This window comes from Ewingella americana (assembly GCF_006438725.1).
Lineage (GTDB): Bacteria > Pseudomonadota > Gammaproteobacteria > Enterobacterales > Enterobacteriaceae > Ewingella > Ewingella americana_A.
Window position 1 is genome coordinate 230,686 of record NZ_RCZD01000006.1, and the last position, 57,671, is coordinate 288,356.

At 52.1% G+C, this 57,671-nt stretch carries 53 protein-coding genes, 4 tRNA genes and 2 pseudogenes (1 of these 59 running past the window's edge); 24 read left to right on the plus strand and 35 right to left on the minus strand.

Annotation, left to right across the window (positions count from 1 at the left end):
* Positions 1 to 72 precede the first annotated feature (72 nt).
* Positions 73 to 279, minus strand: coding sequence for a DUF1107 domain-containing protein (locus EAH77_RS13355; RefSeq protein WP_140473304.1), 207 nt, complete (start codon positions 277 to 279; stop codon positions 73 to 75).
* 319 nt (positions 280 to 598) lie between these two features.
* Between EAH77_RS13355 and EAH77_RS13360 the strand changes: the two genes are divergently transcribed.
* Entirely contained in the window at positions 599 to 1,156 is a 558-nt protein-coding gene (locus EAH77_RS13360; RefSeq protein WP_140473305.1) for a YtfJ family protein, read from the plus strand.
* Positions 1,157 to 1,211: 55 nt separating this feature from the next.
* On the opposite strand, the gene cysQ is transcribed toward EAH77_RS13360, so the two are convergent.
* A complete protein-coding gene (cysQ, locus tag EAH77_RS13365; RefSeq protein ID WP_140473306.1) occupies positions 1,212 to 1,958 on the minus strand; it encodes a 3'(2'),5'-bisphosphate nucleotidase CysQ in 747 nt (248 codons plus the stop codon).
* A 223-nt stretch (positions 1,959 to 2,181) separates the two neighbouring features.
* On the opposite strand from cysQ, the gene EAH77_RS13370 reads away from it, so the two are divergent.
* The 3 genes and pseudogenes from EAH77_RS13370 (at position 2,182) to ytfE (ending at position 5,436) form a co-directional block, all read left to right on the plus strand.
* Positions 2,182 to 4,131 carry a bifunctional 2',3'-cyclic-nucleotide 2'-phosphodiesterase/3'-nucleotidase gene (locus EAH77_RS13370; RefSeq protein WP_140473307.1) on the plus strand — a complete coding sequence of 650 codons (1,950 nt, stop codon included), beginning with the start codon at positions 2,182 to 2,184 and terminating at the stop codon, positions 4,129 to 4,131.
* 110 nt (positions 4,132 to 4,241) lie between these two features.
* Positions 4,242 to 4,544, plus strand: a pseudogene (locus EAH77_RS13375) (IS4 family transposase); the annotation flags it as partial.
* A gap of 226 nt (positions 4,545 to 4,770) precedes the next feature.
* On the plus strand, positions 4,771 to 5,436 hold the full coding sequence (gene ytfE / locus EAH77_RS13380) for an iron-sulfur cluster repair protein YtfE (RefSeq protein WP_140473308.1): 666 nt from the start codon (positions 4,771 to 4,773) through the stop codon (positions 5,434 to 5,436).
* 126 nt (positions 5,437 to 5,562) lie between these two features.
* Here ytfE and fklB read toward each other — a convergent pair whose 3' ends face one another.
* Positions 5,563 to 6,183 (minus strand): FKBP-type peptidyl-prolyl cis-trans isomerase, encoded by a 621-nt coding sequence (gene fklB / locus EAH77_RS13385; protein ID WP_140473309.1) that lies wholly within the window; start codon positions 6,181 to 6,183, stop codon positions 5,563 to 5,565.
* Positions 6,184 to 6,470: 287 nt separating this feature from the next.
* Here fklB and EAH77_RS13390 point away from each other — a divergent pair, with 287 nt between their 5' ends.
* Positions 6,471 to 7,190 (plus strand): OapA family protein, encoded by a 720-nt coding sequence (locus EAH77_RS13390; RefSeq protein ID WP_140473310.1) that lies wholly within the window; start codon positions 6,471 to 6,473, stop codon positions 7,188 to 7,190.
* A 112-nt stretch (positions 7,191 to 7,302) separates the two neighbouring features.
* Here the strand turns inward: EAH77_RS13390 and rplI are convergent, their stop codons facing one another.
* The 5 genes from rplI to yjfP all read right to left on the minus strand — a co-directional run bounded on the left by rplI (position 7,303) and on the right by yjfP (position 9,664).
* Positions 7,303 to 7,755: a 50S ribosomal protein L9 gene (gene rplI / locus EAH77_RS13395; protein ID WP_140473311.1), complete on the minus strand. Its 453-nt coding sequence runs from the start codon at positions 7,753 to 7,755 to the stop codon at positions 7,303 to 7,305.
* A gap of 39 nt (positions 7,756 to 7,794) precedes the next feature.
* Positions 7,795 to 8,022, minus strand: coding sequence for a 30S ribosomal protein S18 (rpsR, locus tag EAH77_RS13400; RefSeq protein ID WP_004392491.1), 228 nt, complete (start codon positions 8,020 to 8,022; stop codon positions 7,795 to 7,797).
* Between the two features lie 4 nt (positions 8,023 to 8,026).
* On the minus strand, positions 8,027 to 8,344 hold the full coding sequence (priB, locus tag EAH77_RS13405; RefSeq protein ID WP_072158217.1) for a primosomal replication protein N: 318 nt from the start codon (positions 8,342 to 8,344) through the stop codon (positions 8,027 to 8,029).
* A 5-nt stretch (positions 8,345 to 8,349) separates the two neighbouring features.
* Positions 8,350 to 8,742: a 30S ribosomal protein S6 gene (rpsF, locus tag EAH77_RS13410; RefSeq protein WP_013573776.1), complete on the minus strand. Its 393-nt coding sequence runs from the start codon at positions 8,740 to 8,742 to the stop codon at positions 8,350 to 8,352.
* A gap of 172 nt (positions 8,743 to 8,914) precedes the next feature.
* A complete protein-coding gene (yjfP, locus tag EAH77_RS13415) occupies positions 8,915 to 9,664 on the minus strand; it encodes an esterase (RefSeq protein ID WP_140473312.1) in 750 nt (249 codons plus the stop codon).
* Between the two features lie 277 nt (positions 9,665 to 9,941).
* On the opposite strand from yjfP, the gene EAH77_RS13420 reads away from it, so the two are divergent.
* Together EAH77_RS13420 and bsmA are read left to right on the plus strand one after the other, a co-directional pair.
* A complete protein-coding gene (locus EAH77_RS13420; protein WP_140473313.1) occupies positions 9,942 to 11,891 on the plus strand; it encodes a methyl-accepting chemotaxis protein in 1,950 nt (649 codons plus the stop codon).
* 96 nt (positions 11,892 to 11,987) lie between these two features.
* Positions 11,988 to 12,299 (plus strand): biofilm peroxide resistance protein BsmA, encoded by a 312-nt coding sequence (gene bsmA / locus EAH77_RS13425; protein WP_140473314.1) that lies wholly within the window; start codon positions 11,988 to 11,990, stop codon positions 12,297 to 12,299.
* A gap of 3 nt (positions 12,300 to 12,302) precedes the next feature.
* On the opposite strand, the gene EAH77_RS13430 is transcribed toward bsmA, so the two are convergent.
* The 15 genes from EAH77_RS13430 to nnr all read right to left on the minus strand — a co-directional run bounded on the left by EAH77_RS13430 (position 12,303) and on the right by nnr (position 30,720).
* A complete protein-coding gene (locus EAH77_RS13430) occupies positions 12,303 to 13,934 on the minus strand; it encodes an isovaleryl-CoA dehydrogenase (protein WP_140473315.1) in 1,632 nt (543 codons plus the stop codon).
* Positions 13,935 to 14,089: 155 nt separating this feature from the next.
* Positions 14,090 to 14,830: a 23S rRNA (guanosine(2251)-2'-O)-methyltransferase RlmB gene (gene rlmB / locus EAH77_RS13435; protein ID WP_140473316.1), complete on the minus strand. Its 741-nt coding sequence runs from the start codon at positions 14,828 to 14,830 to the stop codon at positions 14,090 to 14,092.
* Positions 14,831 to 14,960: 130 nt separating this feature from the next.
* Positions 14,961 to 17,477, minus strand: a complete 2,517-nt coding sequence (gene rnr / locus EAH77_RS13440) for a ribonuclease R (RefSeq protein ID WP_140473317.1) — start codon at positions 17,475 to 17,477, stop codon at positions 14,961 to 14,963.
* A gap of 41 nt (positions 17,478 to 17,518) precedes the next feature.
* Positions 17,519 to 17,944 (minus strand): nitric oxide-sensing transcriptional repressor NsrR, encoded by a 426-nt coding sequence (nsrR, locus tag EAH77_RS13445; protein WP_140473318.1) that lies wholly within the window; start codon positions 17,942 to 17,944, stop codon positions 17,519 to 17,521.
* A 237-nt stretch (positions 17,945 to 18,181) separates the two neighbouring features.
* Positions 18,182 to 19,480, minus strand: a complete 1,299-nt coding sequence (locus EAH77_RS13450) for an adenylosuccinate synthase (RefSeq protein WP_140473319.1) — start codon at positions 19,478 to 19,480, stop codon at positions 18,182 to 18,184.
* Between the two features lie 144 nt (positions 19,481 to 19,624).
* On the minus strand, positions 19,625 to 19,825 hold the full coding sequence (locus EAH77_RS13455; protein WP_140473320.1) for a DUF2065 domain-containing protein: 201 nt from the start codon (positions 19,823 to 19,825) through the stop codon (positions 19,625 to 19,627).
* An 80-nt stretch (positions 19,826 to 19,905) separates the two neighbouring features.
* Positions 19,906 to 20,904 (minus strand): protease modulator HflC, encoded by a 999-nt coding sequence (gene hflC, locus EAH77_RS13460; protein WP_140473321.1) that lies wholly within the window; start codon positions 20,902 to 20,904, stop codon positions 19,906 to 19,908.
* 2 nt (positions 20,905 to 20,906) lie between these two features.
* The gene (gene hflK / locus EAH77_RS13465) at positions 20,907 to 22,190 is read right to left on the minus strand and encodes an FtsH protease activity modulator HflK (protein ID WP_140473322.1); all 1,284 of its coding nucleotides are present in this window, start codon (positions 22,188 to 22,190) and stop codon (positions 20,907 to 20,909) included.
* 33 nt (positions 22,191 to 22,223) lie between these two features.
* Positions 22,224 to 23,528 (minus strand): ribosome rescue GTPase HflX, encoded by a 1,305-nt coding sequence (gene hflX / locus EAH77_RS13470; protein ID WP_140473323.1) that lies wholly within the window; start codon positions 23,526 to 23,528, stop codon positions 22,224 to 22,226.
* Positions 23,529 to 23,626: 98 nt separating this feature from the next.
* The gene (gene hfq / locus EAH77_RS13475; RefSeq protein WP_140473324.1) at positions 23,627 to 23,932 is read right to left on the minus strand and encodes an RNA chaperone Hfq; all 306 of its coding nucleotides are present in this window, start codon (positions 23,930 to 23,932) and stop codon (positions 23,627 to 23,629) included.
* 114 nt (positions 23,933 to 24,046) lie between these two features.
* On the minus strand, positions 24,047 to 24,943 hold the full coding sequence (gene miaA, locus EAH77_RS13480; protein WP_431306770.1) for a tRNA (adenosine(37)-N6)-dimethylallyltransferase MiaA: 897 nt from the start codon (positions 24,941 to 24,943) through the stop codon (positions 24,047 to 24,049).
* Between the two features lie 37 nt (positions 24,944 to 24,980).
* Positions 24,981 to 26,894, minus strand: coding sequence for a DNA mismatch repair endonuclease MutL (gene mutL / locus EAH77_RS13485; protein WP_140473326.1), 1,914 nt, complete (start codon positions 26,892 to 26,894; stop codon positions 24,981 to 24,983).
* A gap of 50 nt (positions 26,895 to 26,944) precedes the next feature.
* Positions 26,945 to 28,720, minus strand: coding sequence for an N-acetylmuramoyl-L-alanine amidase AmiB (gene amiB, locus EAH77_RS13490; protein ID WP_140473327.1), 1,776 nt, complete (start codon positions 28,718 to 28,720; stop codon positions 26,945 to 26,947).
* A gap of 7 nt (positions 28,721 to 28,727) precedes the next feature.
* The gene (tsaE, locus tag EAH77_RS13495) at positions 28,728 to 29,195 is read right to left on the minus strand and encodes a tRNA (adenosine(37)-N6)-threonylcarbamoyltransferase complex ATPase subunit type 1 TsaE (protein WP_140473328.1); all 468 of its coding nucleotides are present in this window, start codon (positions 29,193 to 29,195) and stop codon (positions 28,728 to 28,730) included.
* Entirely contained in the window at positions 29,149 to 30,720 is a 1,572-nt protein-coding gene (nnr, locus tag EAH77_RS13500) for a bifunctional ADP-dependent NAD(P)H-hydrate dehydratase/NAD(P)H-hydrate epimerase (protein ID WP_140473329.1), read from the minus strand. Before nnr ends, tsaE begins: the two co-directional genes overlap by 47 nt.
* Between nnr and queG the strand changes: the two genes are divergently transcribed.
* On the plus strand, positions 30,719 to 31,906 hold the full coding sequence (gene queG / locus EAH77_RS13505; RefSeq protein WP_140473330.1) for a tRNA epoxyqueuosine(34) reductase QueG: 1,188 nt from the start codon (positions 30,719 to 30,721) through the stop codon (positions 31,904 to 31,906). The two genes, nnr and queG, sit on opposite strands and share 2 nt — an antisense overlap.
* A gap of 304 nt (positions 31,907 to 32,210) precedes the next feature.
* Here queG and EAH77_RS13510 read toward each other — a convergent pair.
* From EAH77_RS13510 to orn, 4 genes are all read right to left on the minus strand, one after another.
* Positions 32,211 to 32,286, minus strand: a tRNA-Gly gene (locus EAH77_RS13510).
* Positions 32,287 to 32,390: 104 nt separating this feature from the next.
* Positions 32,391 to 32,466, minus strand: a tRNA-Gly gene (locus EAH77_RS13515).
* A 62-nt stretch (positions 32,467 to 32,528) separates the two neighbouring features.
* Positions 32,529 to 32,604, minus strand: a tRNA-Gly gene (locus EAH77_RS13520).
* Between the two features lie 238 nt (positions 32,605 to 32,842).
* The gene (gene orn / locus EAH77_RS13525) at positions 32,843 to 33,388 is read right to left on the minus strand and encodes an oligoribonuclease (RefSeq protein ID WP_140473331.1); all 546 of its coding nucleotides are present in this window, start codon (positions 33,386 to 33,388) and stop codon (positions 32,843 to 32,845) included.
* A 170-nt stretch (positions 33,389 to 33,558) separates the two neighbouring features.
* On the opposite strand from orn, the gene rsgA reads away from it, so the two are divergent.
* The 3 genes from rsgA (at position 33,559) to mscM (ending at position 39,264) form a co-directional block, all read left to right on the plus strand.
* Positions 33,559 to 34,587 (plus strand): small ribosomal subunit biogenesis GTPase RsgA, encoded by a 1,029-nt coding sequence (gene rsgA / locus EAH77_RS13530; protein WP_140473332.1) that lies wholly within the window; start codon positions 33,559 to 33,561, stop codon positions 34,585 to 34,587.
* Between the two features lie 254 nt (positions 34,588 to 34,841).
* The gene (asd, locus tag EAH77_RS13535; protein WP_241673458.1) at positions 34,842 to 35,861 is read left to right on the plus strand and encodes an archaetidylserine decarboxylase; all 1,020 of its coding nucleotides are present in this window, start codon (positions 34,842 to 34,844) and stop codon (positions 35,859 to 35,861) included.
* Between the two features lie 37 nt (positions 35,862 to 35,898).
* The gene (gene mscM / locus EAH77_RS13540; protein WP_140473333.1) at positions 35,899 to 39,264 is read left to right on the plus strand and encodes a miniconductance mechanosensitive channel MscM; all 3,366 of its coding nucleotides are present in this window, start codon (positions 35,899 to 35,901) and stop codon (positions 39,262 to 39,264) included.
* Between the two features lie 109 nt (positions 39,265 to 39,373).
* On the opposite strand, the gene epmA is transcribed toward mscM, so the two are convergent.
* Positions 39,374 to 40,351 carry an elongation factor P--(R)-beta-lysine ligase gene (gene epmA / locus EAH77_RS13545; protein WP_140473334.1) on the minus strand — a complete coding sequence of 326 codons (978 nt, stop codon included), beginning with the start codon at positions 40,349 to 40,351 and terminating at the stop codon, positions 39,374 to 39,376.
* Between the two features lie 290 nt (positions 40,352 to 40,641).
* Between epmA and frdA the strand changes: the two genes are divergently transcribed.
* The 5 genes from frdA to blc all read left to right on the plus strand — a co-directional run bounded on the left by frdA (position 40,642) and on the right by blc (position 44,582).
* The gene (gene frdA / locus EAH77_RS13550) at positions 40,642 to 42,441 is read left to right on the plus strand and encodes a fumarate reductase (quinol) flavoprotein subunit (RefSeq protein ID WP_140473335.1); all 1,800 of its coding nucleotides are present in this window, start codon (positions 40,642 to 40,644) and stop codon (positions 42,439 to 42,441) included.
* The gene (locus tag EAH77_RS13555; RefSeq protein WP_140473336.1) at positions 42,434 to 43,168 is read left to right on the plus strand and encodes a succinate dehydrogenase/fumarate reductase iron-sulfur subunit; all 735 of its coding nucleotides are present in this window, start codon (positions 42,434 to 42,436) and stop codon (positions 43,166 to 43,168) included. Before frdA ends, EAH77_RS13555 begins: the two co-directional genes overlap by 8 nt.
* 11 nt (positions 43,169 to 43,179) lie before the next feature.
* Entirely contained in the window at positions 43,180 to 43,584 is a 405-nt protein-coding gene (gene frdC / locus EAH77_RS13560; RefSeq protein ID WP_140473337.1) for a fumarate reductase subunit FrdC, read from the plus strand.
* Between the two features lie 11 nt (positions 43,585 to 43,595).
* Positions 43,596 to 43,955 carry a fumarate reductase subunit FrdD gene (gene frdD / locus EAH77_RS13565; protein WP_431306766.1) on the plus strand — a complete coding sequence of 120 codons (360 nt, stop codon included), beginning with the start codon at positions 43,596 to 43,598 and terminating at the stop codon, positions 43,953 to 43,955.
* Between the two features lie 102 nt (positions 43,956 to 44,057).
* A complete protein-coding gene (gene blc, locus EAH77_RS13570) occupies positions 44,058 to 44,582 on the plus strand; it encodes an outer membrane lipoprotein Blc (protein ID WP_140473339.1) in 525 nt (174 codons plus the stop codon).
* 68 nt (positions 44,583 to 44,650) lie between these two features.
* Here the strand turns inward: blc and EAH77_RS13575 are convergent, their stop codons facing one another.
* The 3 genes from EAH77_RS13575 to efp form a co-directional block, all read right to left on the minus strand.
* Positions 44,651 to 44,785 carry an entericidin A/B family lipoprotein gene (locus EAH77_RS13575; RefSeq protein WP_014333643.1) on the minus strand — a complete coding sequence of 45 codons (135 nt, stop codon included), beginning with the start codon at positions 44,783 to 44,785 and terminating at the stop codon, positions 44,651 to 44,653.
* 117 nt (positions 44,786 to 44,902) lie between these two features.
* Positions 44,903 to 44,998 (minus strand): entericidin A/B family lipoprotein, encoded by a 96-nt coding sequence (locus EAH77_RS13580; RefSeq protein ID WP_431306771.1) that lies wholly within the window; start codon positions 44,996 to 44,998, stop codon positions 44,903 to 44,905.
* A 119-nt stretch (positions 44,999 to 45,117) separates the two neighbouring features.
* On the minus strand, positions 45,118 to 45,684 hold the full coding sequence (gene efp / locus EAH77_RS13585; RefSeq protein WP_140473341.1) for an elongation factor P: 567 nt from the start codon (positions 45,682 to 45,684) through the stop codon (positions 45,118 to 45,120).
* Positions 45,685 to 45,721: 37 nt separating this feature from the next.
* On the opposite strand from efp, the gene epmB reads away from it, so the two are divergent.
* Positions 45,722 to 46,750, plus strand: a complete 1,029-nt coding sequence (epmB, locus tag EAH77_RS13590) for an EF-P beta-lysylation protein EpmB (RefSeq protein ID WP_140473342.1) — start codon at positions 45,722 to 45,724, stop codon at positions 46,748 to 46,750.
* An 86-nt stretch (positions 46,751 to 46,836) separates the two neighbouring features.
* Here the strand turns inward: epmB and EAH77_RS13595 are convergent, their stop codons facing one another.
* From EAH77_RS13595 to EAH77_RS13610, 4 genes are all read right to left on the minus strand, one after another.
* Positions 46,837 to 47,181: a DUF4156 domain-containing protein gene (locus tag EAH77_RS13595; RefSeq protein ID WP_140473343.1), complete on the minus strand. Its 345-nt coding sequence runs from the start codon at positions 47,179 to 47,181 to the stop codon at positions 46,837 to 46,839.
* A gap of 290 nt (positions 47,182 to 47,471) precedes the next feature.
* Positions 47,472 to 49,115, minus strand: a complete 1,644-nt coding sequence (groL, locus tag EAH77_RS13600) for a chaperonin GroEL (protein ID WP_140473344.1) — start codon at positions 49,113 to 49,115, stop codon at positions 47,472 to 47,474.
* A 50-nt stretch (positions 49,116 to 49,165) separates the two neighbouring features.
* Positions 49,166 to 49,459 carry a co-chaperone GroES gene (locus tag EAH77_RS13605; RefSeq protein ID WP_009636718.1) on the minus strand — a complete coding sequence of 98 codons (294 nt, stop codon included), beginning with the start codon at positions 49,457 to 49,459 and terminating at the stop codon, positions 49,166 to 49,168.
* Positions 49,460 to 49,675: 216 nt separating this feature from the next.
* Complete coding sequence (locus EAH77_RS13610; protein WP_140473345.1) at positions 49,676 to 50,167, minus strand: FxsA family protein; 492 nt, start codon at positions 50,165 to 50,167, stop codon at positions 49,676 to 49,678.
* A gap of 373 nt (positions 50,168 to 50,540) precedes the next feature.
* On the opposite strand from EAH77_RS13610, the gene aspA reads away from it, so the two are divergent.
* The 7 genes and pseudogenes from aspA to acs all read left to right on the plus strand — a co-directional run.
* On the plus strand, positions 50,541 to 51,977 hold the full coding sequence (gene aspA / locus EAH77_RS13615) for an aspartate ammonia-lyase (protein ID WP_140473346.1): 1,437 nt from the start codon (positions 50,541 to 50,543) through the stop codon (positions 51,975 to 51,977).
* Positions 51,978 to 52,116: 139 nt separating this feature from the next.
* A complete protein-coding gene (locus EAH77_RS13620) occupies positions 52,117 to 53,418 on the plus strand; it encodes an anaerobic C4-dicarboxylate transporter (RefSeq protein ID WP_140473347.1) in 1,302 nt (433 codons plus the stop codon).
* Between the two features lie 206 nt (positions 53,419 to 53,624).
* Positions 53,625 to 55,370, plus strand: a complete 1,746-nt coding sequence (locus EAH77_RS13625) for a protein-disulfide reductase DsbD (RefSeq protein WP_140473348.1) — start codon at positions 53,625 to 53,627, stop codon at positions 55,368 to 55,370.
* A 43-nt stretch (positions 55,371 to 55,413) separates the two neighbouring features.
* Entirely contained in the window at positions 55,414 to 55,989 is a 576-nt protein-coding gene (dicD, locus tag EAH77_RS13630) for a division control transcriptional repressor DicD (RefSeq protein WP_140473349.1), read from the plus strand.
* A gap of 127 nt (positions 55,990 to 56,116) precedes the next feature.
* Positions 56,117 to 56,192 (plus strand) — tRNA-Phe (locus EAH77_RS13635).
* 523 nt (positions 56,193 to 56,715) lie between these two features.
* A pseudogene (locus EAH77_RS25540) lies at positions 56,716 to 57,052 on the plus strand (integrase core domain-containing protein); the annotation flags it as partial.
* Positions 57,053 to 57,430: 378 nt separating this feature from the next.
* Positions 57,431 to 57,671, plus strand: the start of a protein-coding gene (acs, locus tag EAH77_RS13650) for an acetate--CoA ligase (RefSeq protein ID WP_140473351.1). Its footprint extends 1,721 nt past the window's final position; the window shows 241 of its 1,962 coding nt (coding positions 1-241); it begins with the start codon at positions 57,431 to 57,433; its stop codon lies beyond the right edge, outside the window.

Here is a 57,671-nt window from a genome sequence, read left to right on the forward strand (position 1 = left end):
AAACACGAACGGCCCTGAAAAGGGCCGTTTTTTTTGGTGCTGATGACCGTGGTTGTCATCTGCGCCAGGCATTTAGCCCATTTCAGTCTGCAAGTACGTCACCTGACGGTTTACTTCTGACATCACACTGAAGTGGCGCTTATCACGTACTTTTGGCAATAAAATTTTGCCTTGGTCAAACTCAAATGCACCGACGTCTTTAATATAAAGGCGACCACGGAACAGCGTCTTAACGTACTTGGCTACTTTCAACGGATTGTAGCGCTGGAAGATTCTCATTTTTCTACTTTCCTCCGATAAATCACTGCGTATTCAGGCCGGGTAAAGCTGCGATGAGAGCCTGAATGACATCGTATTCGCAGTGAGTAGACATATAACATAGCAGGGAGTTCAGGTTATTCCAGTTTATTTAACTGCTTTTACTTGTCTTGACAGTGTGGTTTCCAGAATTGTCGCATTCCGACAGTATAACCCTTCAATTCGTGCCATTTCTGTAACCTATAACACACTGTTAACATCCCAACAGGACAGACCACTTGTCTGATTCTATGATTGTCAGGTCAGCCTATTTTTACGGCCTCATTTATAGGGAGTATGTATGATGTTAAAAAGCCTGCTTATGGTGTCTCTGGTTGTTTTCCCGTTATTCGCTTGTGCACACAACCTGGTGCCAGGAGAACGCCTGCCCGCCGTGGGCGTTGATGACAAAGGTGAGCTGAACTATGTCAATAATGACTTCAGCTACAGCCGGTGGAACAGTGCCAAACTGCCCGGTAAAGTACGTCTAGTGCAGCATATGGCCGGGCGCACCAGCGCCAAAGCACTGAACGCCCCGCTGATCGATGCCATCAGGGCAGCCAATCTACCGCACGATCATTACCAAACGACGACAATCATCAATACCGATGACGCCATCATGGGAACCGGCATGTTTGTGCGCAGCAGTATTGAAAGCGGTAAGAAGGAGTTCCCCTGGTCACAAATCATTGTCGACAGTAATGGCGGGGTGAAAAAGGCCTGGGAGCTTGAGCCAAAAAGCTCTGCCGTGGTGGTGCTGGATAAAGATGGCGTGATTAAGTGGGTCAAAGAAGGTGCGTTGACGCAGGAAGAGGTTCAGCAAGTGGTGGCGTTGTTACATCAGTTAGTCAAGCAATAGCACATACAGGGACGGAGAGAAGCACGCCCTCTGCGCGCTTCTCTCCGTCAATCAGTCAGAACAACGACACCCGGAACCCCGGATTGAGGAACGACTCTTTCGGGGTATACAGTAATGCCTGACCGGTCCAGTCATGCACAATCGCACCGGCAGCAATCGCCACCGCGTGCCCTGCGCCGGTGTCCCAGATATTAGTCGGCCCGAAGCGCGGATAGAGCTGTGCTTCGCCCTCGGCAACCAGACAGAACTTCAGTGACGAGCCGATAGCAACCGTTTGATGCTCACCCAGCTGTGACAGATAATCCTGCAACTCCTGATCGTTGTCATAATGCGAACGGCTGACGACCACCAGCGGCGGATGGGCTTCCTTCACCTGTATTTGCTTACGTTCGCCGTTTTCCTCTTTCCAGGCTTTACCCTCAGCGGCGCTGTACATCACTTGGGTGACCGGCACATATACCACGCCCAGCACCGGCTTGCCGTCTTCGATAAGCGCGATATTGACGGTGAACTCACCGTTGCGCTTCAAAAACTCTTTGGTGCCGTCGAGCGGATCCACCAGCCAGTAACGGCTCCAACCCTGACGTTCGCTCCAGGACTGTGGATCTTCCTCAGACAACATCGGTGTTTGCGGATCAAGCAGCGCCAGTCCATTCTTAATCACGTTATGTGCCGCGATATCTGCGGCAGTGACCGGTGACGCATCGCTCTTCTGGCGAGCGTCAAGGGGTTGTTCACCGTCATAAACCGCCATAATGGCATCACCGGCATCGCGCGCCAGCTGGCAAATTTTATCTAACATATTTCACCTCAGTCATTCTTTCATAAACGCAACGTCATGTATGAAGCCTAGTTTTTTTTAGGCGGAATAGCCATCCCGTAATCTGCGGCTGTTAACAATTCCACCACGCAATACCCGTTACATCTCACAATTATTTATGACAACTGATTACATTCTCATCAAATTTTGAGATATATATCGGGTTTTTCCCTTTATGGATATTCCCCTTTCTGGAGGCACTGCAATGATTACGCGTCACTTGACGTTATCCCTGTTAGCTACGCTGGTTGCCGTTTCAGCCCACGCATCGCAGGTGGATCTGCGGATCATGGAAACCACCGATTTACACAGCAACATGATGGACTTCGACTACTACAAGGATAAACCAACGGATAAGTTCGGCCTGGTACGTACTGCCAGCCTGATCCATGCCGCACGGGACGAAGTCACTAACTCCGTGCTGGTCGATAACGGCGACGTGATCCAGGGCAGCCCGCTCGGTGATTACATGGCGGCCAAAGGCCTGAAGAAGGGCGATGTTCATCCGGTCTATAAAGCGATGAATACGCTGGATTACGTGGTTGGAAATCTGGGCAACCATGAATTCAACTACGGGCTGGATTACCTGAAAAAAGCACTGGCCGGGGCGAAATTCCCTTACGTGAATGCCAACGTCATCGACAGTAAAACCGGCAAGCCGCTGTTTACACCGTTTTTAATCACTGATAACCCGGTAAAAGACCGCGACGGCAAAACCCATAATCTGCGCATCGGTTATATTGGCTTCGTGCCACCGCAAATCATGGTATGGGACAAAGCCAACTTGCAGGGCAAAGTGACCGTCGCAGACATCACCGAAACCGCCAAAAAATGGGTGCCGGAGATGCGCAGACAAGGCGCGGATATCATCGTGGCGATCCCCCACTCAGGGCTATCGGGTGACCCTTATAAAACCATGGCGGAAAACTCAGTCTATTACCTGAGCCAGGTGAAAGGGATCGACGCCATCATGTTCGGCCATGCGCATGCCGTCTTCCCAAGTGAAGAGTTTGCCAATATTAAGGGCGCGGATATCAAACAGGGCACGCTGAACGGTGTTCCTGCGGTGATGCCAGGTATGTGGGGTGACCATCTGGGCGTGGTAGACATGGTACTCAACAATAACGGCGGGAAGTGGCAGGTTGAAACGGCCAAAGCCGAAGCCCGGCCGATTTATGACAAGGCCAACAAGAAGTCTTTGGCGGCTGAAGATCAAAATTTAGTGAAAGTGTTGGCGGAAGATCACAATGCTACGCGGGATTTCGTCAGCAAGCCGGTGGGTAAATCTACCGACAATATGTACAGCTATCTGGCGCTGGTACAAGATGACCCGACGGTGCAAATCGTCAATAACGCGCAGAAAGCTTATACCGAGCACTTCATTCAGGGCGATCCGGATCTTGCCAATCTGCCGGTACTTTCTGCGGCGGCACCGTTTAAAGTCGGTGGGCGTAAAAACGATCCGGCCAGTTTTGTCGAAGTGGAAAAAGGTGAGCTGACGTTCCGTAACGCGGCAGATTTATACCTTTATCCGAACACATTGGTGGTGATGAAAGTCAGTGGTCAGGAAGTCAAAGACTGGCTGGAGTGTTCCGCCGGGCAGTTCAATCAGATCGATGTTAACAGCAGCAAACCGCAGTCGCTGATTAACTGGGACGGTTTTCGCACCTATAATTTCGACGTAATTGATGGTGTGAATTACCAGATTGATGTCAGCCAGCCCGCCAAGTTCGACGGCGAATGTACGCTGATCAATAAAGACGCCGGGCGGATCAAAAACCTGACCTTCAACGGCAAACCGATCGACCTCAAAGCGACCTTCCTGGTTGCAACCAATAACTACCGCGCCTACGGCGGTAAGTTTGCCGGCACCGGTGACAGCCATATTGCGTTTGCTTCGCCGGATGAGAACCGCTCGGTCGTCGCAGCGTATATCAGCGCGGAGACCCAAAGGCACGGCGCAGTCACGCCAACGGCCGACAACAACTGGAAGCTGGCGCCAATCAAATCATCGCAACCGCTGGATATCCGCTTCGAAACCTCGCCGGGTGAAAAAGCGGCGGCCTTTATTAAATCGCACGCACAGTATCCGGTGACCGCCAAAGGCACTGACGCCATCGGCTTCGAAATTTATCAGGTCGATTTGCAGAAATAATGCCTTCCCCAAACGCTCCACCTGCGGGCTGAGGGCTCCCCATAAATAAAGACAGGCATAGAAGGTTGTGATCTACTTAGTGTTCCAGCAAAAAGTAAGGTCTCCCCTCTGTGCCTGCTTCTCAAGTTTGCCACAGATTCTTTAGTCAGCCCCTCCGCTCGATACATCAGTATCGCAAAAACGCTCTGCTAGATATGACCGTTGCACTGACTCGCGGCGCTTCTCTTTCCCTCACCAGTATCGGCAGATTGCTGCCCGGAACAGCCCGCGTTAAACACAAGATCAAGCGTGTCGACAGGCATCTCAACAACGATTTGATGTTTAAGGATATTCCTGCCATTTATCAGCAACTGGTTTCCCGCCTGACTCACCGTCTTCCGTTTTGTGTCATTGCAGTTGACTGGAGTGGTTATACGACAATCACCGGGAATACTGTCGGGGATGAACCCCGACAGTGTTTATGAAGAAATGGCGAGGGCTTACCGAGACATCATCATGGTCTACTGATGATATTTCTGGGGATCCCTCAGCCCGTCCGGGGCGTTTATTTCTTCCATACTTCCTTTGGGCTATAGCCTTGCCTTAAACATGTATTTATAATACATGTTATGTGATTTATTCATTTAACGAGGCTTCATCATGGACTATCGCGACCAACCCCTTGGCGCTCTGGCTGTTGCCATTCCCCGCGCCACCCGCTTATTCCGTCAATACGATCTGGATTTCTGCTGCGGTGGTAAACAAACTCTGCTGCGTGCTGTGACCAAAAAAGAGCTGGATATCGATCTGATTGAGCAGCAATTAGCGGAAATTGCACAACAACCGGACACCTCGGTTGACTGGAAAACTGCGCCGCTGGCTCAGATTATTGATTTCATCATTCCACGCTATCACGACCGTCACCGTCAGGAACTGCCTGAACTGGTGCTGATGGCGGAGAAGGTCGAAGGTGTTCATGGGGATAAAGCGCCCTGTCCGCACGGTCTGGCGCTCCAGTTACAGCGAATCCTTGACGAGCTGACCAGCCATATGATGAAAGAGGAGCAGATTCTGTTTCCGATGATCCGTGGTGGAATGGGTCGTCAGGCTGCCGGCCCGATATCTGTCATGGAGCGTGAACATGATGATGCCGGTGAGATTCTGGAAGAGATTAAACGCCTGACAGATAATGTCACGCCACCGGAAGGCGCATGTGTTACCTGGCGCGCGCTGTATGCTGGGATCAATGAATTCATTACTGACTTAATGGAACACATTCATCTGGAAAATAACCTGCTGTTCCCACGTGCCCTGCGCGGTGAATAGTCCAGATCCCACCCTAAATAGTTCAAGTTGCAGGAAAGCAGCCAATCTATCAACGGCTTGAAGTATGACGTGGAAACGTAAAAAGGGCGCATCTGCGCCCTTTTCATTACTGCATTCTACAAAGAATTACAGGATTTCCAGCAGCTCAACTTCAAAAGTCAGCGCACTGAAAGGTGGGATGGACGCGCCAGCGCCACGTTCGCCATAAGCCAGGTTATGAGGGATATACAGCTCCCACTTAGAACCGACGGGCATCAGGGTCAGCGCTTCAATCCAACCTGCGATAACACCGCTGACCGGAAATTCTGCTGGCTCGCCGCGCTGTACGGAGCTGTCGAACACGGTACCGTCAATCAGTTTACCGGTGTAGTGAACACGCACGCGGTCCTGACGGCCTGGGATCGGGCCTTCGCCCTGGGTGATCACAGAGAATTGCAGACCCGATTCCGTGCTGGTGACGCCATCACGCTGGGCGTTGGTGGTCAGGAACTCCTGGCCTTCCACTGCCAGCGCTTCCTGACGCTCACGGCGCACTGCATCAGCACGTTCGTGAACTTCACGCAGCGCGCGGTGAACCACATCAACCGGAACTGCTGGCGTATTCCCTTCCAGCGCATCGCGTAAGCCTGCCAGCAATGCGTCAGGCTCTAAACCCTGTAAACCTGATTCCTGCAATTGTTGACCGACCTGCAAGCCGATACCGTAACTTGCCTGCGCTTCTACGCTGTCAAATGAAGGGGTTGTCATGGAGTTTCCTTTAGTCTTTAAATAAGTCGAACGCGCAGCATAACAGCGCGTGGCTTTTGGGTAAAATTCTCTATAGTGCAAGGTGACACTTGCCGCAGTTCTGCAGGAAACAGATCGGAATTATGTTATTCATTGCGCATTAAGGGACCGCTTACGTGCTATTGGTGCTTTGTTCCTTTTCGCATCAAGCAGTTAACCCGCTATACTTACCGGGAAAATCCGACAGAATAATCGGGTATGATTTTTTTCTGTTTACTTGCAGTTGTGCGTAAGAAAGAGAGGTTGTCATGGGCAGAATCCCGCCCAGGAGAAGGAAAGCCATCCGTATTTATCAACCCATGTTGAGATCCTGGATTGCCATTATGAAAAGGCCGATGCGTGACACTACGCCGCTGTCTGAAAGCGACGAATCCCAAGAGCAGCCGCCAGTGCAACCATCAATGATGAGTAAAGCCAAAGCGCTGGCCTGCAAAGCCTGGCACATGAGCGATGATTTTAACTGGATGTCGCCACTGCCGTACACTCATCGCCGCTGGATAATCGTCAGCGTACTGGTGATGATATTAGCGTTACTGTGGCCTTATTCGCCACCGAACAGCTATTCGCCGTCACAACCGCAGCAACCGGCATCGATTCCAATGCAGGCTGATCTGAGGAACGAGCAGGGGCGTACCACACAACTGGCGCAACCTCAGCCACAACAGCAACAGGCGGCCACTGAGCCGCCTCAGCCAATTGCGCAGGGGAACTGGAAAAGTTACCGAGTTCAGTCCGGTCAGACGCTGGCGCAGTTGTTCCGTGACAATAATCTGGCCGTTGGCGAAGTGTTTGCGATGGCACAAGTCGAGGGCGATCAAAAACCGCTGAGTAATCTGAAGGCCGGGCAGGAAGTGAAGATACAGCGCAATGCGCAGGGTGCCGTGACGTCGCTGCAAGTAACCAATGAACAGAACTCGACGGTGCTGTTTACCCGCCAGGCTGACGGCAGTTACCAGCGCAGCCGCTAGCTATTCATGCGCAGTATTTTAGGCAATATGCGGCTTCGGGACTTTTTTTGCATTTCCAGAAAAGCAAAACGCCGGCACAAGGCCGGCGTCTCACGGGTTTACTTCAGCGTAATTACGCTTCAGAAACCACTACGACATTCAGTTTAGCGAATACGTCGCTGTGTACCTGGAACTCAACTTCGTGTTCACCAGTGGTACGCAGAACGCCATTCGGCAAACGAACTTCGCTTTTTGCAACTTCAACGCCAGCTGCAGTCACTGCGTCAGCAATATCGCGAGTACCGATAGAGCCGAACAGTTTACCTTCGTCGCCTGATTTAGACGAGATGGTGACTGAACCCAGTTCATTGATTTTAGTTGCACGAGCTTCTGCAGCGCCCAGAACGTCAGCCAGTTTGGCTTCCAGTTCTGCACGACGTGCTTCGAAGAACTCAACGTTTTTCTTGGTAGCAGGAACAGCTTTGCCCTGTGGTACCAGGAAGTTACGAGCATAGCCCGCTTTAACGTTAACTTGATCACCCAGGCTGCCCAGGTTTGCTACTTTATCAAGCAGAATAACTTGCATTACCTTAACCTCTCAAAGTCGTTTATGGACAGTGGCCTATTACTGATGACGATCAGTATATGGCAACAAAGAAAGGTAGCGAGCACGCTTGATACAACGAGCGAGCTGGCGCTGGTATTTTGCACGAGTACCGGTAATACGGCTCGGGACAATTTTACCGCTTTCGGTAACGTAGTTTTTCAGCGTAGCGATATCTTTGTAATCAATCTCTACAACGCCTTCCGCGGTGAAACGGCAGAACTTGCGACGACGGAAATAACGTGCCATTAGGCTAGTCTCCAGAATCTATCAATTCAATCTGCTCGGCATGTAACACCACTTTGTTCAGTCCATTGCGCCCTTGATGGCAACTAATGAATCCAGAAACAGTGAGTTGCGTGCCGACCGTTATACTGTGAGTTAATGCTTGTGACGCTTGTCCACTGACAACCACAGGCATTCTGCACCATGTTTGTCGGTTAAATCCGGCCTCCTGCTGCTGCGAGCGATGCTCTAGCACGAACTGGCAGTGAGGAATGCCCGAAGGACTGACTTTACGAATGGGGGTCTTGCACACTGTGCCGGACAACACCAGACGATTCGCCGTCACGGCAATTACTCTTCAGAATCCCCAGCTTCGGCATCATCATTAGCTTCGGCGAAATCTTCACGACGATCACGACGTTCGTCTTTCGCTTTAACCATTGGAGATGCTTCAGTTACCGCGTGTTTTGTACGCATAACCATGCTACGGATAACGGCGTCGTTGAAGCGGAAGTTTGTTTCCAGCTCATCAATCGCTTCCTGCGGGGCTTCAACGTTCAGCAGAACGTAGTGAGCTTTGTGCAGTTTGTTGATTGGATAAGCCAGTTGACGGCGGCCCCAGTCTTCCAGACGGTGAATCTGACCAGCAGCGTTAGTGATTACTGCACTGTAACGCTCGATCATGCCCGGAACCTGTTCGCTTTGGTCAGGGTGTACCATAAATACGATTTCGTAATGACGCATAGAATTGCTCCTTACGGATTATTCAGCCTCCTGTCAGGGTCAACCGCGGCCCATGGAAGCAAGGAACGTGTTATGTGTGCGGTCGAAAAAATGACGCGCAATTATATGTACAGCCTGTGGGGAATTCAAGGAATAAGATTGATTAATTATCTCGAGGCCAGCCGACCCGTTTTCACAGGTGACGACGGAAGAAAGCCGTGGCTTCGGTCAACGCATGAACACTCACTTTGTGTTTCATGCCCGGCTCAGCAATAAACGTCAGATTAGCGTCATGCCCGCTGGCGACCATCTCTTCACGCAGTCGCTGACTTTCGCCAAAGGGCACAACGTCATCGGCTTCTCCGTGCCAGACAAACAGCGGACGTTTGGCTAACTGCACAGTTTTGCCGCTGATATCCCAGCTCAACAGCGGCGCATGGGCAAGTTCGAAAGCGTCACGCTGCGCAACATCTTCAACGTCATAAGCCGGGAAAAGGTGTTCCGATAATGCAGTAAAGTAACCCGACCCCATAAGACAGGCGGCAACTTTTATCCACGGAAAACGCACCAGAGAGGCCATGGTGGTCATGCCCCCCATTGATACGCCCCCTACCCCCAAACGATGAACGTCGGCCAAACCACGACTAACAAAAGTCTGTTGGAGTATCGCCAGTTCATCGACATTGCTTTGCAAAATATCCCAAAAAGTGGCCATAAGCCGCGCTGCATCACCGTCGGCTCTGGCGCCATGCAGCGGCGCATCCGGCAAAATCACCCGAAACCCCGCCTGCGCCAACATATAGCCAAAATAAGAGTAGATTTCTTTCGACGAGGTAAACCCATGGTAGAAGAAAATGGTCGGTAGCGAATGATGATACTGCCCCGCAGGAACCGCGTGGATCACCTGTATTCCCTCCACTTCTTCCTGATACATCTCAATCATCAGACCCACTCCCGTTTCAATCAATGGGGATAAAAACCCGGCAAGAGCGCTATTTTATCCTCATTGGCAAAAGCTACCACTCCCATTTTGGCATGATTTATAACCCATTATTCAAAATCGACGCTTTTACGCCTTGCCGATTTTAAATCGAATTCACATATTTATTTTTATCACTTTGACTGAAATCAATTTTTGAAGAAATAAGCGGTTACATTTGATCGTTAATCCTTTCCCGTTTTCCGCCGTTATTGCGCTATCAGAAGTTAACGGAAAAAACATGAATATGGCATCAATACGTTCATTTCGTCGCTGGAGCATAGGCGCAAAACTGGCCAGCATTGCTTCCCTGCTGGTAGGAACCTTATTTATTATTTTCACTTTGTCACTGACCCACTCCGCCGGGAAGCAAGTCAATGCGCTGGCGGTGAACGCGATTTCTGAACAGGTCACTGGCGTGGTAGACATGATCGAAATGGTTAATGCCAGCCTGAATGCCGAAGTTGACAACTACACGCGTTTATTCAGCCATTTCCTGCCGGAAAATTTCGAACTGGATACGCGTAATCCCGTCATGGTAGGCGATCAGTCTTCGCCGGTGATCAAAGCAGGCGGTAATACGCTGAATTTGGACAGTAAAATCCCGGATGATTTTCTGGCACGTACGGGGGCGATTTCAACAGTGTTCGCCCGGCGTGGCGATGATTTCATTCGCGTGACGACCTCGCTCAAGAAACAAGATGGCACCCGCGCCCTCGGCACGCTGCTCGACAACACCAGCCCGGCATACGTGAGGATAATGTCAGGACAATCCTTTAGCGGGCTGGCCACGCTGTTCGGCAAAAAATACATCACCAAATATCAGCCGGTGCGCGACGCCCAGGGCAGCGTGATCGGTATTCTGTTCGTTGGTGTCGATATCACCCAGGAATACGCCAACCTGCGGGTCAAGATCCTGTCGAAGCGCATCGGTGGCCAGGGCTATTTCTTCGTGCTCAACAGCGCGCCGGGCAATGATCTCGGCAAGTATTTGGTACATGCTACCGACGAAGGTAAAGCACCATCGTGGCCTGAAGGCGTGTTGCCAGAGGTGATGTCACAACCGCGCGGCGAACGTGAATACACCGATGCATCCAGCCAGCACCAACAATTTATTGTTTATGCCAATGTGCCCGCCTGGCACTGGGTCGTCGTCGGCAGCACCGATAAAGACAGCCTGATAGAGCAGGTCAACAACTCGCGAAATCATTTCCTCATGATAAGTCTGTTGGCGCTGGCCTGTTTCGCAGCGCTATTTATCTGGCTGACCCGCAAACTGGTCAGCCGACCGCTCAGCGACGTGGTACACATCGCCCAGCAATATGCCAGCGGTGACCTCCGCGCGCGGGCACAAACCCAGCGTATCGATGAGATTGGCGCACTCATGCATGCCATCGACGGCATCGGGCACGGATTGGAGAAGATTGTCGGCGAGGTGCGGCTAGTGTCGTCTGAAATCATGCACAACACGCAAGGGCTGGCGTCTGACAGCGATCAGATCAATCAGCAGGTCGGCACACAGGCCAGCAGTTTGGAAGAAACATCAGCCAGCATGGAACAGATCACCGCCACGGTTCAGAACACGGCAGACAACGCCACACAGGCCACGCAGTGGGTGCAGCAGACCGACACTGCGGCAACGATCGGCGCCGACGCGGTGAATCAGTCTGTCGAAAGTATGGAGGCCATCAGACACGCCTCAATGCGTATTGCGGACATCACGACGGTCATTGAAGGCATTGCCTTCCAAACCAACATCCTGGCGCTTAATGCCGCCGTAGAGGCTGCCAGAGCCGGTGAGCATGGGCGTGGTTTCGCCGTCGTGGCCGCAGAGGTCCGTGCGCTGGCGCAACGCAGCTCAAACGCGGTGAAAGAGATCGAAAATCTGGTCGCCGATTCTCTGAGCAAAGTGGAAGACGGCCATCAGAGCGCGGCCAAAACCAAGGAAAATATGAGCAATATCCTGCAAGGGATCCGTCAGGTGAAAGTACTGATGAGCGATATTGATGTGGCGTCCCACGAGCAGTCATCGGGGATTTCACAGATGAACATTGCCATCATGCAGATCGGCAAAGCGACGCAGGAGAATGCCACGCTGGTAGAAAACTCACAGCAAACGGCGGCGGCGCTCAGTGAGCAGGGTCGCCACCTTGCACAACTGGTCAGCGTATTTAAAATTTCCGATCGATAACAGAGTGAGTCGCGCGGCAATAACCGCCGCGCAGACTCGCCAGCCGGCCAGTGAAAGAGCTACACTCTGGTTATTACCCTTTTACCGGATCTCACGATGAAACCACTCAGAATTCCTGCCCTGGTGTTGTTACTGGCTGCACTCAGCGGATGCAGTAATATGATGCAAACCACCCCCGTCCCACCTCCGGCACCCACGGCAAAAGCGCAGGAGATCACCCGGGCGCAGACGTCGACGTTAACCAAAATAGGCAACATTACTGCTGAGGCTATCGGTAGTCCGATGGACGTCGAAGCCGAGATCAAACGTAAAGCAGAGGCCGCCGGCGCGCATTATTACGTGATCATGTTTAACAGTGAAACCATTGTTCCGGGCCGCTGGTATTCCCAGGCCACGCTGTACCGTTAATCCTTATTCAGCCCCGATCGCCCTGTTTAACAATTGCTGACATAGCCTTTCTGGCAGCAGAGTTTCTCCGCGCTCATCCAGCACCATCCTGCACCACGCGTCCGCCATCGGCGGCGGGGAAAACTCCAGCATCTGTGCAGCAGTGCATAAGTTGAAAATTTGTGACGTCAACCAGCGCGCCTGTGCTTCTTCCGGCGCACGTAAACGCTGTAGCAGCTGACGCGACGCGCGATCGAATAAGCGGTTTTGACCCCGTGTCTGATGCACTATCTGCTGTAACATTTCAGCGGCAGCGGGCAGTTTTTTCAGCGTGCGCAGCACATCGAGACACATGATATTGCCTGAACCTTCCCAGATACTGTTCACCGGCATCTCGCGGTACAGGCGCGGCAGTTCATTTTCTTCGCAATAGCCAATGCCCCCCAGCGCTTCCATGGCCTCAGCGACAAATGGCATCCCCTGGCGGCAAACTTCGAATTTAGCCGCCGGGGTCAGTAAACGGCTCAGTACCTGCTCGCCGGGGTTGTGAGGCGCACCGGTCGCGGCTGCCAGCCGCATCAATATTTGTGTCTGACCTTCGAGACGCAGCGCCATTTTGCTCATGACCTGGCGCATTATCGGCTGTTCCACCAGCGCCTTACCAAAAGCCTGACGCTGGAAGACGTGATAGAGCGCCACCGACAGCGCTCGGCGCATCATGGCATGGCTGCCCAGCGCGCAGTCAAACCGCGTATGAGCGCCCATCTGCAGAATGTGACGTATGCCCTCACCTTCCTCGCCCAACAGCCAGGCGGTAGCATTGCGGAACTCCACTTCGCTGCTGGCATTGGACCGGTTCCCCAGTTTGTCCTTCAGCCGTTCGATATGAATGGCATTGCGTTCGCCATCCGGTAAAACGCGCGGCAGGAAGAAGCACGACAACCCGCCGTCTGCCTGCGCCAGAACCAAATGAGCATCGCTTTGCGGAACGGAGAAAAACCACTTATGACCGATCAGCCGGTAGGCTTTGCCGGGGCCGCGCCCTTCCAGCGCAGTGGCCCGCGTGGTGTTACTCAGCACGTCTGATCCGCCCTGTTTTTCCGTCATCCCCATACCAATCAGCACCCCTTTTTTCTGCGCGCCGGCGTGTAAATGCGGATCATAGCGGTCAGAGAGCAACGGCGTCAGCCAATGACTGAATTCAGCCGGAAGAGTTTTCTGGAGTAACGGAATCGCGCCGAAGGTCATGGTTATCGGGCATAAAGTGCCCGCCTCAACCTGCGCGTGCAGAATAAAACGGGCGGCGCGGGCAACGGAAGACCCTATTCTGGCCTCCTCTTCCCACGGCAGATTATGCACCCGGTTGGCAATCAGCCCCTGCATCAGCAAATGCCAGGCCGGATGAAAACGCACCTCATCAAGACGCTCACCGGTGGCGTCAAAACGCAGCAGTTCAGGCGGGTTAGCGTTGGCCAGTCGCCCGAGCTCCAGAGACTCAGCCGAACCAAGCTGCTGGCCGAGTGAAGCCAGGACATCAGTATCCCATCCGGCCTGCTGGCGGTTCACGGCTTCGCGCAGCGGCGAGTCGGAGAGAAATAAATTGCTGTTACTTAGCGGTTTAGGCTGATTAAAAACCCGATGTGTTTCCCATTCCATAATGTTCTCCCTGCCGGGTTGTTAAGGGCAAAATCACGATGGGATCAAGTATGGTAAAAATTGAGGGATTAACAGGCGGATGGATCACAAAGGCGGGAATGTAAAACGGGAACCCTGAGGCTCCCGTTTTGGTATCAGACAGAGTGTGCCTGAAATCAGGCTTTCAGTGCCCGCTGACGCACGGCTTCAAACAGACAGACGCCGGTCGCCACAGAGACGTTCAGGGAAGAGACAGAACCGGACATCGGGATGCTGATCAACTCGTCGCAATGTTCACGGGTCAGACGGCGCATACCTTCGCCTTCTGCGCCCATCACCAGCGCCATCGGGCCGGTCATTTTGCTCTGAAACAGAGTGTGATCCGCTTCACCGGCCGTGCCGACGATCCAGACATTGTGCTCCTGCAACACGCGCAGAGTACGGGCCAGATTGGTCACGTTGATCACCGGCACGTTTTCCGCAGCACCGCTGGCGACTTTTTTGGCGGTCGCATTGAGCTTGGCAGAACGGTCGCGCGGCACAATCACCGCATGCACACCGGCCGCATCGGCAGTACGCAAGCAAGCCCCGAGGTTATGTGGATCCGTCACGCCATCCAGCACCAGCAGGAACGGGCTGTCTAAGCTTTCCAGCAGCGCAGGCAGGTCATTTTCCTGATACTGACGCCCTTCGCGCACGCGGGCAATAATCCCCTGATGCACAGCGCCTTCGGACTTCTCGTCCAGCCACTGGCGGTTCGCGACCTGAATCACAATACCGCCGGCTTCCAGCTCATCGATCAGCGGCTTCAGACGTTTGTCATCACGGCCTTTCAGAATGAACACTTCCAGAAAGCGCTGCGGATCGGTGTCGAGTAAGGCTTTAACGGAATGAATACCGTAAATAATTTCGCTCATGATGCTCTTTAAAATAGACTTGCGGACAGCATGCTGTCCGCAATTTAACTAAGGTTGCGGGCGATTCTATCATCGACTGAAAAAAGCATCAGTGAATAAATCATCGCCCGGAGCCGTGAGGCAAAGGCCGTTAACTCTGTTCCGGCTTTTTCTTTGCACGTTTGGCTTTGGTGGCTGACGCGATTTTTTGCGTCTGGTCAGAAGGCTTTTTGACTTTCTTCGGTTTGCCATCTTTGCCGACTGCACTCACCGCTTTCTCTTTCTTCGGCTTGGCGGTCTTGGCGGGTTTTGCCGCTTTCACATCGTCTTTACGGAATGCACTGTCTGGCTCGAAATTCGCACTTTTCTTACCAGTACGACGACGCCCAGCGTTGGCAGGGCCGTTCGGACGCATAGTACGCTCACCCGGATTCTTAGCACGATCGCGGGCCGTTTTGCCTTCACCGCGTGGCTTGCGGCTGCTGGAAACCAGCGCGAAGTCGATTTTACGCTCGTCCATGTGCACAGCTTCAACGCGGATCTCAACAGTATCCCCGAGTCGATAAACCATCCCGGAAGACTCGCCGACCAAACGCTGGCCGATGTTGTCATAACGGTAGTAGTCGTTATCCAACGTGGAGACGTGAACCAGACCGTCGATAAACAGATCATTGAGCCGCACAAAGAAACCGAAGCCGGTAACGCTGGCGATGATGCCGTTGAAAACTTCGCCGACGTGATCCTGCATGAAGTCACACTTCAGCCAGTCAGCCACGTTACGGGTCGCTTCGTCCGCACGGCGTTCTGCCATCGAACAATGCTCGCCCAATTGCAGCATGTCATTATATTCGCTATGCCAGCCGCCAGTTGGCGTCCAGCGATCTTTCAACGTGCCGTGCTCTTTCGCCAACAAATACTTGATGGCGCGGTGCAGCGCGAGGTCAGGATAACGACGGATTGGTGACGTAAAGTGACCGTATGACTGGAGGGCCAGACCGAAGTGACCGCGGTTTTCCGGGTCATAAATCGCCTGTTTCATCGAACGCAGCAGCATGGTTTGCAGCATTTCACGATCCGGGCGATCTGCCAGTTCATCCATAATTTTGGCGTAATCTTTTGGCTCAGGCTTCAAACCGCCGCCCATCACCAGACCCAATTCCCCCAACACGCTTTTCAGCGCCGAGATGTGATCATCGCTTGGACGGTCATGAACACGGAACAGCGCAGGCTCGTTGTGTTTTTCAACAAAGCGTGCCGCCGCGATGTTCGCGAGGATCATGCACTCTTCAATCAGTTTGTGAGCGTCGTTACGCACGGTCGGTTCGACACGTTCGATACGGCGTTCAGCGTTGAAGATAAATTTGGCTTCTTCGGTTTCGAAAGCAATACCGCCACGCTCTGCACGCGCCTGATCCAGTGCTTTGTACAGAGTGTGAAGCTCCAGCAGGTGCGGCACCAGCGGGTTGTAATGCTCACGCAGCTCTTCGTCGCCTTCGATAATGCGCCAGACTTTGTTGTATGTCAGGCGGGCGTGAGAACTCATCACCGCTTCATAGAATTTCGAACCGGTCAGTTTGCCCTGCGCAGAAATGGTCATTTCGCAGACCATACAGAGGCGGTCAACCTGCGGGTTGAGCGAGCAAAGGCCGTTGGACAGCACTTCCGGCAGCATCGGCACAACCTGCGACGGGAAATAGACGGACGTCGCGCGGCTGCGGGCTTCGTCATCAAGTGCAGTGCCAGGGCGGACATAGTAGCTCACGTCAGCAATGGCAACCCATAAGCGCCAGCCTCCGCCGCGTTTTTTCTCACAGAATACGGCGTCATCAAAGTCGCGGGCATCTTCACCATCAATGGTGACCAGCGGCAAGTTGCGCAAATCAACGCGGCCTTTTTTGGCCTCTTCCGGTACCTGCTCGCTCAGGCCTTCAACCTGTTTAAGCACCTGCGGTGGCCAGACGTGCGGGATTTCATGGGTGCGCAGTGCGATATCGACCGCCATGCTGGTGCCCATTTTGTCGCCGAGTACTTCGACGATTTTACCGACCGCTTTAGTACGGCGCGTTGGCCGTTGAGTCAGCTCAACCACGACCATATAGCCCATGCGCGCGCCGTTAATGGCCTCGGCCGGGATCAGGATATCAAAGCTCAGACGGCTGTCGTCCGGTACCACAAAACCGGCACCGGCATCCGTAAAGTAACGGCCAACGATCTGGCTGACTTTAGGCACCACGACGCGAACGATACGGGCTTCGCGGCGGCCTTTGCGGTCAGTACCAATAGGCTGCGCGAGTACCACGTCACCGTGGATACACATTTTCATCTGTTCAGCAGACAGATAAACATCGTCTTTTTTCACGCCTTCAAGACGCAGGAATCCGTAACCGTCACGGTGACCGATTACGGTGCCTTTCAGCAGGTCAAGACGTTCTGGCAGCGCATAGCACTGGCGGCGGGTGAAGACTAACTGGCCATCACGCTCCATGGCACGCAAGCGGCGGCGCAAGGCTTCCAGCGCTTCTTCTCCCGATAAATTCAGTTCATTACCCAACTCTTCACGGCTGGCTGGGGTTTCACGTTTGGCGAGATGCTCAAGAATAAATTCACGACTCGGAATGGGTGATTCGTATTTTTCTGCTTCTCGTTCCAGGAATGGATCTTGTGACATAGCGGTTCCTCCGTTGTCATCAGCAGTTTGTTGAAACTCTTTCATTCAACAAGCAATAATTTGTAGAGCGGTGAATTGTCCCTGACCATGTCAGCCAGAGTGTATTCATTCAGCTCATCAAGAAAATGTTCAACAGCAGTATGTAATACCTGCTTAAGTCGGCAAGCGGGCGTGATATGGCAGAAATCCCCTGCGCAATTCACCAGCGTCAAAGGTTCAAGTTCACGCACCACATCACCAATACGGATGGTTTCAGCGGGTTTACCCAGCTTAATACCCCCGTTCTTACCCCGTACCGCAGTGACCAACCCGGCCCGGCTTAACTGATTGATGATTTTCACCATATGATTTCGCGATACACCATAGACCTCGGTGACCTGCGAAATGTTGGTCATCTGATTATTTGGCAACGACGCCATATAAATCAGTGCCCTCAAACCATAATCAGTAAAACTCGTTAACTGCACACATACCTCTGGGTGGTAGTTTACCCGGTCTTTCTACGTCAACTATGACAACAGGGTGAAGAAGATTGTTTAAATTTGCTATTAGATGATAAACCAGCCACGAAGTTTGCGGCTAATCATTTAGATAGTGGATGCTTTATGGAAAGTAAACAAGCGCAGGCGGGTAGAAAAAAACAAACCGGGCATGAGGCCCGGTTTGGATTCTATTGCGGCATTTGCAGCCAACAGACGAGTCTGTTATGCGTCAAACGGGTCGCGCAGGATCATGGTTTCGCTACGATCCGGGCCGGTAGAAATGATATCAATCGGCACTTCAGTCAGCGTTTCGATACGCTTGATGTAGTCACGTGCTGCTTGTGGCAACTTATCGACTTCTTTCACGCCAAAGGTGGTTTCGGTCCAGCCCGGCATGGTTTCGTAGATTGGCTCGATACCTTCCCAGCCTTCTGCTGCCAGCGGTGTCGTCGTCATTTCGCGGCCATCAGGCATGCGGTAACCGATACACAGCTTCACTTCTTTCAGGCCGTCCAATACGTCCAGTTTGGTCAGACAGAAACCAGACAGGGAGTTGATCTGCACGGAGCGACGTACTGCTACGATGTCCAGCCAGCCACAGCGACGGCTACGACCGGTGGTCGCACCAAACTCGTTACCTTGCTTACGCAGGAACTCGCCGGTTTCATCGAACAGTTCAGTGGGGAACGGGCCTGCACCCACGCGGGTGGAGTAGGCTTTCACGATGCCCAGCACATAGTCGACATAACGTGGACCAATACCAGAACCGGTAGCGACACCGCCTGCGGTGGTATTGGAAGATGTTACGTACGGATAGGTACCGTGGTCGATGTCCAGCAGAGTGCCTTGTGCGCCTTCGAACATGATCAGATCGCCACGCTTACGCGCGCCGTCCAGCAGTTCGGACACGTCAACCACCATCGCAGTCAGGATGTCGGCAATAGCCATCACATCATCAAGCGTTTTCTGGTAATCAACCGCTTCCACTTTGTAGTAGTTCACTAACTGGAAGTTATGGTAATCAACGATTTCTTTCAGCTTGATAGCGAAAGTTTCTTTGTTGAAGAGGTCACCAACGCGCAGACCGCGACGGGCAACTTTATCTTCATAAGCCGGGCCGATGCCACGACCGGTAGTGCCGATAGCTTTATCGCCACGCGCTTTTTCGCGCGCCATGTCCAATGCGACATGGTAAGGCAGGATAAGCGGGCAAGCTTCAGAGAGTAACAGACGTTCGCGTACAGGGATGCCACGAGCTTCAAGTTCGCCCATTTCTTTCATTAAAGCGTCAGGCGCCAGCACAACACCGTTGCCGATGATGCTAATGACGTTTTCACGCAGAATGCCAGAAGGAATTAAATGAAGAACGGTTTTCTCACCGTTAATAACCAGAGTGTGACCGGCGTTGTGACCGCCCTGATAGCGCACAACATAATTAGCCCGTTCAGTCAGCAGGTCGACGACCTTGCCTTTCCCTTCATCACCCCATTGAGTGCCGAGTACGACGACGTTCTTACCCATCTCAAGAATCACCAGGTTGCTTAAAAAAGGATTCTAACATCTCAATCCTGTGTTTCCAGTACTTTTAGCATACGGTTGCGTGAAAAATTTGGAATACGTGCTACGCATCAAAGCAAGAAGTGACAGCGATTAAGTAACAAACCCTCAACCGCCGACCTGATTACGCAACATGTAGTAAATTACGAAGCCGGCGACCACAAGTGCCCCTCCAAAGCGACGTAAAACAGTGTCGGGCAACTGAGTCATAGATTGGATCATTTTTCTCCATCCTTTCGGATAAAGCATCGGCCCCAAACCTTCCAGAACCAAAACCAACCCCAAGGCTAACCAAATACTCGAGTTCATTTTGCGGTTTCTCAGTGTGCTTATTGGGTCCACATAAAACAAAAGGCCCGGTTAAGGGCCTTTTGGCTAACGACAAACCATTACGGTTTGGTTTTATCCGGCGACTTCATAAAGCGGAAGAAGTCGTTGTCCGGGCTCATCACCATCACGTCGTTACCGCTGCTGAAGCTCTCTTCATAAGCACGCAGGCTACGGATGAAGGCATAGAAGTCTGGATCCTGGCTGAATGCATCAGCAAACAGTTTGGCCGCTTCTGCATCACCTTCACCGCGGGTAATACGCGCTGTACGTTCAGCTTCTGCCACAGTACGGGTTCTTTCGTAGTCAGCTGTTGCACGCAATTTCTCAGCTTCTTCCAGACCCTGAGAGATGTGGCGCAAAGCAACCGCATTACGTTCAGCACGCATACGATCGTAGATTGCGCTGGACACTTCCTGCGGCAGGTTGATTTGCTTGAGACGAACGTCGATGACCTGAATACCCAGAGCCGCCATGCTGTTCGGGTTCACCGCAGGCTGTTTGCCGTTGGTTTCCTGCTCAACACGTTTGGCCACGGAGGCAATCGCGTCATCAGCTTCTGTCGTGGCTTCCACTTCTTCAGCCGAGCCGTTGTTCAGCGCGTCACGAACATCCAGCGTCAGACGACCACGGGAGTCGGTCACGATGTCTTTCACGTCCAAACGGCCGATCTCAGAACGCAGACGGTCACTCAGTTTACGTTTCAACAGCACTTCGGCCTGAGAGACGTCACCGCCGCCCGTTGCCAGATAGTAACGGCTGAAATCGCTAATACGCCATTTCAGATAGGAGTCAACGATCAGGTCTTTCTTCTCGCTGGTCACGAAGCGGTCAGCCTGGTTGTCCATGGTCTGAATACGCGCATCCAGAGTTTTTACTGATTCAACAAAAGGCACCTTGAAGTGTAAACCTGGCGCATAAACCAGCGGTTTGTTTTCGCCGTCACGAAGGACTTTGCCGAAACGCAGAACGATGCCACGCTCGCCTTCCTGAACGACAAACAGTGAAGCATAAAGCGCCACCAGCACCACAACGACGATAAGTAAAAATGACTTACGCATTGTTATTCTCTCCCTACGCGAAGTGTATCGTCACGCTGTGCATCAGCACGGCGTTGGTCCATGACACTGCCAGACGAACGGGAACCGCTGTTATTGGCACTGCTGTTGTTCAAATTACCCAGTGAAGTCGACGATTTAGGTGGCAAAAGCCCGCCCTGATCGCTCCCTTTACCTGCTGCGGCGTTACCGCCACGCAACATTTGGTCCAGAGGCAACATCATCAGATTGTTGCTCTTGTCGCTCACCAGAATTTTGCGGGTATGGCTGAGAACATTTTGCATTGTTTCGATATACAGACGCTCACGGGTGATTTCCGGTGCGGCTTTATATTCAGGCAACAATTTGGCGAAACGCGCCACTTCACCCTGTGCTTCCAGAACGGTACGATCTTTATACGCTTTAGCATCTTCGAGCTTACGTTGTGCTTCACCATTCGCCTGCGGCTGAATCTGGTTGGCATACGCTTCTGCTTCACGGATAGATTGTTGTTCTTTCTCACGGGCGGCAATCGCATTATCGAAAGCGGCTTTCACTTCTTCAGGCGGACGTGCCGTCTGGAAGTTAACGTCCTGCACCGTGATGCCCATTTTGTACGGGCGAATAGTTTCTTCCAGTACACGTTGGGTATCACTACGGACCGTGGTACGGCCTTCGGTCAGGATCTTGTCCATGGTGTACTTACCAATAACACCACGCAGCGCACTGTCCGTCGCCTGGCTCAGACTGTCATCAGCATTGGCTACGCTGTACAGGTAAGCTTCTGGATCGGTGACGCGGTACTGCACGTTCATCTCAACGCGCACAACGTTTTCATCGGAAGTCAGCATGACGCCAGAAGCAGCCAGCTCGCGGACAGATTCGACGTTAACTGCACGAACCTGATCGACAAAGGTAGGCTTCCAGTTCAGACCCGGCTGGACCAGATGACTGAATTTGCCGAAACGGGTGACAACCCCACGTTCGGCTTCTTTAATGGTATAGAAACCACTGGCAGCCCAGATCACCACCACCGCAACCGCAGCGATGCCAACAATACGACCACTCATACTATTTTGCGGACCCGATGCATTACCGGTTCCGTTACCGTTGCCCGATCCTTTACCGCCGAAACCACTCAGTTTTTTACTGAGCTTACGGAAGATGTCATCCAGATCCGGCGGGCCCTGTTCTCGGCCACCTTTGTTGTTATTACCACCAGAATTATTTCCACCAGAGTTGCCGCTATTATTGCTGCTGCCCCAGGGGTCGCGGTCCTGTCCGTTATTACCGGGCTGATTCCACGCCATGTTATAGCTCCATTATTCTATGATTGGTGTTCTTCAGGCCAAATCAGACAGGTTCTGGTTGCGGACATAACCACTCAGTTCCTGCTCTTGTTTGCAGAGGCGGTGCCAGTCAACAATGGGCATTCGCACCATGAGACCGATACTTCCATCCTCTTCAATCCATTCTTTTTCAATCGCCTGAAGCTGGTAAAAACGGCTACGAAGGCGGCCTGCTTCTGGTGGCAAACGCAATTCATGCTGCGCTATTTCACCCGAGAGACGCTCCGTCAACGCCTGGAATAACAACGAAATACCTTCACCGGTCACGGCTGAAAGCCAGACCCTGATCGGTAAATTCTCCTCGTTGCGGTCAATACGCGGGACAAAGTCATCCAACATATCTATTTTGTTCATCACTAACAGCACAGGGATATCATCTGCTTCGATCTCTGCCAGCACCGTATTCACCGCGTCGATATTTTCCTCAACGCGAATATCCGCTGCATCAATGACATGCAGTAACAGTGTTGCCTGTCGGGTTTCCTGCAATGTTGCTTTAAAAGCAGCAACCAAATCGTGGGGCAGGTGACGAATAAACCCTACGGTATCCGCCAGCACCGTTTCTCCGACATCTGCCACCATAATGCGGCGCAGCGTTGGGTCTAGGGTGGCGAACAACTGATCGGCCACATAAACGTCAGCCTCAGTAATACGGTTGAACAGCGTGGATTTACCGGCATTGGTATAGCCGACCAGTGAAACAGTAGGGATATCAGCGCGCATTCGCGAGCGACGGCCCTGTTCACGCTGTTTGGCGACTTTCTCAAGCCTGCTGAGGATCAACGTGATCCTGTCGCGCAGTAAGCGACGGTCGGTTTCGAGTTGGGTTTCCCCTGGACCTCTGGCACCGATACCGCCCCCCTGACGCTCAAGGTGTGTCCAGCCGCGAACCAGTCGGGTAGCAATGTGGCGTAATTGCGCCAATTCTACTTGTAACTTACCTTCGTGAGTTCGTGCACGCTGAGCAAAGATATCTAAAATTAATCCGGTACGATCGACCACGCGACATTCGCACAGCGCTTCCAGGTTTCTCTCCTGGGCAGGTGTCAGTGCATGATCAAACAGGATAACAGACGCGCCAGTTGCTTTAACGGCATCTGCAATTTCTTGGGCCTTTCCTTCACCGACAAAGTATTTAGGGTGCGGAGCCTTACGGCTACCAGTGACGACTTGCAACGTCTCTACACCTGCAGAAGATACCAGCGATTCGAATTCGCTCAGGTCCTCTGTGTCTTTGTCTCGCGAGAAATAGATATGAACCAGTACGGCCTGCTCACCGGCTTCATAACGGTCAAACAAGCTGGTGACCTCTCATTTGGGATAAAACCGCCAGCCGGGGGCCCATAAGCATAATCGGAATACTTATGAACCCCGTCGTGGTTGACCAACAATGCGCTTTATTCAGCGTCATCGCTGTCCTGCTGCGGTTGCGCAGAAGGCGTACTACCTTGATGATAATTGCTGGTACCACCACTGCTTGGATTATTACTATGGTGAGAAACCGGGCGGGAAGGCACAACGGTGGAGATCGCGTGTTTATACACCATCTGGCTTACCGTGTTCTTTAACAGAATGACAAACTGATCAAAAGACTCAATCTGGCCTTGCAGCTTAATACCATTCACCAAATAAATAGAAACCGGAACACGTTCGCGACGCAATGCGTTCAGGAACGGATCTTGCAAAGATTGCCCCTTAGCCATTCTATCTTTTCCTTATTAGTTTGTTGTTTGTAACTTTGAGCCTAGAGGCTCGAAAATAAAACACATCAAAAATTTGCGCGTTGAGTACTAATCAATTGTACACAATCACCCAACCTATGCACTAACAACCTGAATTACACGGCGTAAGGCTTCGTCTGGCTTTTCACTGTCCAGCCATTCAACCCCCTCCCAGCCACGTAACCATGTCATCTGACGTTTGGCCAGCTGTCGTGTCGCGCAAACACCACGATAAACCATCTCATCGTAATCGGTTTCACCAGAAAGATATGACCACATCTGGCGATAGCCCACACAACGCATGGAAGGCAAGTCCGTATGCAAGTCGCCCCGAGCTATCAGCGTTCTTACTTCATCTTCAAAACCGTTCAAGAGCATCTGACTAAAACGCTGTTCTATACGTTCATGTAACAACTCACGCCGGGTCGGTGCAATCGCAAACTGATGCACGGAGTACGGCAGCGATTCACCCGAAACTTTAGTCAGTTCCGTTAAAGTTTTACCTGAAATATAAAAAACTTCCAGTGCTCTGGACAGTCTCTGCGGATCATTCGGATGAATTCGCACTGCCGCTACGGGATCTATCTCACGTAATTGGTCATGAAGGCTGTCCCATCCGTGCTCTGCTGCCTGTGTTTCTATGCGCTGGCGAATAGCCGAATCCGCTGGGGGCAACGGCGAAAGGCCTTCTAATAGTGCTTTGAAATACATCATCGTGCCACCGACCAGCAGCGGAATTTTATTCCGAGCGGTGATCTCAGCCATCTCGCGTAAAGCATCAGCCCGAAAATCAGCCGCTGAGTAAGCTTCGCTTGGGTCGAGAAGGTCGATCAACCGGTGCGGTGCCTCACGTAATTCTACTTCGGTCGGTTTAGCCGTGCCGACATCCATGCCGCGATAAATCAGGGCGGAATCCACGCTGATGATTTCGACAGGAAGATGCTCAAGTAATGAGATCGCCAAAGCCGTTTTACCAGAGGCTGTCGGCCCCATAATGAAGATCGCCGGAGGTAAAGAATATGTATTCAAGTCAGTCACGCTTAAACGCCGCCAGAGCAGGCTGTAAATCAACAGGTTGCAGAAGACCAGACGGAGGCGATTTCACCAGTTGCGGGCAAAGACGCTCTACGTCCGTGAGTAATTGTATCGCTTGCGAGATGTTCCAGACGTCGTGATCGCTGCCAATGTGGCGGGCAAACCACATGGCTACCGCATCAGAAGTCACCTCCTGCTGAACAGCAAGGTAGCCTAACAGGTCGGGTATCAACTTTTGTAAATTTTGTTGGCGTAAAGGTAAAGGTACTGCGCGCAATGTCACATGCTGGTGATCAACCATCATCTCCAGGCCCGATCTTTGCAACAACGCCTGATGCCGGGTAAAAGCGGCACTTTCTTCTTTGGTTATCTGTAGCTTAAGCGGAATAAGTAAAGGTTGCGGACGCAGTCCCTCTTCCGGCGGCGTTAATTGCGCCCTTTTAAGCCAGCGCTCTGCCACCGGCAGCGATAACAGCACCAGCTGTTTTCCCCGCTCAAGCAGGGCATATTCCGGCGCGCATACCGTCAGGACACGTCCGAAGCTCTGGCTGTGTGAATCAAGCGCCGATTCTGGCAACGAGTTATGCGAAATTTTGGCCGGCAGCGTCGCTGACGGTTCCTCTACTTTCAGCGACTGCGCGGTCGATTGCAGCAAGCGCTGATACACGTCGCCCTGCGGCGGAGTATAAGAGGGTTTGTCATCTTTATACGCAGGCTCACGTGGCTGGCTGACACGCGAGGTCTCAGGAAAGACGTTTTCCCGCGACGGTCGTGGTGCAGCTTCCCGCTTAGCGGCCGGTTGAGAGAAGTGGTTCCCTCCCGCAGCCTGGCGGTTTTCAGGTTGCCAGCGCGGCACATCAATTTCCACACCGTCTTCATCGACTGCCGTTGCAGCGAGCAGATCAGGTTTGGCGGCCTGCTGCAACACCGTCATCACAGCCTGATAGATAAAATCATGTACTAAGCGCGACTGATGAAAACGGACTTCATGTTTGGCCGGATGAACATTCACATCCACCTGATGCGGATCGACGTCCAGATATAGCACGTAGGCAGGCTGCTGATCGTCTTTCAGCTGATCCTGGTAGGCCTGGCGGATAGCATGGTTAATAAGACGATCTTTCATCATGCGATTATTGACGTAGCAATACTGCATGTCACTCAGGCTGCGCGATCCAGCCGGATCAGCGACCCAGCCACGGATCCCCAGATCGCCATGCTCCCACTTCACCTCAAGCGCGTGCTGCACAAAGGTCGGGCTACAGATCGCCGCCAGTCGCCGCGATGATTGTGCCGGATCGGTCACTGGGCGGTATTGCCGCATCAGTTTGCCGTTGTGCGTGAGGTTAATGGCCACGTCAAAACGAGCCAGTGCAATGCGCCGGACCACTTCGTCAATATGAGTAAATTCGGTTTTCTCGGTACGCATAAATTTGCGACGGGCGGGTGTGTTGAAGAACAAATCCAGCACTTCGACCGTAGAACCCTGCGGATGCGCCGCCGGTTTGACCGTCACGGCCATGTCGCGGCCTTCGGCGTAAGCCTGCCAGGCTTCGGGTTGTGTTGCAGTACGCGACGTCAGCATAAGACGTGATACCGAGCTGATACTGGCCAGCGCTTCGCCGCGAAAACCGAGGCTGACGATTGCCTCAAGGTCATCGAGGCAGCTGATTTTACTGGTGGCATGACGAGCAAGCGCCAGCGCCAGCTCGTCTTTAGCAATACCGCAGCCGTTATCACGAATGCGGATAAGTTTGGCACCGCCGCGATCGATATCAATGTCTATGCGCGTTGCCCCCGCGTCCAGACTGTTCTCCACCAACTCCTTCACCACCGAAGCCGGTCTTTCCACCACTTCACCCGCCGCTATCTGATTGGCTAATTGCGGGGGCAGAACCTGAATCGACATAACGGCTCCAGAGATAAAGTGTCACAATCCGCCGGAATTAACGACACGAATTATGACTGAGGAATGGTTAAGGTTTGGCCGAGTTGTACCTCGCCAGATTTCATATGATTGGCCGTTTTGATGTCATTCATACTGACACCGTATTTCGACGCAATTGCCGACAACGTATCGCCCCGGGTGACTTTATGCTTCGCTGCTTTCTTTTTAGCCACCGTGGTTTTACTGACCGCCGCCGTTTTCTGGCTATTGGCCGCTACGGCTTGGGTACCCGCAGGCACTTTCAACCGCTGACCGACCCACACGCCGTCTTTCTTCAGCTTGTTCAGGTCACTCAGCGCGCCCGCCGTGGTGCCATAGTTTACGGCAATTCCGATCAGCGTTTCGCCACGTTTTACCTGGTGAATCTGCGTTGCGCCGCCCGAGGCTGCCGTTGCTTCAACCGGCCCAGGCTGGCTCATTGAACTGTTGCTACCAGCGCCGCTGTCAACCGCCGTTGCTGAGGCCAGCAGCGGTCGGTTTTCGACCTTTGGGCCGGATTGCAACGGATGTGACAGGAAATAATTGCGCAGGCCAGAGTAGATGGCCTGCGCAATTTTGTCCTGATACGCACTGCTTCCAAGCAGCCGCTCCTCATTACCATTACTGATGAAGCCGGTTTCCACCAGCAAAGAAGGAATATCCGGTGAACGCAATACACCCAGGCTGGCATGTTCAGGTTTGGCTTTGTGCAATGCACCGACGCGGCGCAGCTGAATCAGCACTTTCGACGCCACGTCATAACCCACACGCTGGGAATGACCAAACTGTAAATCCAGCACGGCCTGACTTAAGTAAGGGTCAGCGGCGGTGTTCGCCAGCATGTCACCGGCACCACCCAGTAACTCCGATTGCTTCTCGTGCTGCTCCAGCCAGTTACCCATTTCACTGTTGGCGCGACGGTTGGAAAGTACCCAGACCGAGGCGCCGGTGGCACTGCGGTTTGGCGCAGCATCGGCGTGAATAGAAACCAGCACGTTCGCGCCTTTTTTACGCGCCACGTCAGAACGGCCCATGACCGAGATAAAATAGTCACCATCACGCGTCATCGCCGGTTTAAACATCGGATCGGCATTCAGTTTGGCTTCCAGTTTGCGGGCGATGGCAATCGTAACATTCTTCTCTTTCAGGCCATTGCCACCGATAGCGCCCGGATCCTGACCACCATGACCGGCATCGATAGCCACAATCACCTGATTATCATTGCTGCTGCCACTGGTTCTGGGGGTGGGGGTATTGTCCGAGGCCGGACCGCTGGTCACTGCCGTCAGTTTGCTGCCCTCAAAAGGGTTCGATACATTATTTTTCGCCGTCAACGCCGCATTCGGCGAGGGGGTAGAAGTGACCGTATTGAGAGAAGCGGAACGTCGCGCTGACGGCGTAGTGACAGCGCCCATGGTGAACGTCACGCTATTTTGATCAGTAACCGCGTTGGTTTTCACTTTTTGCGTCAACTCAAATACCAGCCGCTGGCTTTGGGCATCCTGCGCATTACTGGCACGTACCCGCTTCACCAAATTCTGACCGTTAAAGTTCAGCGGCAGACCTTTCATCACGCCGCTTTGCTTGACGTCGATCACTACCCGCTCAGGGTTATGCAGCGGGAAGAAGGCGTAGTCGGGCTTACCATCAAAAGTAATGGTAATCGTTGATTGAGTGGATCCGTTGGAAACATTGATGTTTTTCATGCCCGCTGCCGACGCAGGCAATAATGTCACGGCAGCAAACAGCAAAATTGACGATAAAAATAGCGTCGTGGTAAGGAAAATCTTTTTAAAGCCGTTACTCATCGCGCGATCATCCTTGCTGTTGTACCAGATGCAATAGGCTAATTCCTGAAGCAGAAACCGCTTTCAGCGTCGCTACACGCCCATCCTGCTGATATTCCAGCGTTAATTCAATATCAGGCTCAGGCAAGACGCCAGCGCCCTGCTGCGGCCATTCCACCAGACAGATGGCGTCCTGAGCAAAATAATCACGAATGCCCATAAATTCCAACTCTTCCGGGTCCGCAAGACGGTACAGATCAAAATGGTAGACCACCATCGGATGTAACTGATAAGGCTCCACCAGCGTATAGGTCGGGCTTTTTACATTGCCCTGATGCCCGAGCGCCTGAAGAAATCCACGGCTGAAAGTGGTTTTTCCGGCGCCTAAATCGCCGAAAAGATGAATAACTGTCGCACCAGTGCACGCTTTGGCCAGTGTTGCACCCAGTTTAAGCGTTGCCGCTTCGTCCGGCAGAGAGAGTTGTAGTTGATTCATTTGGTGATATCTTTTTTTTCAGGTCAGGATTAACTAACGGGGCAATTACCGCTAAAAGATCAGTCGCCAGCATACCGCGCGTCCCTTGGTAAAGGGCTATCTGGTCAGCGGCTGCGCCGTGCACCACCGCACCCGCACAGGCTGCGTCAAACAGTGAAAGTTGCTGCGCTAACAACCCGCCAATGATACCAGAAAGCACGTCACCCATGCCGCCGGTAGCCATTCCTGCGTTGCCAACATCAGCTAACGCCATCGGGCCACTCTCGTGAGCAATCAGGGAGCCAGCGCCTTTAAGCACCACAACACCACCGTAACGTTCAGTCAGTTTTCGCACTGCAAGTAAGCGGTCACTCTCAATATCGTTCACTGAACATCCCAACAAACGCGCCGCTTCGCCGGGATGAGGCGTTAACACGCGATTTTGCCGCTTCTGCGGTGTGATTGCCAGCAAGTTCAGCGCATCCGCATCGAACAGGGCCGGTTTTGTACTCTCAACCACCTGTTTGAATGCCGCCTTGCCCCAGGCTTTTTGGCCCATCCCTGGCCCCACGACCACCACATCGGCCCACTCCAGGCCGTCTGCCAGTGATTTTTCGTTCAATTCCTGCACCATCAGCTCAGGTCTGGCGGTCAAAAGCGGCCCGACATGTTGTTTGTGAGTAAGTACTCGCACCATGCCTGCTCCGGCGCGCAATGCCGCCTCGGCAGCCATTCGGATCGCACCTGCAAAGCCGGTATCGCCACCGACCACCAGCAGATTACCGTGATCACCCTTGTGCGAGCATGGTCGGCGCGGGTGTAACCAGTCGCCAAGCTGGGCGGCGTCAAGCCGCTGTAAAACCGCAGGGTGCCCGCTCAGCCAGCGGTGCAAACCAAGAGCGTCGCAATATAATTTGCCAACGTAGTCACGTGCTTTACCGGTCAATAAACCCGGCTTGAGTGCGATAAAGGCCATCGTCACGGCGGCATATACCGCGTTACCCGGCACGGTACCCGTTTGTGCATCAAGTCCCGAGGGAATATCCAGTGACAATACCGGTGCACCAAAGGCGTTGATAGCCGCAATCAGGGTGTCATAAGGTGGCCGTGGCGCGGAGGTTAAACCGGTCCCGAGCAGTCCATCAATAATCAAGTCAACGTCTGGCGGCCAGTGCGCATCGTCGGCACCCACGGAACCACCGGCGTTAAGCCACGCGTCCTTCGCCAATTGGGCTTCTTCGGGTAAGGACTTATCGCTTTTGACTGCCAGCAGCGTCACCTTTACACCGGCCGCATGCGCGAGCCGTGCCACCTCATAACCATCACCACCGTTATTGCCATGCCCGCACAACACCAGCCAGTGCCGCGCAGTCGGGAAGGCCGATCGTGCCAGATGAAATGCCGCAGCCGCAGCGCGCTGCATCAGCGTAAACAAGGAGATACCCGTTTCCTGCGCCGCCTGGCTTTCCACCTGCCGCAGCCAGTCCGCAGAAAAGACAGAATGTGGTAAACTTAGCGCGTTACGTTTTTCACTTTGGTTAGTCATGACACTCCCTCTTGATCTCATTCAACTGGCCCAGCTTATCAAGCAATGGGGCCAATCTTTTGGCTTTCAGCAAGTCGGCATCTGCGACACAGATCTGTCCACTGAAGAGCCAAAATTGCAGGCATGGCTTGATAAACAATACCATGGCGAAATGGAATGGATGGCCCGCCACGGTATGCTGCGCGCGCGACCTCACGAACTGCTGCCGGGCACATTACGGGTGATCAGCGTTCGGATGAATTACCTGCCTGCCAACGCCGCTTTTGCCAAAACGCTGAAAAACCCTGAACTGGGTTACGTCAGCCGTTACGCCCTCGGGCGCGATTATCATAAAGTGTTGCGGCAGCGCCTGAAGAAACTCGGCGACAAAATTCAGACCTGGTGCACTGAACATGCTGATTCGCAAACAGTTGATGGTCAGGAAAAGCATGGCACAGAAATCACTTTCCGGCCTTTTGTCGATTCGGCCCCGATTATGGAGCGTCCGCTGGCGGCGAAAGCAGGCATTGGATGGGTTGGTAAACACTCACTTATTCTCAACCGTGAATCCGGCTCCTGGTTTTTCCTTGGCGAATTACTGATTGATTTGCCTCTGCCTGTCGATCAGCCGCAGGAAGAAAAATGCGGTAAGTGTGTCGCCTGCATCACAACCTGCCCGACCGGCGCCATTGTCGCGCCTTATACTGTGGATGCCCGCCGCTGTATCTCCTACCTGACGATTGAACTGGAAGGAGCCATCCCGGAAGAATTCCGTCCACTGATGGGTAACCGCATCTATGGCTGTGATGATTGCCAGCTTATTTGTCCATGGAACCGTTATTCACAGCTGACTGACGAAGAAGATTTCAGCCCGCGTGCCGCCTTACATGCGCCGGAACTGATTGAACTGTTCGGGTGGAGTGAGGAGAAATTCTTACGTATAACAGAAGGTTCGCCTATCCGCCGCATCGGTCATTTACGCTGGCTACGGAATATTTCTGTCGCGCTGGGCAACGCACCCTATGCTGAAAATGTGCTATGGGCACTGCAAACACGGCAAGGGGAAAATAGTCTGCTGGATGAGCATATCGAGTGGGCTATAGCGCAACAGCTGGGAAGGCGCATTGAAAATCAGGTTGAAGTGCAGTCTTCACAGACGAAACGGCTGATTAGAGCAGTAGAAAAGGGTTTACCGCGGGATGCATAAAGCGGACGGTTAAAACGTTACAATGCCACTTTTTTATCTGTGCATAAAAATAAAAATGCTTTGGCAATCAAGTGCAAAAAAAAGAGCAAGAGATCGTCATAACGTTTCGATATAAATATTTTTTGTTAAAATTCAGTAATTTATTTTTTGACAATCTTTATCGCCCAGAAATCACACAGTGCAAAAAGTAAACTAAAACTGTGGATAAGTCTGTTCAAAAAGTTACTACAAAGAATGTAAAGTGATGACGTAACGCGCCTGCAAGTGGCGTGCTATCTGGCTTGGAAATGGAGTGGATAAAAATTGGAGCGGGAAACGAGACTCGAACTCGCGACCCCGACCTTGGCAAGGTCGTGCTCTACCAACTGAGCTATTCCCGCATTGAGATGCTTGTTGCATCCTGCTGTTAACTGGTTTGTTGGAAAACCACAGCATTACTTCTGGAGCATTACTTCTGGAGCATTACTTCTGGAGATGTAAATTTTGGAGCGGGAAACGAGACTCGAACTCGCGACCCCGACCTTGGCAAGGTCGTGCTCTACCAACTGAGCTATTCCCGCGTCGCATGGTACTACTTCTTTTTCTAAGTCTTTTTTCTAAATCTAAACAGGTACTTAAAATTTGGAGCGGGAAACGAGACTCGAACTCGCGACCCCGACCTTGGCAAGGTCGTGCTCTACCAACTGAGCTATTCCCGCTCTGCGCACCCAACAAAATTCTTCATCGGTACGGGGTGCGCATTATACGAGAAATCCTTTCCCTAGCAAGCCCCTGGAAGCAAAAAAACGTGTTTTTTGTTTAAGTGCCGATTAAAACAACAAACCGATGATTTAAGCAGCGGAACACGGTGATTTCGTGTTCCACAGTGGGGTTAAATGAATATCTAAATATTTACCCTAAATCACACAACTTGCCGAGGCGTTGGGGCACGGGGATTTAAAGCTGAATAAAATGCTCGCGGTAATACGCTAATTCAGCAACCGATTCGCGGATATCGTCTAATGCCTGATGGGTGTTTTGTTTCTTAAATCCGCCGAGTACCTCTGGCTTCCAGCGACGCGCCAGCTCTTTCAACGTGCTCACATCCAGATAGCGGTAATGGAAATAGGTCTCCAACTGCGGCATGTATTTAAACAGGAAACGGCGATCCTGGCCGACGCTGTTGCCACAAATTGGCGATTTGCCCGCCGGAACCCACTGTTGCAGGAACTCGATGGTTTTGAGCTGCGCCGCATTATCATCAAACGTACTGGCTTTCACCCGTTCCACCAAACCGCTGCCCGTATGAGTGCGCACGTTCCACTCATCCATCAGCGCCAGTTGAGCATCAGACTGATGAACCGCCATGACGGGCCCCTCCGCCAGAATATTCAGATTTGCATCAGTCACCAGGGTGGCAATCTCAATGATGCGATCACGTTCAGGGTCAAGCCCGGTCATTTCCAGATCGATCCAGATTAAATTACTGTCATTTCCTGCCATGATATTTCCTGTTAACGGTCTGTCGCTGAATGCTGTTGCACCAACAATCAGAAGTTTATGAGAGACGCCTCGAGTAACCGCCAGCCAGCAACGGTTAATAAATACGAAATAGCTGGTATCATAGACGTTTTGGTCGCACCGAGCGATTAAAGCCAGTCAAGTGAGGCGCAGTGACTAAGTCAAAACTGTCTAAAGGGCAACAACGTCGCGTTCAGACTAACCACCAGCGTCGTCTGAACCAGACCGACAAACGGAAAGAGCTGGACGACTCCCTGCATGGCGAACCGCAAGACGGCGTGGTGATCAGCCGTTTCGGGATGCATGCGGACGTTGAAGCTGCCGACGGCAGCCAGCACCGTTGCAATATTCGCCGAACCATCCGCTCTCTGGTCACCGGCGACCGTGTCGTATGGCGCGCTGGCGAAAATGCCAGTGTCAAAGGCATCGTCGAGGCGGTACATGAGCGTACCTCTGTTCTGACACGCCCAGACTTTTATGACGGCGTAAAACCTATCGCCGCCAATATCGACCAGATCGTGATTGTTTCCGCCATTTTACCCGAGCTGTCGCTCAATATTATCGACCGTTATCTGGTGGCTTGTGAAACAGTGGAAGTTGAGCCGCTGATTGTACTCAACAAAATTGACCTGCTTGACGACGATGGCCGCAAGTTCGTCAAAGGGATGATGGACATCTACCGCAAGATTAATTATCGCGTACTCGAAGTCTCCAGCCAGACCGGTGAAGGGATGCCAGCATTTGAAACTGCACTGACCGACCGCATCAGTATTTTCGCCGGTCAGTCAGGGGTGGGGAAATCCAGCCTGCTGAACGCATTACTGCCACCGGAAGAAAAACAGATCGTGGTCAATCAAGTCTCAGACAACTCAGGCCTGGGTCAGCACACCACGACTGCAGCTCGTCTTTACCACTTCCAGCATGGTGGCGACGTGATCGACTCCCCCGGCGTGCGCGAGTTCGGTCTGTGGCACCTTGCGCCAGAGCAGATCACTCAGGGCTTTGTCGAATTCAGACCTTTCCTTGGTTACTGTAAATTCCGCGACTGCAAACATGGCAGCGATCCAGGCTGTGCTATTCGTGATGCCGTAGAACGTGGGGATATTGCCGAGGAGCGTTTCGACAACTATCACCGCATTCTGGAAAGCATGGAAGACGTAAAAACACGTAAAAACACGTAAGAGCTTTGATACATTATAATAGTTAACTGTTTGAATTATTAACCGATTGGTGAAATTCAGAGCCCATCGGTTAACTGAGGTCAATAGCGGATATTGAAGCGATGATTTACCCTCGTTAAAATCCGCAGCTTTACACTGCGTTGTTGGCTTAAAACGGCCCGACCACCATGCTCAATGTTGCTCTGACTCTGAGCAACCTGCCCAATTTCCGCGCCGCGAATCCCGGCGCGATGACATCACCCAAGAGGTTCCCCGTGCTGGACAGTATCAAAATCAAGCTTCAATACTTACTTCCTAAACAAGGTCTGACCCGGCTGGCTGGCTGGGGCGCAGAGAAGCGTGCAGCGATGCTGACGCATTGGGTTATCAAAGGTTTTGCCCGTTATTACAACGTCGACATGAAAGAAGCCAAGGATCCGGATCTCAAATCTTACCCGACGTTCAATGAGTTCTTCGTCCGTCCGCTGCGCGAAGGCGCTCGCCCGGTGGTCAGTGGCCTGGATATGCTCTGCCTGCCCGCCGATGGCGCAGTCAGCCAATTAGGTGCCATCGCCGACGGCAAACTGTTCCAAGCTAAAGGCCATTTTTATTCTTTAGAAGCTTTGCTGGCGGGAAATTATCTGCTGGCAGAGGAGTTTAAAGACGGTCAGTTCGCCACCATTTATCTCGCGCCTCGCGACTATCACCGCGTCCATATGCCGTGCGATGGCGTACTGCGTGAAATGATCTATGTCCCGGGCGATCTGTTTTCGGTTAACCCGCTGACCGCTGCCAATGTGCCGAATTTGTTTGCACGCAATGAGCGCGTTATCTGCGTGTTTGATACTGAATTTGGCCCGATGGTGCAGATTTTAGTCGGTGCGACCATCGTCGGCAGTATTGAAACCGTATGGGCAGGCTGTGTGACGCCGCCGCGCGAAGGCATTATCAAACGCTGGACTTACCCTGCCGAGGGCAGTGAAGGCGCAATTGCGTTGGAGAAAGGTGAGGAAATGGGCCGCTTTAAACTAGGGTCCACCGTGATCAACCTGTTTGCTGCAGGCCAGATCACCTTCATGCCATCGCTGAGTAACGGTACGGTCACTCGCATGGGCGCGCCTTTTGCCGAAGCTCTCCGTCAGCACACGCCAGTAAAAAACGACACCGTTGGGATCGCGAAAAGCGAGCCGGTAGTCGCTGATGACATCATTGCGTCGACCGAGGCCGCGCCATCACCCGTAGGCATGGCGCAGGCTGGCGTGACTAAACCGGCTGCCCCGCCGGAAGAGATCTGACACCTTCCCGACCCAACAGATTAAAAGGAAATATCGAGTGCGCCTGATCCCTGCGTTACTGATGAGTTTACTGCTGGCCCTGCCGATGATCGCCAACGCGGCACCGTCGGAAGACCAGCTCAAACAAGAGCTGAAACAAGCTGAAGCCAATAAGGAAATGGCAAATCAGGCACAGGTGGTCGAAGCATTACAAAGCGCGTTGAACTGGCTGGGTGAAGCACGTGCCTCATCGCAACGCGCTGAACAATATCAGAAAGTGATCGATGATTTCCCGAAGTTGACGCAAGGGTTACGTCAGGAATTGCAGGCACCGGGCGACACGCCTCTGCCTGTCGATAACAACATGACCGCCGCTCAGTTGGATCAGCAAATCTTGCAGGTCAGCAGCCAGCTTTTGGAAGAAGCCCGCCAGTTAAGACAGGAGCAGGATCGCTCACGAGATATCAGCGACTCCCTCAGCCAGATCCCGCAGCAACAATCAGAAGCCCGCAACGCGCTCAGTGATATTGAGCAACGCATGCAGTCCAGTGTGGCTTCTGGTAATGCTTCACAGCTTGCTCAGGCGCAAATGAATGCTTTGCAGGCCGAGTCTGCCGCACGAAAAGCCAAAGTCGATGAACTGGAGCTGGCTCAGCTTTCAGCGAACAACCGGCAGGAGTTGTCGAGAATGCGCGCTGATTTGTACAAAAAGCGCCACGATCGTCTCGATCAACAACTTCAGACGCTGCGCAATAATCTCAACAGCCAGCGCCAGCGTGAAGCCGAACAAGCCATCGAGAAAACGGAGCTGCTGGCAGAGCAAAGCGGCGAACTTCCCGCGTCAGTCAACCAACAGTTACAAGCTAACCGCGAGCTCTCTCTGGCGCTGAACCAGCAGGCGCAGCGCATGGATTTGATCTCCTCGCAGCAACGTCAGGCAGCCGCCCAAACTCTGCAAGTCCGTCAGGCACTGAGTACCATACGTGAACAGGCGCAGTGGTTAGGTGCCTCGAATCTCTTGGCTGAAACCCTGCGGGCGCAGGTGGCGAAATTACCAGAAGTGCCCAAGCCACAGCAGTTAGACCGCGATATGGGCCAGTTGCGGGTACAGCGTCTGCATTACGAAGACCTGCTCGATAAGCAAGCACTGCTCCGGCAGGTACGTCAGGACGACGGCACACCGCTGACCACCGCACAGCAAAAAATCCTTGATGCGCAGTTGCGGACTCAGCGGGATTTACTCAATTCGCTACTCTCTGGATGCGATTCACAGATTTTAGAACTGACCAAGCTGAAGGTCGCGAACAGTCAGTTGGTCGACGCGCTTAACGATATTCATGAGGCCGCCCACCGTTATTTATTTTGGGTCGCTGACGTCAGTCCTATCACCTTCTCCTACCCGCTACAGGTCGCACATGATCTGACCCGCTTGCTGTCGCTGGACACGCTGTCACAACTCAGCAGCGCTTCACTGATGATGGTCACCAGCAAGGAGACGTTAATCCCGCTGTTTACCGCCCTGATTCTGGTGATTATCAGCATCAGTTCGCGCCGTCACTATTACGCGTTTCTGGAGCGCGCAAGTAGCCGCGTGGGAAAAGTGACGCAGGACCATTTCTCTCTGACGTTGCGAACGGTGTTTTGGTCAATTCTGGTGGCCTTGCCGTTGCCGGTGCTGTGGGCCGCGTTAGGCTTCGGGTTGCAAAGTGCCTGGCCTTACCCGATTGCAGTTGCTATCGGCGATGGCGTTACTGCCACCCTGCCCATCCTGTGGGCGTTTATGATCAGTGCTACGCTGGCACATCCACAGGGTTTGTTCGTGGCGCATTTTGGCTGGTCACAGCGTGCGGTTTCCCGTGCGATGCGCTACTACATGATGTCGATCTGGCTGATGGTGCCGCTTATCATGGCGTTAATCACCTTTGATAATCTCAATGACCGCGAGTTCTCCAATACCCTTGGGCGCCTCTGTTTTATCCTGCTGTGTCTGGCATTAAGTTTGGTGACCCACAGCCTGAAACGAGCTGGGATCCCGCTCTATCTGGATAAAAAAGGCAATGGCGAAAACCTGCTCAATAACGCGCTGTGGTGGCTGTTGTTAAGCGCTCCGATGCTCGCCGGGCTGGCTTCGCTGTTAGGGTATTTGGCGACGGCACAGGCTCTCCTGGCCAGGCTGGAAACCTCGGTGGCGATCTGGTTTGTCTTGCTGGTGATCTACCATATTATCCGCCGCTGGATGCTGATTCAGCGCCGCCGCATTGCCTTTGAACGTGCAAAACAGCGGCGGGCCGAAATGCTCAGCCAGCGCGCCCGCGGTGAAGAAGAATCACAACATGCCAACAGTAACGAAGGCTCGATCGAGATTGAGGAACCGGAGGTGGATCTGGACGCGATCAGCGCGCAGTCTCTGCGGCTGGTGAGATCGATCCTGACCATGGTTGCTTTTGTTTCGGTGATCTTCTTGTGGTCGGAGATCCATTCCGCTTTCTCCTTCCTTGAGAATATTCATCTCTGGCAGGTGTCTTCCGTCAATCAGGGGGTTGAAAGTATGCAACCGATCACCCTGGGGGCTGTATTGATCGCTATTTTGGTGTTGATCATCACCACACAGTTGGTGCGAAATCTCCCCGCGCTGCTTGAACTGGCCCTGTTACAGCATCTGGATCTGACGCCCGGCACCGGTTACGCCGTGCTCACCATTACCAAGTACGTCCTGATAATTGTTGGCGGTGTAAGTGCTTTCTCGCTGTTAGGGATCGAATGGGCCAAGTTACAGTGGCTGATCGCCGCACTGGGTGTGGGCCTGGGCTTTGGTTTGCAGGAGATCTTCGCCAACTTCATTTCCGGTTTGATCATCCTGTTTGAGAAACCGATCCGCATCGGCGATACCGTGACGATCCGCAACCTGACAGGCAGCATCACCAAGATCAATACCCGTGCAACCACCATTGCTGACTGGGATCGCAAAGAGATCATCGTGCCTAACAAGGCATTCATCACCGAACAGTTTATCAACTGGTCACTTTCTGATTCCGTCACTCGCGTGGTGTTAACGGTTCCTGCACCGTCTGAAGCCAATAGCGAAGAGGTGACGGAACTCCTGCTGAGCGCAGCTCATCGCTGTTCGCTGGTGCTGGATAACCCGGCACCGGAAGTTTATCTGGTCGATTTACAGCAAGGGATTCAGATTTTCGAATTGCGCATGCACGCAGCTGAAATGGCCCACCGTATGCCACTGAGACATGAAATCCACCAGCTGATTCTGGCGGGCTTCCATGAACACGGCATTATCCTGCCATTCCCACCGTTCCAGGTGCGTATGGAAACTCTGCGCCGGGCGCAAAATGGCAGTAATGCCACCTTTACCACTACGAGTGGTAGTAACATGACCAGCAGCAGCGCGCGCTCACCAGGGGATTTATAACGCAGCCGGTATATGCCTGGCCGGGGTAACGTCTAAAAGCTTAAAGGCCGACAATTCACATTGCCGGCCTTTTTTGACTTCATTTTCTACATTCTACAGTGTCAGCCGGTCAGGCTCTCATCACCGGGAATGCCAAAATTTCACTGAGACTGTCAGCACCTAATGCAATCATAATCAGACGGTCAACGCCGAGTGCCACGCCGGAACATTCAGGCATTCCGTGTTCAAGTGCGTCTAATAAATTGTTGTCCACCGGGTGTACCGGTAAACCGCGCGCGGCACGTTTTTGGTTGTCCTGCGCAAAGCGCTGACGTTGCTCACGGCTGTCAGTCAATTCACGGAAACCATTCGCCAGTTCCACGCCTTTGTAATAGACCTCAAAACGTTCTGCCACGCGGTGATCTTCGGTGCTAATTTCAGCCAAAGAAGCTTGGGTCGCCGGGAAGTGATAAACAAAGGTCGGTTTATCGCGCCCAATGTGCGGCTCAACGCCCATAGTGAACAGCAGTTGCAACAATGTGTCGCGGTCTTCCTCGGTGTCGGCAATGTTCGACAGATCAAGTTTTGCCGCCACTTCTCTCAATTGGGTTTTATCGGCGGAGAGCGGGTCGATATCCAGATGGCGGGTAAATACCTGCTGGTATGAGAGAGTTTCCGCCGTTTCGCAGTCCAGCACCTGTTGCAGTAAATCGTCCACTTCATTCATCAGACGGTACATATCATAACGCGGACGGTACCACTCCAGCATGGTGAATTCAGGATTGTGATGACGCCCCGCTTCCTCATTACGAAAGCTCTTGCCCATCTGATAAATCGGCCCGCTGCCTGCTGCCAGCAGCCTTTTCATATGATATTCAGGGCTAGTCATCAGGTACAACGTCATGCCATCTGCGACGCCGGGGCCGACAAAGCGGGTTTCAAAAGGCACAAGATGTACATCAGTCACCGTGGATTGACTCATGGCCGGTGTTTCAACTTCTAATACGCCACGATCGGCAAAAAAACGTCGAATTTCGGCGACGATTGCCGCGCGCTTCAACAAATTGGCGATAGGAGCACTGGGTTGCCAGCTTGCTGTTTCGCTCATGGTGCTTAACTCCGAAGTGAGAAAGGGCATGCAGTCTACCTGCATCCACACAGGCAAACAAATATGTCATTCTGCGCCTCAGATCAGCAACAGACGCAACAGAAAGCCGAAATCAGCGTTCACATCAAATTTCTGTTCTACCCCTTAGGTATAATAATCCCTTACAAATAATAAGAATACTCACCTCTGAGACAGTACCTGTGTGCCATCAGAGTTAACTAAGCCATCAATAATGCTGGCTACTCGACGGGTCACAAGGCCCGACATCATGATCATAGTGGAGGAATGCAGTGCAAACCTTTAACGCCGACATTGTAATTATAGGTGCTGGTGGGGCTGGTTTACGCGCAGCTATAGCAGCAGCGGAAGCCAACCCCAGCCTTAACATAGCGCTGATATCGAAAGTTTACCCGATGCGCAGCCATACCGTGGCTGCCGAAGGTGGCTCAGCCGCAGTCACTCAGGATCACGACAGTTTCGACTATCATTTCCAGGACACCGTGTCCGGCGGGGATTGGTTGTGCGAACAGGATGTGGTGGATCATTTTGTACATCAGTGCCCGCAGGAAATGGCACAACTCGAAATTTGGGGCTGTCCGTGGAGCCGCAAAGAGGATGGGTCAGTCAACGTACGTCGCTTCGGCGGCATGAAGATCGAGCGCACCTGGTTCGCAGCCGATAAAACCGGTTTCCACATCCTGCATACCCTGTTCCAAACCTCACTGAAATATCCGAAAATCAAACGCTTCGATGAACATTTCGTGCTCGATATTTTGGTTGATGACGGCCGTGTTCACGGCTTGATCGCGATTAATATGATGGAAGGTACGCGGATTCAGATTCGCGCCAACGCCGTCGTAATGGCCACCGGGGGCGCAGGTCGCGTTTACCGCTACAACACCAATGGCGGGATTGTGACCGGCGATGGTATGGGCATGGCCTTCCGCCACGGCGTTCCTCTGCGTGACATGGAATTTGTGCAATACCACCCGACCGGCCTGCCAGGTTCCGGTATCCTGATGACCGAAGGCTGTCGTGGTGAAGGTGGCATTCTGATCAATAAAGAAGGCTATCGTTATTTGCAGGACTACGGCATGGGCCCGGAAACGCCGCTCGGTGAGCCGAAAAACAAGTACATGGAACTCGGCCCGCGCGACAAGGTGTCACAAGCCTTCTGGCACGAATGGCGCGCCGGACGCACCGAATCCACCCCACGCGGTGATGTGGTCTATCTCGATTTACGCCACCTGGGCGAGAAGAAACTGCTCGAACGTCTGCCGTTTATCTGCGAACTGGCGAAAGCCTACGTTGGCGTTGACCCGGTAAAAGAACCTATCCCGGTGCGCCCTACCGCGCATTACACCATGGGCGGTATTGAAACCAACGCGCAGTGCGAAACCCGAATTAAAGGGCTGTTTGCCGTTGGTGAATGCTCTTCGGTCGGTCTGCATGGCGCAAATCGTCTTGGTTCAAACTCATTGGCCGAACTGGTGGTGTTTGGCCGCATGGCCGGGGAACAGGCTGCCATACGCGCCACTGAATCGATCAAACCGGCCAATACCGCAGCACTCGATGCTCAGGTTGCTGACGTTGAAAATCGTTTAGCCGCATTGATGGCACAAGAAGGCGATGAAAGTTGGGCGACGATTCGTGATGAAATGGGCATGTCGATGGAAGAAGGCTGCGGCATTTACCGTACGCCGGAACTGATGCAGAAAACCATCGACAAACTGGCTGAGCTGAAAGAACGCTTTAAACGAGTAAAAATCAAAGACACCTCCAGCGTATTCAACACCGATCTGCTTTATACCCTCGAACTGGGTTACGGGCTGGATGTCGCGGAATGTATGGCGCACTCCGCATTTAACCGCAGAGAATCGCGCGGCGCACATCAACGTCTGGATGAAGGCTGCACCGAGCGCGATGACGTAAACTTCCTCAAGCACACGCTGGCGTTTTACCAACCAGACACCGCACCGCGCCTCGAATATGGCGATGTAAAAATCACCACGTTGCCGCCTGCCAAACGCGTCTACGGTGGTGAGTCAGAAGCTCAGGATAAAAAAAACAAGGAGCAATCTCATGGCTGAGTTGAAGAGCCGGAAGGTTGAGATCATGCGTTACAACCCGGAAGTCGACAGTGCGCCGCATCCGGTCGTTTATGACGTGCCTTTCGATGAGACGACATCGTTGCTCGATGCATTAGGTTACATCAAAGATAATCTGGCCCCTGATTTGTCCTACCGCTGGTCGTGCCGTATGGCGATTTGTGGCTCGTGCGGCATGATGGTGGATAACGTTCCCAAACTGGCATGTAAAACTTTCCTGCGCGAATATCCACAAGGGATGAAAATCGCCGCACTGGGCAATTTCCCTGTCGAACGCGATCTGGTGGTCGATATGACTCACTTTATCGAAAGCCTGGAAGCCATTAAGCCTTATATCATCGGTAACCCGCGTGATGCCTCACAGGGTCCGGGGAATCAAACCCCCGCGCAGATGGAGAAATACCATCAGTTCTCCGGCTGTATTAACTGTGGTTTATGTTACGCCGCCTGCCCGCAATTCGGTTTAAACCCGGAGTTCATCGGCCCGGCAGCCATCACGCTGGCGCACCGCTACAACCTCGACAACCGCGATCACGGCAAACAGCAACGTATGGCTCAGCTTAATGGCGACAATGGCGTCTGGAGCTGCACCTTCGTGGGCTACTGTTCTGAAGTCTGTCCGAAACATGTGGATCCTGCAGCGGCTATTCAGCAAGGCAAAGTGGAAAACGCGAAAGATTTCATGATTGCGAGGCTCAGACCGCAATGAGGGAACAAAAGATGATGAATACGCCAAGCAAACGTAAGCCTTACGTCCACGAGATGAAGGCCAACTGGTGGAAAAAGTCCGGGTTTTATCGCTTTTATATGCTGCGTGAAGGCACCGCCGTTCCGGCAGTCTGGTTCAGCCTGTTGCTACTGGCCGGGTTGTTCTCGCTGAAACATGGCGTGGAAAGCTGGGCCAGTTTCGTCGGTTTTCTGCAAAATCCCATCGTGATGGTGATTAACCTGATCGCCCTGCTGGCCGCATTGCTGCATACCAAAACCTGGTTCGAGCTGGCACCGAAGGCTTCAATCATTATTGTCAAGAACCAGAAAATGGGTCCTGAGCCGGTGATTGGTGCATTTTGGGTGATCACAGTGATTGTCACGCTGGCCATTCTGGCTATCGCCTTATTCTATTAACGGAGGACATGATGAATAAAACGCTTCCAAAGCGCTCTGACGAACCGGTCTTCTGGGGACTTTTCGGCGCAGGTGGTATGTGGAGTGCGATCTTCGCGCCGGTCATGATCCTGCTGGTGTGCTTTCTGCTGCCGCTCGGTTTTTTCCCAGCGGATGCACTGAGCTATCCACGGATCCTGGCGTTCGCGCAAAGCTGGATCGGACGTCTGTTCCTGTTACTGATGATCGCTCTGCCATTGTGGTGCGGTTTACACCGCATGCACCATGCCATGCATGATTTGAAAATTCATGTTCCGGCCGGAAAATGGGTCTTCTACGGGCTGGCGAGTATTCTCACCGTCGTCACCGTGATCGTTCTCATCAGAATATAAATATCTCAGGCGGCTCATTCGCGAGCCGCTTTCCCTCTCCTGCATTTCCTGTTTCCCCCACTGTTACCTACACTTAGAGCACACCCTGAGGAAGGAACTGCTATGCGAATTTGGTCAAAAATCGGCGTTCTGGTATCGGCAGTAATGTCTGTTGCCTGCAGCGTCACCCCACCAGCCGACGTCAAAATCGTCAATAACTTCGAACTAAACCGCTATCTCGGCACCTGGTATGAGGTCGCACGTCTGGATCACAGCTTTGAAAGCGGACTGGAGCAAGTCACGGCCAATTACAGTATGCGACCCGACGGCGGCGTAAAAATCATCAACCGGGGCTTTAATCCGAAAAAACAGAAATGGCAGGAAAGCGAGGGCAAGGGCTATTTCACCGGACCGACTTCACGCGCAGCGCTTAAAGTCTCCTTCTTCGGCCCATTCTATGGCGGATACAACGTCATCGAACTCGATAAGGATTACCAGTACGCGCTGGTGTGTGGCCCGAACAAAAGCTATCTGTGGATTCTGTCCCGAACGCCTACGCTCAGCGAGGATGTAAAACACAAGCTGCTGAATACCGCGCAACAATACGGTTTTGATATCAATCAGTTAATTTGGGTGAAGCAACCTTAGAAGGGGTCACTGCCTGCATGCGACTGCAGGCAGAATCTGCATACATCGGGGGAGATTAAACGCGAAAATTATTGCGCGCTTTTTTGAATGGCTTGTCCACCGGCAGAAACGTCTTCACCCACACCACGAGTGGTGTTACACGCCGTCAGCGCGCTGGAGAGTACCAAAACAGACAAAATGGCGAGAATACTTTTCTTCAGCATATAAATTTCCTTCCTATAAGAGAATGATAAGTAAGACCACCTAAGTGTAGTAAAAAAAACACAGCGCGAGGTTTTAAAGAGGATTTTAGGAAAGATGGAAAACAGCGGCTGAAGGGATCAGCCCGCTCTGGATATAGCCCCCCCCAAATGCTGGATGTCTTCACCAAAACCGTGAACAGTATTACAGCCGGATAACGAAGCCAGCACCATCATTGAAACCAGGATAAACAACATCTTCTTCAACATGGTAAACGTGATCCATTTCCAAAGTGTGATGGAGGAAAAGTCGCGGCAAGCGTTTGACCTGCCGCAGCTTTCGCCAGCGTTAAAACTTACTTAACGCGGGAAACGTATTCGCCAGAGCGGGTGTCACAACGGACAATTTCGCCAATCTGTACAAACAATGGAACCTTAACCACGGCGCCGGTGCTCAGGGTAGCAGGCTTTCCGCCGGTACCTGCGGTATCGCCTTTCAGACCTGGGTCTGTTTCGACCACTTCTGCTTCGATGAAGTTCGGTGGCTGAACAGCGATAGGACGACCATCCCACAGAGTGACGATACATTCCGCATTATCTTGCAGCCATTTTGACGCGTCAGATACGGTTTTTGCTTCAACCCCATGCTGCTCGAAAGTCTCTGGGTGCATGAAATGGTAGAACTCACCGTCGTTGTACAGGTAGGTCATGTTGGTATCTACAACATCGGCACCTTCGCAGGAGTCAGTAGATTTGAAGGTTTTTTCTACACGTGAACCGGTCAGCAGACGACGCATTTTCACACGTGCAAAAGCCTGACCTTTGCCTGGTTTTACGAACACACTGTCTTCGATAGCGTAAGGCTCGCTTTCGAACATGATTTTAAGACCCGGACGGAAATCGTTGCTAGAATAAGTCGCCATGATGGCCCTCTAATTTTAAACTGGTATTAGCCAAAAAATGGCAAACATTGTAACCCTAAATACGCCATTTAGAGAAGATTGGTTGTATCAACTCGGCGATGTTATTACAGACCCGGATGAACTGCTTACTCTTCTGGCACTTAACGATAATGCAGAGCTGCAAACAGGGCGTGACGCCCGTCGTTTGTTCCCCCTACGCGTTCCGCGCGCCTTTGTTGCGCGCATGCAACCAGGCAATCCACACGACCCTCTACTGTTGCAGGTCCTGACCGCGCGCGAGGAGTTTATCGCCGCGCCGGGCTTTACGACCGATCCACTGGATGAACAACGTAGCGTCGTTCCAGGACTGTTGCACAAGTATAATAATCGCGCCCTGCTGCTGGTCAAAGGTGGCTGTGCGGTGAACTGCCGCTACTGCTTCCGTCGTCATTTTCCTTATCAGGAAAACCAGGGAAATAAGGCCAACTGGGTTCAGGCGCTGGATTATATCCGCACACACCCTGAACTCGATGAAATTATTTTCTCAGGTGGTGATCCCCTGATGGCCAAAGATGGCGAACTTGATTGGTTGATCACAGAACTGGAAACTATTGCGCACATTCAACGTCTGCGGATCCATACCCGTTTGCCGGTGGTGATACCGTCGCGCATTACCACAGCGCTCTGCCAGCGTCTCAGCGAATCGCGTTTACAGGTGTTGATGGTGACGCACATCAATCATGCCAACGAGATTGACGCAGACCTGTGCGACAGCATGAGCCGCCTGAAGCGTGCCGGTGTGACGTTGCTCAACCAGAGCGTACTGCTGCGTGGGGTTAATGATTGCGCCGACACGTTAGCCCAATTGAGTAATGCGCTGTTTAATGCCGGGATCCTGCCGTATTACATCCACGTGCTGGATAAAGTGCAGGGGGCAGCCCATTTCATGGTCGATGACGATGAAGCGCGGGCGATCATGAAAAAGCTGATGAGCAAAGTCTCTGGCTACATGGTGCCGAAGCTGACGCGTGAAATCGGCGGGGAGCCAAGCAAGACAATTTTAGATTTGCGGCTTAAGCAGTCCTGAAGACGCTAAAAGTCAGGATCAAAAAGGGATGCCCGATGGCATCCCTTTTACTATTTCGCATCTTGCTCAGGAGAAAGTTTGCCCTGTTAAGGACATTTATAAACCTGGCCAACCATTTTGCTGTCTACCGGCACGAAGCTGGACAGTATATTCTGCGTTGGGCTGTTTGCGCCATAGATGGTATTACCACCCATTGAAGCTGCTTTGTTACGCAGGTCGTTTGCCGCACCGCGCATTGAACTGCCGTCACCACCACTGCCTGAGAACCAATTGCTTTGCGCGCCGGTGACATCACCAATGAGCTGGCATTCTTTGCCTGGTTTGGTATCGGTGAATTTCACCTGCTGGCCCGCTGCATCAAGTTGATGAGTGGTACTGCACCCGGCAAGCAGCATGGCAGCTGACAGGCCCAGTAACATTTTAATCCGCATCACTTTCCCCATTTGATATTGAAATCTCATAAAGCCTATCAGAGAACGCTCGGTTCTCTTAGGCATCCGTTGCCACGTTTACCTAGGGTTCAACGCGTTACCTGAGATAAACAGGCAATGGCGATAGGCTACAGTTTACACGTTAAACTCCAGAGACAATGAGAGTTATCTTACTGAACCGGACGAAAAAGGGTCAAATAAAAAAACCCGGCCATAAATGACCGGGTTTCTTCAACATACAAAAGGCTTACGCCCTTCATACATCCAGCGGATAAACGCCAGGGGGATGATTACATCATGCCGCCCATGCCGCCCATTCCACCCATGCCGCCAGCGCCCATGTCGCCTTTGTCATCTTTAGGCAGGTCAGTGATCATGCACTCGGTGGTGATCATCAGGCCAGCTACAGAAGACGCAAACTGCAGAGCAGAACGGGTCACTTTAGTTGGGTCAAGGATACCCATCGCGATCATGTCGCCGTACTGTTCGGTGTAAGCGTTGTAGCCGAAGCTGCCTTCGCCTGCTTTTACTTTGTTCGCGATAACAGAGGCTTCTTCACCGGCGTTAACCACGATCTGACGCAGTGGAGATTCCATCGCGCGCAGTGCAACGCGGATACCCACGTTCTGGTCTTCGTTGTCGCCTTTAAGGCCAGCCAGAGTGTGAGCAACGCGAATCAGCGCAACACCACCACCGGCAACCACGCCTTCTTCAACGGCAGCACGGGTTGCGTGCAGCGCATCTTCAACGCGGGCTTTCTTCTCTTTCATTTCAACTTCAGTTGCTGCGCCCACTTTCAGAACGGCTACGCCGCCTGCCAGTTTAGCCACACGCTCTTGCAGTTTTTCACGGTCGTAATCAGACGTCGCTTCTTCAATCTGCTGACGGATCTGAGAAACACGGCCCTGGATAGTCGCTTCTTCGCCGATACCATCAATAATAATGGTGGTGTCTTTGTTGATAACAACACGTTTAGCCTGACCCATATCTTCCAGGGTGGCTTTTTCCAGTTCCAGACCGATCTCTTCAGAGATAACAGTACCGCCAGTCAGGGTTGCGATGTCCTGCAACATAGCTTTACGACGGTCGCCGAAGCCAGGTGCTTTAACCGCAGCCACTTTCACGATGCCACGCATGGTGTTCACAACCAGCGTCGCCAGGGCTTCGCCTTCAACGTCTTCCGCAATGATCAGCAGTGGTTTGCCAGCTTTCGCAACGGCTTCCAGCACTGGCAGCATTTCGCGAATGTTAGAAATTTTCTTGTCAGCCAACAGGATGAACGGGCTTTCCAGCTCGATCGAACCGGTTTCTGGCTTGTTGATGAAGTATGGAGACAGGTAGCCACGGTCAAACTGCATACCTTCAACCACGTCCAGCTCATCTTGCAGGCCGGTGCCTTCTTCAACGGTGATAACGCCTTCTTTGCCGACTTTTTCCATCGCTTCTGCGATGAGTTTACCAACAGTTTCGTCGGAGTTAGCAGAGATGGTACCGACCTGTGCAATCGCTTTAGAATCAGAGCAAGGCACGGACAGTTTTTTCAGTTCTTCAACAGCGGCGATAACCGCTTTATCGATACCGCGTTTCAGGTCCATCGGGTTCATGCCAGCCGCAACAGCTTTCAGACCTTCAGTGATGATGGACTGAGCCAGCACAGTTGCGGTAGTCGTACCGTCGCCCGCTGCATCGTTAGCTTTAGACGCCACTTCTTTCACCATCTGTGCGCCCATGTTTTCGAACTTGTCTTCCAGTTCGATTTCACGTGCAACAGAGACACCATCTTTAGTGATGGTCGGTGCGCCGAATGATTTGTCCAGGACAACGTTACGGCCTTTTGGGCCCAGGGTAACTTTAACTGCATCAGCAAGGATGTTTACGCCACGCAACATTTTTACACGAGCGTCGTTGCCGAATTTTACGTCTTTAGCTGCCATTGTTATTTACCTTCAATTCGTTCAGTTCAGAAAAAGTGATCAGGAGCGGATTACGCTTCTACGATAGCCAGAATGTCGCTTTCGGACATGATCAACACTTCTTCATTGTCGATCTTCTCTGCTTTCACGCCGTAACCGTCGTTGAAAATAACGATGTCGCCAACTTTAACGTCCAGCGCTTTCACTTCACCATTTTCCAGGATGCGACCATGACCGACGGCCAGGATTTCACCGCGGGTAGATTTACCAGCAGCAGAGCCAGTCAGAACGATGCCGCCAGCGGATTTAGATTCTACTTCTTTACGCTTGACGATAACGCGGTCATGCAATGGACGAATTTTCATTGATAACTCTCCTGTGAGCGGGGTCCATAACTATTTTAGGGTTGAATGCCTGACAGTCATCTGCCCGGCCTCGTGGTTTGTTTAATGGGGGCGTTACGCCACCCTTCAAGGGGACAAAGCAAAAAAAATCGCTTTTTCTTTTCCATTTCAACGATTCGTAAAGAATCGATAGGAATCCCTTTTTCAACAATAATTTAACAATCAGTGGCGCGGATATTAACGGCCACGGCTGTCGATGTCGTCATCTTTTTCCGGTGATACCAAGCGTTCGGTATGTTCATCAGTGCGTTTGAACTCCCCGTCGAAAGTATTTCCGGTTGGCTGACTTTTGCCCCAGTTGCCGCCGGAGCGAACAATATTGAGATGCGGCATCAATTTTAGCGTCAGGGATTTCTGCACCGGTGGCAGTAAAAGCAACAGACCAAGGAAGTCGGTAAAGAATCCGGGGATCAGCAGCAAGAACCCTGCCATCACCAACGAAACACTTTTAACCATCTCAGCAGCCGGGCTTTCGCCTGCGGCCAGTTTCTGCTGCAACTGCATAAAGGTTTTCATGCCCTGATTTTTCACCAGCGACACACCAACGCAGGAGGTAAAGACCACCAGCAGCAACGTCATGGCTACGCCGATAAAGGCAGCCACTTTGATAAATAACGTTATTTCTATGTAAGCCAACAGAAATAACAATAATAACGGTAACCAGCGCACCGTATTCTCCTCGTGATGAAGTCCCGGTTTGCCTTGTGCGGCATCTTCCCAGGACCATAAAAGGGTGCCAGGGGATCTCAGCGATCACAACGCCCCAGGCTGTCTACAATGAAATGGTAGCGAAGAGCGCCGTTTTCAAGCGGTCCTCAACATTTAATTCACTGAGCGAATGATTTGTGAGAGTTCTCACAGATACAGAAATACATGCTCCGTAACAGTGCAAGAGAGTGATCTTAGTGCGTGCAATTCGCCAATAGCAGCATATGATCGCTTTCGTTGTAGCAACAACGGTTGATCGTTTTTAATTTCCCGCTGTTAGTAACATAATTATTAACATCGCATAACGCATTCAAGCACCAAAAAGAAGGTTCTCATGTCAAATACGATTCGTATCGAGGAAGATCTGCTGGGTACTCGCGAAGTGCCGGCCGAGGCTTATTATGGAATTCACACCCTGCGGGCGATTGAAAACTTCTATATCAGCAACACTAAAATCAGCGATGTACCGGAGTTTGTCCGGGGCATGGTGATGGTCAAGAAAGCAGCCGCATTAGCCAATAAAGAGCTGCGTACAATCCCACGCCATATCGCTGATATCATTGTTCAGGCCTGTGATGAAGTCCTCGATAAAGGCAAATGCATGGACCAGTTCCCGATTGACGTCTTCCAGGGCGGCGCAGGGACCTCGGTTAACATGAACACCAATGAGGTTCTGGCAAACATTGGCCTCGAGCTGATGGGACACCAGAAAGGTGATTACCAGTATCTGAACCCGAACGACCATCTGAATAAATGCCAGTCCACCAATGATGCCTACCCAAGCGGTTTTCGCATTGCGGTTTACGCCTCATTACTGAAACTCATCGATGCAATTGCCCAGTTGGGTGATGGTTTTGAGAATAAAGCCAAAGAGTTCGAAAATATCATTAAAATGGGCCGCACCCAGTTGCAAGATGCTGTGCCGATGACCCTCGGTCAGGAGTTCCACGCATTTAATGTGTTGTTGAAAGAAGAAACCCGTAACTTGCTGCGTACCGGCGAACTGCTGCTGGAAGTAAACCTTGGAGCAACCGCCATCGGTACTCGCCTGAATACGCCGGAAGGCTATCAGCAACTGGCGGTAGAAAAACTGGCGGAAGTCAGCAATCTCCCTTGTGTACCAGCAGAAGATTTGATCGAAGCAACCTCGGACTGTGGCGCCTACGTGATGGTCCACAGCTCGCTGAAACGGCTTGCAGTTAAGTTATCTAAAATCTGTAATGACTTACGCCTGCTCTCTTCTGGCCCGCGTGCGGGCCTTAACGAGATTAACTTGCCAGAACTTCAGGCCGGTTCATCTATCATGCCAGCCAAAGTTAATCCGGTGATCCCTGAAGTGGTGAACCAGGTGTGCTTTAAAGTCATCGGGAACGACATCTGTGTCACCATGGCGGCCGAAGCAGGGCAGTTACAGCTCAACGTGATGGAACCGGTGATTGGCCAGGCGATGTTTGAGTCCATTCATATCCTGACTAATGCCTGCTACAATTTGCTGGAAAAATGCATTAACGGCATTACAGCGAATAAAGAAGTCTGCGAATTCTACGTTTTCAACTCCATCGGTATTGTGACTTATCTCAACCCGTTTATCGGCCACCATAATGGCGATATCGTTGGTAAAATTTGTGCAGAAACCGGTAAGAGTGTGCGTGAAGTGGTACTGGAACGCGGTCTGCTCACCGAAGCTGAGCTGGATGACATCTTCTCGATCGAGAACCTGATGCACCCTGCTTACAAGGCAAAACGGTATACGGACGAAAATGAACAATAACAGGATTCACTTGTAGCCTCCGAAGGCTCGTTGTTCTCACGAACAATGAGCCTTTTTATTTTGTACATAACAACAATTACACAACATTTCATTTTCATTTTGTTTCTTTCAGGAGTACCGGAACAATGGACGGCCAATCATGTTAATCATCGAACTCATTATTGTACTGGCAGCGATTTTTCTTGGCGCACGTCTGGGCGGGATTGGGATCGGCTTTGCCGGCGGGCTTGGGGTGCTGGCACTGGCGCTTTGCGGCGTAAAGCCGGGCACCATTCCTTTTGACGTCATTTCAATCATCATGGCGGTGATCGCTGCGATATCCACTATGCAGGTGGCCGGTGGTATGGATTATCTGGTCCAGCAAACCGAAAAACTGCTGCGCAAAAATCCTAAACACATCACGCTGCTTGCGCCGATCGTGACCTATTTCCTGACCATCATGGCGGGTACCGGTAATATCTCGCTGTCTGCATTACCGGTGATTGCTGAAGTAGCAAAAGAACAAGGCATCAAGCCTTGTCGGCCGCTTTCTACTGCCGTCGTGGCGGCGCAAATTGCCATCACCGCCTCACCTATTTCTGCAGCGGTCGTCTACATGTCATCCGTGATGGAAGGACACGGCGTCAGCTACCTGCATCTGCTGATGGTGATGATCCCTTCCACGCTGGCGGCAGTGATCGTGATGTCCCTGATCGTTACCTGGTGCTTCAGCTCCAAATTGTCAGACGACCCGGTCTACCTGAAGCGTTATGAGGAAGGTCTGGTAGAATTACGTGGTGATAAAATCGTCGAGATTAAAACCAGTGCAAAACTCTCTGTGCTGCTGTTCCTGCTCGGCGTATTTACTGTCGTAGGTTATGCCGTGGTCAATAGCCCAAGCCTTGGCTGGGTGGAAACACCGATCATGAATACCACCAACGCCATTTTGATCATCATGCTGAGCGTAGCGACGCTGACTACCCTTTTGTGTCATATCAAGACGGATGCCATCCTCTCTTCCGGGACATTTAAAGCCGGGATGAGTGCCTGTATCTGTATTCTGGGCGTCGCCTGGCTTGGCGATACCTTTGTGCAGGCAAATTTAGGCTGGATAAAAGAGACGGCGGGAGGGCTGATTCAGGCGCATCCGTGGTTGCTGGCATTAATTTTCTTCTTCTGCTCTGCGCTGTTGTATTCACAGGCAGCGACAGCCAAAGCTCTCATGCCGCTGGCACTGGCGTTGAACGTTACGCCACTGACCGCCGTTGCTTCTTTTGCTGCAGTATCGGGCCTGTTTATTTTGCCGACCTACCCGACGCTGGTCGCGGCAGTACAAATGGACGACACCGGTACCACGCGCATTGGTCGCTTCGTCTTTAACCATCCATTCTTTATTCCGGGCACTCTCGGCGTATTCCTGTCAGTACTGTTTGGTTTTGGTCTGGGCAGTCTCATTCTTTAACGCTTTTCTACAGGGGCTTTGGCCCCTGAATTTGTGCACTTCTCCCCTCCTCTGACAAACCCTGACACTCCGGGGCTTTCTGCTCACCGAATAGACAGGGTATAATCACATTCTGTTAACGTGCTTTGGCATGATGCCATCTGCCGCCTCTTTCGATTCACCCAGTGGCCTGTATGTTCGCCACGATAAAGAGAATAATGACCCGCATGGATCTCCGTATTTCCCGTCTTCTATTACTGTTTTTCAGTCTATTTTTCCTGCCGCTTCACGCGCAGGCGTCCCTGTTTGACAAACCTGCCAATCCGCAATTTGTGCCGGTTGATCAGGCTTTTGACTTTGATTTCCAACAGCAGGGCCCGAATCTCAAGCTGAACTGGAAAATCCGGGAAGGTTATTATCTTTATCGCGACAAAATTGAATTAACGGGCAACGGTGCACAGCTGGCGGCGTTCATATTGCCGAAAGGCATGGAGCATCATGACGAGTTTTTCGGCGCTACCGACGTCTACGAGAAACAACTCAGCCTGAGTGTTCCGCTGCGTCAGGCTGACGCCCACGCGACGCTCAAAGTGACGTATCAGGGGTGTGCCGTGGCCGGATTCTGTTATCCGCCAGAAACGCGCGAAATCCCGCTGAACGAAGTGACTGAACTCAAGGCTACCACCCCGCCCGCCACTGCCGTAGCGCAACCCGCAGCCCGTCCCGACGTCGTGCCAGCCCCTCAGTCTGCACCGCTGCCTTTCTCGCCGCTATGGGCACTGCTTATCGGCATCGGGATTGCTTTCACCCCCTGCGTGCTGCCCATGTACCCGTTGATTTCCGGCATTATTCTTGGGCGACAGCGGCCACACAGCATGAAGCGAATTTTCCTGTTGGCTATGCTGTACGTACAGGGAATGGCGTTGACTTACACCGTTCTCGGCGTAGTCGTGGCAGCGGCTGGGCTGCAATTCCAGGCCGCTCTGCAAAGTCCGTGGGTGCTGGTCACACTCTCGGTCGCTTTCGTCGTGCTGGCGCTGTCGATGTTCGGCATGTTCAACCTGCAATTACCTTCGTCAGTACAAACCCGCCTGACGCTATGGAGTAACGACCAGCAAGGCGGTTCGCTGGCGGGCGTGTTCGTTATGGGGGCACTGGCCGGGCTCATTTGTTCGCCCTGCACCACTGCGCCGCTGAGCGCTATTTTGCTTTACATCGCACAGAGCGGAAATCTGTGGGCCGGTGCCGGAACGCTCTATCTTTATGCATTGGGCATGGGTATTCCGCTGATTATCGTGACACTGTTTGGCAACCGCTTGCTGCCGCGCAGCGGGCCATGGATGCAATATGTCAAAGAAGGGTTCGGCTTTGTTATTCTGGCATTGCCGGTATTCTTACTTGAGCGAATTATTGGTGATGTGTGGGGGTTACGGTTGTGGAGCGCGCTGGGTATCGCCTTCTTTGGCTGGGCGCTATTACTCAGCTTGAAAAGCCAGCGCGGCGTAGTGCGCGTGCTGCAGTTGCTGTTCCTCGCTGCGGCGCTGATTGTCAGCCGACCGTTGCAGGACTGGGCATTTGCTTCTACTAATGGTACAGCGACGACGGCACAGCACGCACTCAAGTTTCAGCCCATCAATAATGTTGATGAGCTGAATGCCGCACTCGAGGCCGCCCGAGGAAAACGCGTGATGCTTGATCTCTACGCTGACTGGTGTGTCGCCTGCAAAGAGTTCGAAAAATACACCTTCACTGCACCACAGGTGCAGAATGAACTGCGTGACACCATACTGCTGCAGGCGGATGTGACTCAAAATAACCCGCAACAGGTGGTGCTGCTTAAACATCTCAAGGTATTGGGCCTGCCCACCCTCTTATTTTTTGGTGCGGACGGAAAAGAGTTGCCACAGTCGCGGGTAACCGGTTTTATGGATGCAGCCAAATTCACTGGGCATTTGCAGAAAACCCAGCCTTAAACGACACTATTTTCTGAAGTACGCGAATTGTGAGGAGGCAAACGTGCTACGTGAACAGGTCCTTGACCAGACACTTAATCTTTTGGAACAGCGCGGTTTGGCCACACTGTCACTGGAGTCTATCGCTGAACTGGTGAGCATTCCGCTCAGTGATTTACGCCGTTTCTGGCCCGATGCCGAGGCGCTGCTGTATGACAGCCTGCGCCATCACGGCGAACAAATTGATATCTGGCGCCGCCAGTTATTGTTAGATGACACTCTGACACCCCCGCAAAAGTTGCTGGCCCGTTACAAGGTGCTGGATGAGCAAGTCCGCCTGAACCGCTACCCAGGCTGTCTGTTTATTGCGGCGTGCAGTTTCTACCCGGACAGTGAAGCCCCCATTCATCAGTTGGCTGAGAAGCAGAAACAGGCCTCTTACCAATACACGCTGGCGTTATTGCAGGAGATGGGCTCAGACGATGCACAGATGGTCGCTGAGCAGATGGAGCTGATCCTCGAAGGCTGTTTGAGTAAATTACTGGTGAAACGCCAACTGCACGATGTCGCGGTTGCCAGACGGCTGGCCGAAGATGTGCTGAATGTGGCCCGCTGCCGTGAACATGGCGCGTTGGCGTAATAAGCCGGTAAAAACAGTCCATTTGTGACTTTTTTGCCTGAAAAGCCAGCAAACGAACCGTTTTTATGGTGTTTCTCGCATAAAGCCGTTGACGCCATACGGCCAATACGGTTTAATGCGCCCCGTTGCCCGGATAGCTCAGTCGGTAGAGCAAGGGATTGAAAATCCCTGTGTCCTTGGTTCGATTCCGAGTCCGGGCACCAACATTCCAAACCCTCGCTTATGCGGGGGTTTTTGCTTTCTGGCTCAGCACTTGTTGGTTTATTAGTAGTTACCGCCATGATTTCACCGCCCACCCCGCTTCCCGGTGGTACAAATATGGGCCTTATGAAAAAGCCCACTAAAGACCGATTCGGCGCTTATTATCTCCGCAAGGCTGTCCCTGAAAATCCAAAGACGGAATTGGCGAGAGGCCTGAAGCAAAGCAATCTGTTACTCAAGATGATATCGAGTTAATTGTCTCAGCGTGGACAACAAAACCCTCAAGCAACCCGAATTTATTCAAGCACAAAATACCTCTGACCGGTTCCCCAAAACTAATACGCCGCTATTATAGTCATGTCTCATCAACATTATGAGGACATTACCCATGCAGAAGCGTCTCTCCGCCGAACAGATCACCAGCATTCTCCGTAAAGCCAAAGTTGGCATTTCTGCCAAAGAACTCTGCCGTAAGTACGCCATTTCCGATGCTATTTTTTATACCTGACGTAAAAAACATACCGGTATCCAACAGTAGTGCGAACAGACCAGGGTCCTGAGTTTCCCCGCCCGGCTCTGGACCTGTAGGCATTTGAACATGAGGTAGAACTGAAGCGTATTCAGCCGGGTAAACCAACACAGAATGGATTTATTGAGAGCTTCAGTGGCCGTTTTCAGGATAAGTGCCTGAACGACATGGGTTCAGCGACATAGCCCCTGCGAGAAATGCTATTTGTGAATGGCGGAAGGGTTATCACGGTTATAGACCACATTCGACGCTGAACTATCTGACTCCACGGAAGTTTGCAGCAAGCTGGCGTATGGGAATTTTGACAGTGACAAAAATGACATAACTCAGTGAGTCCTGTTTTTAATTTAGGGGACAGGTCAAACCTATGAGTGAATTAATTGACATCTAATTTCATTATTCACCCAGTAGATTCTATATAGCTCATCAATGAATTAAGTTTTGGTTAACAAAATGTCTACTTTTTCGTTATTTGTAAGTCACATCACTACTTTACGTCGCTGGTAATAATATCGTTATGAAATATTCATGCAGTTGATAATAACGTTCGTACGGACCCTTTAACTGCGCCTCAGGTCACGGCAAATAATGTCATCTTGCTGAATTTACTCTGTTTGCGTGATCTGCCCCCCAAAAGCCAAACAAAGCCTCAAGGCAAACTACAATTAACTTTTGATTGACATATCATTAACAAATCAAAGGAGAAAAACCATGAGCCACATTTATAAGCACTCTATTCCTGCTTCTATTGCAGAGCATACCCTGATCACACCTGAGAAATATCAACAGTACTATCAACAGTCTGTGGAAAGTCCCGACCAGTTTTGGGCCGAACAAGCCAAAATCCTGGACTGGATAAAACCGTTTACAAAAGTGAAAAATACGTCATTTGCACCGGGCAATATTGATATTCGTTGGTTTGAAGATGGCACGCTTAATCTGGCTGCCAATT

Coding starts and splice junctions, on each gene's coding strand:
- yjfP (WP_140473312.1), bottom strand. CDS start 9,664: ATGATTGAGATGTATCAGGAAGAAGTGGAGGGAATACAGGTGATCCAC.
- EAH77_RS13390 (WP_140473310.1), top strand. CDS start 6,471: ATGGGCAGAATCCCGCCCAGGAGAAGGAAAGCCATCCGTATTTATCAA.
- groL (WP_140473344.1), bottom strand. CDS start 49,115: ATGGCAGCTAAAGACGTAAAATTCGGCAACGACGCTCGTGTAAAAATG.
- miaA (WP_431306770.1), bottom strand. CDS start 24,943: ATGGGGCCGACAGCCTCTGGTAAAACGGCTTTGGCGATCTCATTACTT.
- frdC (WP_140473337.1), top strand. CDS start 43,180: ATGATGAATACGCCAAGCAAACGTAAGCCTTACGTCCACGAGATGAAG.
- EAH77_RS13605 (WP_009636718.1), bottom strand. CDS start 49,459: ATGAAAATTCGTCCATTGCATGACCGCGTTATCGTCAAGCGTAAAGAA.
- EAH77_RS13430 (WP_140473315.1), bottom strand. CDS start 13,934: ATGGAATGGGAAACACATCGGGTTTTTAATCAGCCTAAACCGCTAAGT.
- bsmA (WP_140473314.1), top strand. CDS start 11,988: ATGAAACCACTCAGAATTCCTGCCCTGGTGTTGTTACTGGCTGCACTC.
- tsaE (WP_140473328.1), bottom strand. CDS start 29,195: ATGAATCAACTACAACTCTCTCTGCCGGACGAAGCGGCAACGCTTAAA.
- rpsF (WP_013573776.1), bottom strand. CDS start 8,742: ATGCGTCATTACGAAATCGTATTTATGGTACACCCTGACCAAAGCGAA.
- efp (WP_140473341.1), bottom strand. CDS start 45,684: ATGGCGACTTATTCTAGCAACGATTTCCGTCCGGGTCTTAAAATCATG.
- EAH77_RS13620 (WP_140473347.1), top strand. CDS start 52,117: ATGTTAATCATCGAACTCATTATTGTACTGGCAGCGATTTTTCTTGGC.
- orn (WP_140473331.1), bottom strand. CDS start 33,388: ATGGCAGGAAATGACAGTAATTTAATCTGGATCGATCTGGAAATGACC.
- cysQ (WP_140473306.1), bottom strand. CDS start 1,958: ATGTTAGATAAAATTTGCCAGCTGGCGCGCGATGCCGGTGATGCCATT.
- hfq (WP_140473324.1), bottom strand. CDS start 23,932: ATGGCTAAGGGGCAATCTTTGCAAGATCCGTTCCTGAACGCATTGCGT.
- fklB (WP_140473309.1), bottom strand. CDS start 6,183: ATGACAACCCCTTCATTTGACAGCGTAGAAGCGCAGGCAAGTTACGGT.
- nnr (WP_140473329.1), bottom strand. CDS start 30,720: ATGACTAACCAAAGTGAAAAACGTAACGCGCTAAGTTTACCACATTCT.
- epmA (WP_140473334.1), bottom strand. CDS start 40,351: ATGAGCGAAACAGCAAGCTGGCAACCCAGTGCTCCTATCGCCAATTTG.
- EAH77_RS13370 (WP_140473307.1), top strand. CDS start 2,182: ATGATTACGCGTCACTTGACGTTATCCCTGTTAGCTACGCTGGTTGCC.
- EAH77_RS13420 (WP_140473313.1), top strand. CDS start 9,942: ATGAATATGGCATCAATACGTTCATTTCGTCGCTGGAGCATAGGCGCA.
- blc (WP_140473339.1), top strand. CDS start 44,058: ATGCGAATTTGGTCAAAAATCGGCGTTCTGGTATCGGCAGTAATGTCT.
- EAH77_RS13360 (WP_140473305.1), top strand. CDS start 599: ATGATGTTAAAAAGCCTGCTTATGGTGTCTCTGGTTGTTTTCCCGTTA.
- epmB (WP_140473342.1), top strand. CDS start 45,722: ATGGCAAACATTGTAACCCTAAATACGCCATTTAGAGAAGATTGGTTG.
- aspA (WP_140473346.1), top strand. CDS start 50,541: ATGTCAAATACGATTCGTATCGAGGAAGATCTGCTGGGTACTCGCGAA.
- EAH77_RS13555 (WP_140473336.1), top strand. CDS start 42,434: ATGGCTGAGTTGAAGAGCCGGAAGGTTGAGATCATGCGTTACAACCCG.
- EAH77_RS13575 (WP_014333643.1), bottom strand. CDS start 44,785: ATGCTGAAGAAAAGTATTCTCGCCATTTTGTCTGTTTTGGTACTCTCC.
- EAH77_RS13450 (WP_140473319.1), bottom strand. CDS start 19,480: ATGGGTAAGAACGTCGTCGTACTCGGCACTCAATGGGGTGATGAAGGG.
- hflC (WP_140473321.1), bottom strand. CDS start 20,904: ATGCGTAAGTCATTTTTACTTATCGTCGTTGTGGTGCTGGTGGCGCTT.
- EAH77_RS13580 (WP_431306771.1), bottom strand. CDS start 44,998: ATGATGGTGCTGGCTTCGTTATCCGGCTGTAATACTGTTCACGGTTTT.
- rplI (WP_140473311.1), bottom strand. CDS start 7,755: ATGCAAGTTATTCTGCTTGATAAAGTAGCAAACCTGGGCAGCCTGGGT.
- EAH77_RS13455 (WP_140473320.1), bottom strand. CDS start 19,825: ATGAACTCGAGTATTTGGTTAGCCTTGGGGTTGGTTTTGGTTCTGGAA.
- EAH77_RS13625 (WP_140473348.1), top strand. CDS start 53,625: ATGGATCTCCGTATTTCCCGTCTTCTATTACTGTTTTTCAGTCTATTT.
- EAH77_RS13595 (WP_140473343.1), bottom strand. CDS start 47,181: ATGCGGATTAAAATGTTACTGGGCCTGTCAGCTGCCATGCTGCTTGCC.
- ytfE (WP_140473308.1), top strand. CDS start 4,771: ATGGACTATCGCGACCAACCCCTTGGCGCTCTGGCTGTTGCCATTCCC.
- mutL (WP_140473326.1), bottom strand. CDS start 26,894: ATGTCGATTCAGGTTCTGCCCCCGCAATTAGCCAATCAGATAGCGGCG.
- EAH77_RS13355 (WP_140473304.1), bottom strand. CDS start 279: ATGAGAATCTTCCAGCGCTACAATCCGTTGAAAGTAGCCAAGTACGTT.
- rpsR (WP_004392491.1), bottom strand. CDS start 8,022: ATGGCACGTTATTTCCGTCGTCGCAAGTTCTGCCGTTTCACCGCGGAA.
- rlmB (WP_140473316.1), bottom strand. CDS start 14,830: ATGAGCGAAATTATTTACGGTATTCATTCCGTTAAAGCCTTACTCGAC.
- hflK (WP_140473322.1), bottom strand. CDS start 22,190: ATGGCGTGGAATCAGCCCGGTAATAACGGACAGGACCGCGACCCCTGG.
- frdD (WP_431306766.1), top strand. CDS start 43,596: ATGAATAAAACGCTTCCAAAGCGCTCTGACGAACCGGTCTTCTGGGGA.
- queG (WP_140473330.1), top strand. CDS start 30,719: ATGACACTCCCTCTTGATCTCATTCAACTGGCCCAGCTTATCAAGCAA.
- amiB (WP_140473327.1), bottom strand. CDS start 28,720: ATGAGTAACGGCTTTAAAAAGATTTTCCTTACCACGACGCTATTTTTA.
- rnr (WP_140473317.1), bottom strand. CDS start 17,477: ATGTCACAAGATCCATTCCTGGAACGAGAAGCAGAAAAATACGAATCA.